This is a genomic window from Roseburia sp. AF42-8, assembly GCF_003435965.1.
GTDB classification, from domain to species: domain Bacteria; phylum Bacillota; class Clostridia; order Lachnospirales; family Lachnospiraceae; genus Roseburia_C; species Roseburia_C amylophila.
In genome coordinates, this window is record NZ_QTVB01000006.1 from 1 (window position 1) to 57,671 (window position 57,671).

Annotated in this window: 54 protein-coding genes, 1 tRNA gene, 1 other RNA gene and 6 pseudogenes (1 of these 62 running past the window's edge); 24 read left to right on the top strand and 38 right to left on the bottom strand. The window is 42.7% G+C overall.

Annotation, left to right across the window (positions count from 1 at the left end; genetic code table 11):
- Window positions 1-469 precede the first annotated feature (469 nt).
- From DW059_RS03875 to DW059_RS03930, 12 genes are all read right to left on the bottom strand, one after another.
- A complete protein-coding gene (locus DW059_RS03875) occupies window positions 470-1,186 on the bottom strand; it encodes a CvpA family protein (protein ID WP_117697850.1) in 717 nt (238 codons plus the stop codon).
- Entirely contained in the window at window positions 1,183-2,394 is a 1,212-nt protein-coding gene (locus DW059_RS03880) for a DUF5711 family protein (RefSeq protein ID WP_117697852.1), read from the bottom strand. Before DW059_RS03880 ends, DW059_RS03875 begins: the two co-directional genes overlap by 4 nt.
- A gap of 81 nt (window positions 2,395-2,475) precedes the next feature.
- Entirely contained in the window at window positions 2,476-3,816 is a 1,341-nt protein-coding gene (locus DW059_RS03885) for a LysM peptidoglycan-binding domain-containing protein (protein ID WP_117697854.1), read from the bottom strand.
- Between the two features lie 153 nt (window positions 3,817-3,969).
- Complete coding sequence (locus tag DW059_RS03890) at window positions 3,970-4,917, bottom strand: transketolase family protein (protein ID WP_117697856.1); 948 nt, start codon at window positions 4,915-4,917, stop codon at window positions 3,970-3,972.
- Window positions 4,905-5,741 (bottom strand): transketolase, encoded by an 837-nt coding sequence (locus tag DW059_RS03895; RefSeq protein ID WP_022244306.1) that lies wholly within the window; start codon window positions 5,739-5,741, stop codon window positions 4,905-4,907. The genes DW059_RS03890 and DW059_RS03895 overlap by 13 nt, the downstream gene beginning before the upstream one ends.
- Window positions 5,742-5,781: 40 nt before the next feature.
- Entirely contained in the window at window positions 5,782-6,378 is a 597-nt protein-coding gene (gene recR, locus DW059_RS03900; protein WP_022244307.1) for a recombination mediator RecR, read from the bottom strand.
- Between the two features lie 26 nt (window positions 6,379-6,404).
- Entirely contained in the window at window positions 6,405-6,761 is a 357-nt protein-coding gene (locus DW059_RS03905; protein ID WP_022244308.1) for a YbaB/EbfC family nucleoid-associated protein, read from the bottom strand.
- Between the two features lie 21 nt (window positions 6,762-6,782).
- Window positions 6,783-8,345, bottom strand: a complete 1,563-nt coding sequence (gene dnaX / locus DW059_RS03910) for a DNA polymerase III subunit gamma/tau (protein ID WP_117697858.1) — start codon at window positions 8,343-8,345, stop codon at window positions 6,783-6,785.
- Between the two features lie 20 nt (window positions 8,346-8,365).
- Window positions 8,366-9,439 (bottom strand): 6-phosphofructokinase, encoded by a 1,074-nt coding sequence (locus tag DW059_RS03915; RefSeq protein WP_117697946.1) that lies wholly within the window; start codon window positions 9,437-9,439, stop codon window positions 8,366-8,368.
- A gap of 108 nt (window positions 9,440-9,547) precedes the next feature.
- Window positions 9,548-10,990, bottom strand: coding sequence for an aminoacyl-histidine dipeptidase (locus tag DW059_RS03920; protein ID WP_117697860.1), 1,443 nt, complete (start codon window positions 10,988-10,990; stop codon window positions 9,548-9,550).
- Window positions 10,990-11,352 carry a PqqD family protein gene (locus DW059_RS03925; RefSeq protein ID WP_022244312.1) on the bottom strand — a complete coding sequence of 121 codons (363 nt, stop codon included), beginning with the start codon at window positions 11,350-11,352 and terminating at the stop codon, window positions 10,990-10,992. Before DW059_RS03925 ends, DW059_RS03920 begins: the two co-directional genes overlap by 1 nt.
- A gap of 87 nt (window positions 11,353-11,439) precedes the next feature.
- Window positions 11,440-13,353, bottom strand: coding sequence for an OPT family oligopeptide transporter (locus DW059_RS03930; RefSeq protein ID WP_117697862.1), 1,914 nt, complete (start codon window positions 13,351-13,353; stop codon window positions 11,440-11,442).
- 181 nt (window positions 13,354-13,534) lie between these two features.
- On the opposite strand from DW059_RS03930, the gene DW059_RS03935 reads away from it, so the two are divergent.
- Window positions 13,535-13,620 (top strand) — tRNA-Ser (locus DW059_RS03935).
- Window positions 13,621-13,694: 74 nt separating this feature from the next.
- Here the strand turns inward: DW059_RS03935 and DW059_RS03940 are convergent.
- The 3 genes and pseudogenes from DW059_RS03940 to DW059_RS03950 form a co-directional block, all read right to left on the bottom strand.
- Window positions 13,695-14,654, bottom strand: coding sequence for a cation diffusion facilitator family transporter (locus DW059_RS03940; RefSeq protein WP_158552013.1), 960 nt, complete (start codon window positions 14,652-14,654; stop codon window positions 13,695-13,697).
- A 51-nt stretch (window positions 14,655-14,705) separates the two neighbouring features.
- Window positions 14,706-15,848: a sensor histidine kinase gene (locus DW059_RS03945; protein ID WP_117697865.1), complete on the bottom strand. Its 1,143-nt coding sequence runs from the start codon at window positions 15,846-15,848 to the stop codon at window positions 14,706-14,708.
- Window positions 15,845-16,585 (bottom strand): annotated as a pseudogene (locus DW059_RS03950) (response regulator transcription factor). Before DW059_RS03950 ends, DW059_RS03945 begins: the two are co-directional and overlap by 4 nt.
- Window positions 16,586-16,625: 40 nt before the next feature.
- Between DW059_RS03950 and DW059_RS03955 the strand changes: the two are divergent.
- From DW059_RS03955 to DW059_RS03965, 3 genes and pseudogenes are all read left to right on the top strand, one after another.
- Window positions 16,626-16,766 carry a CD1871A family CXXC motif-containing protein gene (locus tag DW059_RS03955; protein ID WP_197420846.1) on the top strand — a complete coding sequence of 47 codons (141 nt, stop codon included), beginning with the start codon at window positions 16,626-16,628 and terminating at the stop codon, window positions 16,764-16,766.
- A pseudogene (locus DW059_RS17520) lies at window positions 16,759-17,672 on the top strand (4Fe-4S binding protein). The gene DW059_RS03955 and the pseudogene DW059_RS17520 overlap by 8 nt, the downstream one beginning before the upstream one ends.
- Window positions 17,673-17,706: 34 nt before the next feature.
- A complete protein-coding gene (locus DW059_RS03965; RefSeq protein WP_117697866.1) occupies window positions 17,707-18,615 on the top strand; it encodes a TlpA disulfide reductase family protein in 909 nt (302 codons plus the stop codon).
- 156 nt (window positions 18,616-18,771) lie between these two features.
- Here DW059_RS03965 and DW059_RS03970 read toward each other — a convergent pair whose 3' ends face one another.
- From DW059_RS03970 to DW059_RS03990, 5 genes are read right to left on the bottom strand one after another with little or no spacing between them, the layout of a single operon-like run.
- Window positions 18,772-19,635: a DUF4300 family protein gene (locus tag DW059_RS03970; RefSeq protein ID WP_242986096.1), complete on the bottom strand. Its 864-nt coding sequence runs from the start codon at window positions 19,633-19,635 to the stop codon at window positions 18,772-18,774.
- Window positions 19,619-19,966 (bottom strand): hypothetical protein, encoded by a 348-nt coding sequence (locus tag DW059_RS03975; RefSeq protein ID WP_242986097.1) that lies wholly within the window; start codon window positions 19,964-19,966, stop codon window positions 19,619-19,621. The genes DW059_RS03970 and DW059_RS03975 overlap by 17 nt, the downstream gene beginning before the upstream one ends.
- A 37-nt stretch (window positions 19,967-20,003) precedes the next feature.
- Window positions 20,004-21,767, bottom strand: coding sequence for a sensor domain-containing diguanylate cyclase (locus tag DW059_RS03980; protein ID WP_117697867.1), 1,764 nt, complete (start codon window positions 21,765-21,767; stop codon window positions 20,004-20,006).
- Window positions 21,743-22,177 (bottom strand): SdpI family protein, encoded by a 435-nt coding sequence (locus DW059_RS03985; protein ID WP_117697868.1) that lies wholly within the window; start codon window positions 22,175-22,177, stop codon window positions 21,743-21,745. Before DW059_RS03985 ends, DW059_RS03980 begins: the two co-directional genes overlap by 25 nt.
- Before the next feature lie 24 nt (window positions 22,178-22,201).
- Window positions 22,202-23,833 carry an N-acetylmuramoyl-L-alanine amidase gene (locus DW059_RS03990; protein ID WP_242986098.1) on the bottom strand — a complete coding sequence of 544 codons (1,632 nt, stop codon included), beginning with the start codon at window positions 23,831-23,833 and terminating at the stop codon, window positions 22,202-22,204.
- A gap of 358 nt (window positions 23,834-24,191) precedes the next feature.
- Here DW059_RS03990 and DW059_RS03995 point away from each other — a divergent pair.
- A pseudogene (locus DW059_RS03995) lies at window positions 24,192-24,314 on the top strand (glucosamine-6-phosphate deaminase); the annotation flags it as partial.
- 12 nt (window positions 24,315-24,326) lie between these two features.
- Window positions 24,327-25,190 (top strand): N-acetylglucosamine-6-phosphate deacetylase, encoded by an 864-nt coding sequence (gene nagA / locus DW059_RS04000; RefSeq protein ID WP_242986099.1) that lies wholly within the window; start codon window positions 24,327-24,329, stop codon window positions 25,188-25,190.
- Between the two features lie 250 nt (window positions 25,191-25,440).
- Here nagA and DW059_RS04005 read toward each other — a convergent pair whose 3' ends face one another.
- The 3 genes and pseudogenes from DW059_RS04005 to tadA form a co-directional block, all read right to left on the bottom strand.
- The gene (locus DW059_RS04005) at window positions 25,441-26,379 is read right to left on the bottom strand and encodes an ROK family glucokinase (protein ID WP_117697869.1); all 939 of its coding nucleotides are present in this window, start codon (window positions 26,377-26,379) and stop codon (window positions 25,441-25,443) included.
- A gap of 100 nt (window positions 26,380-26,479) precedes the next feature.
- An RNA gene (ffs, locus tag DW059_RS04010) (signal recognition particle sRNA large type) lies at window positions 26,480-26,741 on the bottom strand.
- 33 nt (window positions 26,742-26,774) lie between these two features.
- Window positions 26,775-27,259, bottom strand: a pseudogene (gene tadA, locus DW059_RS17525) (tRNA adenosine(34) deaminase TadA).
- Window positions 27,260-27,356: 97 nt separating this feature from the next.
- On the opposite strand from tadA, the gene DW059_RS04020 reads away from it, so the two are divergent.
- A complete protein-coding gene (locus DW059_RS04020; RefSeq protein WP_117697870.1) occupies window positions 27,357-27,980 on the top strand; it encodes a GNAT family N-acetyltransferase in 624 nt (207 codons plus the stop codon).
- Here DW059_RS04020 and DW059_RS04025 read toward each other — a convergent pair.
- Window positions 27,889-28,764 carry a DUF6128 domain-containing protein gene (locus DW059_RS04025; protein ID WP_117697871.1) on the bottom strand — a complete coding sequence of 292 codons (876 nt, stop codon included), beginning with the start codon at window positions 28,762-28,764 and terminating at the stop codon, window positions 27,889-27,891. The two genes, DW059_RS04020 and DW059_RS04025, sit on opposite strands and share 92 nt — an antisense overlap.
- Window positions 28,765-28,948: 184 nt before the next feature.
- Between DW059_RS04025 and DW059_RS04030 the strand changes: the two are divergent.
- Window positions 28,949-29,320 (top strand): annotated as a pseudogene (locus tag DW059_RS04030) (Fur family transcriptional regulator); the annotation flags it as partial.
- 191 nt (window positions 29,321-29,511) lie between these two features.
- A complete protein-coding gene (locus tag DW059_RS04035; RefSeq protein ID WP_022244330.1) occupies window positions 29,512-30,054 on the top strand; it encodes an NADH peroxidase in 543 nt (180 codons plus the stop codon).
- A 259-nt stretch (window positions 30,055-30,313) separates the two neighbouring features.
- Here the strand turns inward: DW059_RS04035 and DW059_RS04040 are convergent, their stop codons facing one another.
- On the bottom strand, window positions 30,314-30,802 hold the full coding sequence (locus DW059_RS04040; protein WP_117697873.1) for a prolyl-tRNA synthetase associated domain-containing protein: 489 nt from the start codon (window positions 30,800-30,802) through the stop codon (window positions 30,314-30,316).
- A 254-nt stretch (window positions 30,803-31,056) separates the two neighbouring features.
- Between DW059_RS04040 and DW059_RS04045 the strand changes: the two genes are divergently transcribed.
- Both DW059_RS04045 and DW059_RS04050 read left to right on the top strand, forming a co-directional pair.
- Entirely contained in the window at window positions 31,057-31,491 is a 435-nt protein-coding gene (locus tag DW059_RS04045; protein WP_117697874.1) for a MarR family winged helix-turn-helix transcriptional regulator, read from the top strand.
- Window position 31,492: 1 nt separating this feature from the next.
- Window positions 31,493-32,257, top strand: a complete 765-nt coding sequence (locus DW059_RS04050; protein WP_117697875.1) for a sulfite exporter TauE/SafE family protein — start codon at window positions 31,493-31,495, stop codon at window positions 32,255-32,257.
- Here DW059_RS04050 and DW059_RS04055 read toward each other — a convergent pair.
- The 3 genes from DW059_RS04055 to DW059_RS04065 all read right to left on the bottom strand — a co-directional run bounded on the left by DW059_RS04055 (window position 32,254) and on the right by DW059_RS04065 (window position 35,332).
- Window positions 32,254-33,378, bottom strand: a complete 1,125-nt coding sequence (locus tag DW059_RS04055) for a 5-methyltetrahydropteroyltriglutamate--homocysteine S-methyltransferase (protein ID WP_117697951.1) — start codon at window positions 33,376-33,378, stop codon at window positions 32,254-32,256. The genes DW059_RS04050 and DW059_RS04055 overlap by 4 nt on opposite strands.
- A gap of 144 nt (window positions 33,379-33,522) precedes the next feature.
- Window positions 33,523-34,437 carry a LysR family transcriptional regulator gene (locus DW059_RS04060; RefSeq protein WP_117697876.1) on the bottom strand — a complete coding sequence of 305 codons (915 nt, stop codon included), beginning with the start codon at window positions 34,435-34,437 and terminating at the stop codon, window positions 33,523-33,525.
- A gap of 4 nt (window positions 34,438-34,441) precedes the next feature.
- Window positions 34,442-35,332: a LysR family transcriptional regulator gene (locus tag DW059_RS04065; RefSeq protein ID WP_117697877.1), complete on the bottom strand. Its 891-nt coding sequence runs from the start codon at window positions 35,330-35,332 to the stop codon at window positions 34,442-34,444.
- A 193-nt stretch (window positions 35,333-35,525) separates the two neighbouring features.
- Here DW059_RS04065 and DW059_RS04070 point away from each other — a divergent pair, with 193 nt between their 5' ends.
- The 4 genes from DW059_RS04070 to pyrB are packed head-to-tail and all read left to right on the top strand — an operon-like array spanning window position 35,526 to window position 39,926.
- Complete coding sequence (locus tag DW059_RS04070; RefSeq protein ID WP_117697878.1) at window positions 35,526-36,278, top strand: DUF4866 domain-containing protein; 753 nt, start codon at window positions 35,526-35,528, stop codon at window positions 36,276-36,278.
- Complete coding sequence (locus DW059_RS04075; RefSeq protein ID WP_117697879.1) at window positions 36,271-37,626, top strand: threonine/serine ThrE exporter family protein; 1,356 nt, start codon at window positions 36,271-36,273, stop codon at window positions 37,624-37,626. Before DW059_RS04070 ends, DW059_RS04075 begins: the two co-directional genes overlap by 8 nt.
- Window positions 37,627-37,686: 60 nt before the next feature.
- Complete coding sequence (locus tag DW059_RS04080; protein WP_117697880.1) at window positions 37,687-38,988, top strand: adenylosuccinate synthase; 1,302 nt, start codon at window positions 37,687-37,689, stop codon at window positions 38,986-38,988.
- Complete coding sequence (pyrB, locus tag DW059_RS04085) at window positions 38,985-39,926, top strand: aspartate carbamoyltransferase (protein WP_330408263.1); 942 nt, start codon at window positions 38,985-38,987, stop codon at window positions 39,924-39,926. Before DW059_RS04080 ends, pyrB begins: the two co-directional genes overlap by 4 nt.
- Window positions 39,927-39,938: 12 nt before the next feature.
- On the opposite strand, the gene DW059_RS04090 is transcribed toward pyrB, so the two are convergent.
- The 3 genes and pseudogenes from DW059_RS04090 to DW059_RS04100 all read right to left on the bottom strand — a co-directional run bounded on the left by DW059_RS04090 (window position 39,939) and on the right by DW059_RS04100 (window position 42,079).
- Entirely contained in the window at window positions 39,939-40,577 is a 639-nt protein-coding gene (locus DW059_RS04090) for a methylated-DNA--[protein]-cysteine S-methyltransferase (RefSeq protein WP_117697952.1), read from the bottom strand.
- A gap of 8 nt (window positions 40,578-40,585) precedes the next feature.
- A pseudogene (locus DW059_RS04095) lies at window positions 40,586-41,607 on the bottom strand (alpha-hydroxy-acid oxidizing protein).
- Between the two features lie 55 nt (window positions 41,608-41,662).
- Window positions 41,663-42,079: an SseB family protein gene (locus DW059_RS04100; RefSeq protein WP_117697882.1), complete on the bottom strand. Its 417-nt coding sequence runs from the start codon at window positions 42,077-42,079 to the stop codon at window positions 41,663-41,665.
- 206 nt (window positions 42,080-42,285) lie between these two features.
- Between DW059_RS04100 and DW059_RS04105 the strand changes: the two genes are divergently transcribed.
- From DW059_RS04105 to DW059_RS04115, 3 genes are all read left to right on the top strand, one after another.
- Window positions 42,286-43,410, top strand: coding sequence for an acyltransferase family protein (locus tag DW059_RS04105; protein ID WP_158552016.1), 1,125 nt, complete (start codon window positions 42,286-42,288; stop codon window positions 43,408-43,410).
- 82 nt (window positions 43,411-43,492) lie between these two features.
- Window positions 43,493-44,434 carry a DUF6709 family protein gene (locus DW059_RS04110; protein WP_022242723.1) on the top strand — a complete coding sequence of 314 codons (942 nt, stop codon included), beginning with the start codon at window positions 43,493-43,495 and terminating at the stop codon, window positions 44,432-44,434.
- Entirely contained in the window at window positions 44,428-44,679 is a 252-nt protein-coding gene (locus DW059_RS04115; RefSeq protein ID WP_022242724.1) for a zinc-ribbon domain-containing protein, read from the top strand. The genes DW059_RS04110 and DW059_RS04115 overlap by 7 nt, the downstream gene beginning before the upstream one ends.
- Window positions 44,680-44,813: 134 nt before the next feature.
- On the opposite strand, the gene DW059_RS04120 is transcribed toward DW059_RS04115, so the two are convergent.
- From DW059_RS04120 to DW059_RS04135, 4 genes are all read right to left on the bottom strand, one after another.
- Window positions 44,814-45,146 (bottom strand): cupin domain-containing protein, encoded by a 333-nt coding sequence (locus DW059_RS04120; protein WP_117697884.1) that lies wholly within the window; start codon window positions 45,144-45,146, stop codon window positions 44,814-44,816.
- Between the two features lie 139 nt (window positions 45,147-45,285).
- The gene (locus DW059_RS04125) at window positions 45,286-46,917 is read right to left on the bottom strand and encodes a glycoside hydrolase family 13 protein (protein WP_117697885.1); all 1,632 of its coding nucleotides are present in this window, start codon (window positions 46,915-46,917) and stop codon (window positions 45,286-45,288) included.
- A 120-nt stretch (window positions 46,918-47,037) separates the two neighbouring features.
- A complete protein-coding gene (locus tag DW059_RS04130) occupies window positions 47,038-47,919 on the bottom strand; it encodes a hypothetical protein (protein WP_117697886.1) in 882 nt (293 codons plus the stop codon).
- Window positions 47,916-48,749, bottom strand: a complete 834-nt coding sequence (locus DW059_RS04135) for an HAD family hydrolase (RefSeq protein ID WP_117697887.1) — start codon at window positions 48,747-48,749, stop codon at window positions 47,916-47,918. The genes DW059_RS04130 and DW059_RS04135 overlap by 4 nt, the downstream gene beginning before the upstream one ends.
- 693 nt (window positions 48,750-49,442) lie before the next feature.
- On the opposite strand from DW059_RS04135, the gene DW059_RS04140 reads away from it, so the two are divergent.
- The 6 genes from DW059_RS04140 (at window position 49,443) to DW059_RS04165 (ending at window position 54,874) form a co-directional block, all read left to right on the top strand.
- The gene (locus DW059_RS04140; protein ID WP_117697888.1) at window positions 49,443-50,336 is read left to right on the top strand and encodes a hypothetical protein; all 894 of its coding nucleotides are present in this window, start codon (window positions 49,443-49,445) and stop codon (window positions 50,334-50,336) included.
- A 135-nt stretch (window positions 50,337-50,471) separates the two neighbouring features.
- A complete protein-coding gene (locus tag DW059_RS04145) occupies window positions 50,472-51,110 on the top strand; it encodes a hypothetical protein (RefSeq protein WP_117697889.1) in 639 nt (212 codons plus the stop codon).
- Between the two features lie 50 nt (window positions 51,111-51,160).
- Window positions 51,161-52,582, top strand: coding sequence for a hypothetical protein (locus DW059_RS04150; RefSeq protein WP_117697890.1), 1,422 nt, complete (start codon window positions 51,161-51,163; stop codon window positions 52,580-52,582).
- A 303-nt stretch (window positions 52,583-52,885) separates the two neighbouring features.
- On the top strand, window positions 52,886-53,896 hold the full coding sequence (locus DW059_RS04155) for a response regulator transcription factor (protein ID WP_117697891.1): 1,011 nt from the start codon (window positions 52,886-52,888) through the stop codon (window positions 53,894-53,896).
- Window positions 53,897-53,915: 19 nt separating this feature from the next.
- On the top strand, window positions 53,916-54,368 hold the full coding sequence (locus DW059_RS04160; protein ID WP_117697892.1) for a DUF3592 domain-containing protein: 453 nt from the start codon (window positions 53,916-53,918) through the stop codon (window positions 54,366-54,368).
- A gap of 5 nt (window positions 54,369-54,373) precedes the next feature.
- On the top strand, window positions 54,374-54,874 hold the full coding sequence (locus DW059_RS04165; protein WP_117697893.1) for a hypothetical protein: 501 nt from the start codon (window positions 54,374-54,376) through the stop codon (window positions 54,872-54,874).
- Window positions 54,875-54,915: 41 nt separating this feature from the next.
- Here DW059_RS04165 and DW059_RS04170 read toward each other — a convergent pair whose 3' ends face one another.
- The 3 genes from DW059_RS04170 to DW059_RS04180 form a co-directional block, all read right to left on the bottom strand.
- The gene (locus DW059_RS04170) at window positions 54,916-56,502 is read right to left on the bottom strand and encodes a DEAD/DEAH box helicase (RefSeq protein ID WP_117697894.1); all 1,587 of its coding nucleotides are present in this window, start codon (window positions 56,500-56,502) and stop codon (window positions 54,916-54,918) included.
- A gap of 113 nt (window positions 56,503-56,615) precedes the next feature.
- Window positions 56,616-56,885 (bottom strand): GIY-YIG nuclease family protein, encoded by a 270-nt coding sequence (locus tag DW059_RS04175; protein WP_117697895.1) that lies wholly within the window; start codon window positions 56,883-56,885, stop codon window positions 56,616-56,618.
- A gap of 165 nt (window positions 56,886-57,050) precedes the next feature.
- Window positions 57,051-57,671, bottom strand: partial view of a GGDEF domain-containing protein gene (locus DW059_RS04180; RefSeq protein ID WP_117697896.1) — the final stretch only. 981 nt of this gene lie beyond the right edge of the window; the window shows 621 of its 1,602 coding nt (coding positions 982-1,602); its start codon lies off the right edge, out of view; the stop codon is at window positions 57,051-57,053.

Below are 57,671 nucleotides of genomic sequence, written 5' to 3' on the forward strand. Positions count from 1 at the left end.
TGTTTGTCCTTTCAGAAATCTAGCTTGGCTAAATATCCTAAAGTTTACTGTTTTAGGTCGCATTCTTCTATTGAATAGAGATGCTGTCCTGAATGATTTTGTAATCTTTTGATTACGTTTTTCTCAAAATCTTTCAAGGTTATTTCACTGTTCAGTTATCAAGGTTCTTTGTGTTTTGTTGCTGACCTGCAACTTTTACAGAATATCATGTCTGTCAGCTTTTGTCAACAACTTTTTTCATTTTTTAAATTCTTATCTCCCGCCGCAACAGGTGTTTTCTGCGCGGTGGAGTTTTATAATAGCACGTCATTTTCGGGATGTCAACACCCTTTTTTCGGTTTTTTTACACACTTTTTTCAGGCGGTTTGTGGTTTCTAACAAAAAGCAATAGATATTGTGGATTCTGTTTTTTCATCCTACAATATCTATTTGCTGATATTTTTATGTCATTTTAAATTTTTTATACATTTTAGAAAATCCCGGCAAATATCTGTACCAGAAGATTATGCTGATAGAGGAATGCGAGGAACTCATTTTCTCCGATATATGTCACCAGCCGCGTGCCCCATTCTGTGGCTGCCATAATATGTATCAGATAAAATGCCACCCAGACTATAAGAAATCCTTTCACACCGCCTGCCAACATTCCCATGAACCGGTTGATTCCTTTCAGAACCGGAAGCTTCACCACCAGATCCAGCACATTCAAAATAATATGAAGAACCAGATATACCACCACATATGTCACTATGCAGGCAATCAGGCTGATGATAAAATGCGTGATTTTTTGTGCCATTGCCTGATAAACTCCGCTATCTGCCAGCGCCTGATGGACCGCATCACTTCCCGCTTCTGCCGCTTTGTCCATAAGGGCATCCAGTTCTCCGCCACTGATACCATTTTCTTCTAACTGCTGTCTGGTCTCTTCGGACTTCTCCTGTGCTTCCCGGTCCAGCCGGTCCTGCGCATTTTTTTCCACATGCTCTAAGCATTTCTCCGTGATTCTCTCATCCAGCTCTGTGTTTTCTTCTATATAGGTTGTAATCTTTGGAGCTGCAACCGACACCACTGCAAGGGTGATAATCATTGCAAGCAGGGAGAATACTATTTTTATAAATCCACGGAAGTATCCCTCCAGGGCACATACTACCAGGATTCCAATCACACATATCAATAACCAATTCACTTCAGTCTTACCTTCTCTGTTGTTCCTTCCATTATAAATATATAACCATTCTGGCTGCCGTCTGAAATCACATCATACAGCGGTGTATCAAATGTATAGGAAAATTTCTTTACACCATATGTATTGTAAATCTGACACTCTGTGGCGTTCCGGATACAGATTTCTCCATTTCCAAGGAAGTCCACATTTTCATAATCCATGGTAAAATCCTTGCTCAATACATGTTTGCCACCGGTATTATAAATTTCCATATGGCGGCTTTCTTCTGTGCTTTCGGTATCGAATTCTGCCTGCACATCATTATTGTAAATGATGCCAATATAATTTTCACTGGTAAATACACTCTTTATTTCCTGGTTCAGCGTAATTTCATCATCCGGCTCCGGTTTCTGGGTACCTCTGAACAAAATAATTTTGGAATCGCCAAATGCCACCAGACGGTTGTTATCGGTAAATTCTATCTGAGGTATTATCACATCCGGATAGTCGAAGCTTCCTACCATATAATCAATCTCATTTTGTCCTACTGAGCCAAAATTGTAGAATTTGATTGTGCTGCATACTTCTCCATTATTGACCGTGAGCATGGACACTGCTAATTTCTTTCCATCATTGCAAAGGGAAATATCCAGCGGATAACCGCTTTTTTCTGTATAGAATGCGCCGGACACCAGATTTTTGCCATTTTGGTCATACATACGGATGTAATTCTCTCCGTCACTCTCCATCCATACTGCCACAACGCCCTGGTTGGCTACGCTTATTCTGGAGATGTTCATCGGTGTCTCAATTTTGCCCTGCATTCCCGCCTGATTCATGATATAGATTTCAGTTCCGCCCCTATCTGCCAATGCCACATAATCCTCACAGACATCTGCCATTGGTTCTTTCATCTCATAGGTCTGGTTCCAGTACACTTCATCATTGGCGTCGGTATAAATTGCCCCATCGTTACTATATTTGATAAAACCATTTCCATATGCAAGAAACTGGCTTCCAGCAGTGTCCTGACGTTCCACGCTTTTTTCTACCGTGTAACTATTATATTTCCGCAATTTCTGAAAAAAGAAAATCCCCAATGCTGCAACAGCTGCCAGTGCCAGCAACAACAATATGATTTTTATTATTTTCAAACGATGTTTCCGTATTTTGGTATTCAGTTCTTCTTCGTCTGTTTCGATGGTACGAAACTGTGTTTTATCTGCCATTTCTGTTTCTTAACTCCTGCTGTTCTCTTCACTCTTCTATTGATTATAGCCTATATTCCATGTTTCGGCATTATTTTTTTCTTATGGAAGTATTAATTTTTCGCCAACCTTTATATTATCGACATTTTCAATCCCATTTGCCGCACACAAATCTGCCACATGGGAAGCATCCTGATATATCTTTTTACTGATGGAAATCATGCTGTCTCCCGGCTGCACGATATAATAGCCCTGCTGCAATATAATTTCCGCCTCGGACCGGGGCTGTGTACTTGCGGATGCTGCCTGGTCAGATGTATTATCCGGTGCTGCCGTGTTATCCTGTGTTGCAGTGTTATCCGGTGCTGCCGTGCTATCCTGTGCTGCCGTGCTGTCCGGTGCTGCCATGTTATCCGGTGCTGCCGTGTTGTCCGCAACCTGTAAGTTTTCTGCATTCTCTTTTTCCGTTGGTTCTACCTGTCCCGCAAGGTCCTCGATGACCAGCTTTGTCTGGGTTTCCGTATCCGGTGCAGGGTCTGTTCCTGATGAATCATTTTTCTGTTCCATGACACTGACCGCAGTTTCTAGTTTCTTCATTTTCTCATAATTATTAAACATGCTGATGCCGACGACTATAATTGCAATGACCACCAGAAGACCACTTCCATAAACCAGTGAATGAAATGCCGGCAGTTGAAAATTCTTCTTTGGTCTGTTTAAGACCAGCTCCCGGTAGTTTTTTAATGCCTCATCCCGGACCTCCTCCGGTTTCACTTCCTGCGGTGTGTCTTTCCGCGATACTATCATATACTCCTGCATCGCCTGGTTGCGTTCATAATAGATATAATAGCCTTCTTTTTTATGAACGGCTCCATCTTCATATATGTATAACGCTTCTTCTTTTTCCAGGGAATCCGACAGCAGCAGAAGCCTATTGTTTCCCCCAAAGAAATTTTTCAGTATCCGTTCCAGTTCCGGTGTCAGGCAGGGTGCTGTCCCCTTCTCATCATAAAACCAGCCCAGCAGGGTGCTTCCATCAAAATAGCGTTTAATTAAGGTGCATATTTCTGTCCGGATTTTCTCCTGAAAAACCGGAGCTGTCCCACAATATGCAATTTCCAGCAATTCAAATGCTCCATTTACATAGATATTCGTGTTTTTGCCATGGGTTTCGGTTCTGCCCACCAGAATGCATACCCTCCGTTCATTCATTCCGAGAAATGCCGGATGCAGATAGGTGTATACATAATCTTCTATGAAAATGTGTTTTTCACCCTCTGGCGTCCCAATCTGGCGGAAATTTCGTGGAAACGTTGCCGTATCCTCCGCCTTCTCGTTCGTTCTTCTATTTTCTGTCACTATATTTCCTGTTGCGGTATTTCCTGCCGGTGCATTTCCTGTTGCTGAATTTTCTATTTCCTTCCGTTGTATAATCTCTATCACTTCTGCCGCCCCTTTCCTCTTGTCCTGGGACAACCATAACACAGAGGCGGCGGATTTTTTGCCATATCATGGATGGCGAAAAATGAAGTTTCTGACAGATTTTTACGAAAAAAGCTGCCACTTTTTCAGTGACAGCTTTCCTTTTTGTCTTTTTTAGTTTTCTTTTACAAAGGCTTTTACCTTTTTGTAGATACTTTCTGCATCCAGTCCGTATTTTGCAATCAGTTCCGGTGCCGGGCCTGACTCGCCAAAGGTATCATTTACGCCAATGCGGAGCACTTTGGCCGGTGCTTTCTCGCAAAGGACTTCACATACAGCACTTCCAAGTCCACCGATGATGGAATGCTCTTCTACGGTTACGACTTTGCCTGTCTTTGTGGCTGATGCAGCAACTAATTCTGCATCGATTGGCTTAATGGTATGGATGTTGATAATCTCTGCATCAATGCCATCTGCTGCCAACATTTTCTCTGCTGCTAATGTCTCGCTTACTTCCAGTCCGGTTGCAAAGATGGTAACATCTTTTCCTTCTTTTAAGACGATTCCTTTTCCGATTTCGAATTTGTAATCTTCGTTATCGTTAAATACAGGAATTGCAAGTCTGCCAAATCGGAGGTAAACCGGTCCTACATGTTCATATGCCGCTTTTACTGCAGCTTTTGCTTCAATATCATCACTCGGATTAATCACTACCATTCCAGGAATTTCACGCATCAGTGCAAGGTCTTCTAAGCACTGGTGGGTTGCACCGTCTTCTCCTACAGAGATTCCTGCATGGGTTGCACCGATTTTTACATTCAGGTGTGGATATCCGATTGCGTTACGCACCTGCTCATAAGCACGTCCTGCTGCAAACATTGCAAAGGAGCTCATGAATGGAACTTTACCGCAGGTAGAAAGTCCTGCTGCGATTCCAGCCATATTTGCTTCTGCAATTCCACAGTCCAAGAAACGTTCCGGAAATGCTTTCTTGAAGATTTCCGTCTTGGTTGCACCTGCCAAATCGGCATCTAATACTACAAGGTCTGTGTGTTCCCTGCCCAGTTCTACTAAAGCATTACCGTAGCTTTCTCTTGTTGCAATCTTCTTTACTTCTGACATAATGCTTCACCTGCTTTCTTCAATTCTTCCATTGCCTGTTCGTACTGCTCGTCGTTTGGAGCTTTTCCATGCCAGCCCACCTGATTTTCCATAAAGGAAACTCCTTTTCCTTTGGTGGTCTTTGCGATGATTGCAACCGGCATGCCTTTTACTTTCTTTGCTTCTGCAAAGGCATTACGGATTTCTTCCATATCATTTCCATTGATATTGATTACATGGAAATTGAATGCTTCAAATTTCTTATCAATCGGATATGGAGAACATACTTCTTCTACCGTTCCATCTATCTGAAGGTTATTGTTATCTACGATTACAGTCAGGTTGTCTAAGTGATGTGCGCCTGCCCACATGGCAGCTTCCCAGATTTGTCCTTCCTGAATCTCACCATCACCACACATTGCATATACCTGATAATCCTTATCATCCATCTTACCAGCCTGTGCCATTCCTACTGCGCAGGACAATCCCTGTCCTAAGGAACCTGCAGACATATCAACACCCGGAATATGTTTCATATCCGGATGTCCCTGTAAATAAGAACCTGTATGACGCAGTGTCACAAGATCTTCTACCGGAAAATATCCTTTGTGTGCCAGTACAGAATATAATGCCGGAGCTACATGTCCTTTCGACAGCACAAATCTGTCGCGGTCTGCCATCTTCGGATTCTTCGGATCCACATTCATCTCTTCAAAATACAGATATGTCATAATATCTGCTGCGGAAAGTGATCCGCCTGGATGTCCGGATTTTGCACTGTGCAATGCCGTAACAATACTTTGTCTTACTTCATTTGCCTTTTTTTCCAACTCTGCATTCGTCATTTTACTTAACCTTTCTCATGAATAAGCTTGTTTGTATCCATTACAACTCCACACGTCCCTCTAACGCGCGAAGTAATGTTACCTCGTCAATGTATTCCAAATCCCCTCCCACAGGGACGCCGCTGGCAATTCTTGAGACCTTGATTCCAGTCGGTTTCACCAGCTTGCTGATATACATTGCTGTTGTCTCTCCCTCTAAGCTTGAATTGGTGGCGATGATGACTTCTCTTACATCACCCTCCAGCCGATGTATCAGCTCCTTGAGCTTAATGTCATTCGGTCCGATTCCAAGCATCGGAGATATTGCCCCATGAAGTACATGATATACTCCTTCATATTTTCCAGTTTTCTCATAAGCTGCCAGATCCCTGGTGTCCTCTACTACCATGATTACGCTGTGATCCCGCTGGGGATTTTTGCATATCGGGCAGAGTTCATCATCGGTCAGGGTCAGGCACTCTTTGCAGTAGTGTATATTCTGTCTTGCATCTAATATGGAACGACTTAATTTTTCCACATTTTCTTCCGGCATATTCAAAATATGAAATGCCAGTCTCTGCGCCGACTTTGGTCCAATTCCCGGCAAGCCGGAAAGTTGTTCTATCAGACGGCTTATCTGACTGCTGTAATAGTCCATTCTGCTTCCTCTTCTCCTTCAGCTGATTAGAATGGGAATCCGCCGCCAAGTCCACCCATGCCACCGGTAATCTTGGACATGGACTGCTGGGAATATTCTTCAATCTGGCGCAGTGCCTCATTGGTTGCTGCCATAATCATGTCTTCTAACATTTCTACATCATCCGGGTCAACTGCTTCCGGATCAATCTTTACTTTGGTTACTTCTTTCTTACCGGAGACTGTAACCTCAACTGCACCGCCACCTGCTGCGGCTGTTACTTCTTTCTCCTCTAACTCCTTGGATGCCTCTTCCATCTGGCGCTGCATCTTCTGTGCCTGTTTCATAAGGTTTCCCATATTTCCCGGCATTCCGCCCGGAAATCCTCCGCCTCTTTTTGCCATGTTTCCATTTCCTCCTGTATTTTATTCATCTTCAATGGTTATATCCATATTGATTATCTGTGACAAATCCACATAGGATTCTTCAAACGGACGATTCGACTGATTCTGCTGAATCTGAATCTCCACTTCTTTTTCTATATAATCAGAAATCACCTGTCGGATTTCATTTCTGTGGTCTTCCTCTTCCACGTAGCCTGCTGCAACCGGGTCATCCAATACAATCATCAGACGGTCATCTCCGCCAAGACTTAAATGTGCCGACTTAAGATAGGTGCGCACCACGCCGCTCATCTTCGGTAGAATGGAATTCCAGTTCTTTACAATCTGTTCCACATCTTCCGGGATTGCTTTTGGCATTGGCGGACGGCTGACCGGTGCTGCTGCCTCGGCCGGCTGTGTCGCGGTATTCACCGGTGCTGCCATGGGAATTCCCTGCTCCATCTTCTTTTCTAACTTTGCTAACCGGTCTGTAATGGAATCCATGTTGGTCTCCATTGCAGGTTTACATAATTTAATTATTGCGATTTCAATTAAGATTCGTTTCTGGGAAGAATATTTTACCTGATTGGACAGCTCGGAGAAAATCCGGATATACCGCATCAGTACATCTGCTTCTACCAACCGGGCTTCTTCTTTTAAAAGTGCCATGTTCTCAGAAGACATATCTAAGACTTCTTCCATATCGTCTGAGCCTTTTAACAAAAGCAGGTTTCTTAAATACCAGGTAAAGTCATTGACAAACTGTCCTAAATCTCTTCCCTCGATGACCAGCTCTTCTAACTGCGAAATGGCTCCTGCCACATCTTCTGCCAGCACTTTCCGCAGTAATTTAGAAAAGACTTCCGTATCTACTGCACCCAGCACCTCTAACACATGGTCATAGGTCAGCTTCTGTCCCAGATAAAAGGCGATGCACTGGTCTAAAAGGCTTAAGGCATCCCGCATGGATCCGTCTGCCGCTTTGGCAATATAGCGGATTGCCCGTTCTTCCACTTCCACATTTTCCTTTTCCATCAGTTCCATCAGGCGGTCTGATATGGTCTCAATGGAAATCCTCCGGAAATCATACCGCTGACATCTCGAAAGAATCGTAATCGGTATCTTATGGGCTTCCGTAGTTGCCAGTATAAAAATGACATAGGAAGGCGGCTCTTCCAGGGTCTTCAACAAAGCGTTAAAGGCTCCGATGGAGAGCATGTGCACCTCGTCTATGATATAAACTTTGTATTTTCCTTCTGTCGGGCGGTATGCTACCTCTTCCCGGATTTCACGGATATTATCTACACCGTTATTGGATGCCGCATCAATTTCGATAACATTCATGGAACTTCCTGCCGCAATTGCTTTACAGCTTGCACATTCTCCACAAGGGCTTCCATCTACGGGATGTTCGCAGTTGACTGCCTTGGCAAATATTTTTGCGATGGTTGTCTTACCGGTTCCTCTCGTTCCACAGAACAGATATGCATGGCCGATACGGTCTGCCTTTATCTGGTTCTTTAAGGTTGTTACTATATGCTCCTGTCCTTTGACATCCGCGAATTCCTGTGGGCGGAACTTACGGTAAAGTGCCATGTATGACATCTATTCCATCCTCGCTTCTCTTAATCTCCAAAGCTGATTCCAATGGTCTTTGCCTCTTTAATCATCTGGCAGCCCGGGTCAACCGTCTTTAACTTGCCAGCCACATCCTTCAGTGGAACACGCTTTGTCTTATCATTAATCATCGCAATCATATATCCGTAATCTTCATCAATGATTGCCTGGGCTGCTGCTGCACCAAGTCGTGTACAGAGTGCACGGTCATATGGGCATGGACTGCCACCGCGCTGGGTATGGCCCGGTACGGTTACACGTACTTCGGTGCCACTGCGTTTCTCAATCTGGTCTGCAATCTCATAGGATACAGACGGATATTTATAATTCTTTAACTTCTCTTTGTATTCTTTCTTAGAAAGTGCTGCATCTTCCTTGGAAATAGCACCCTCTGCTACTGCAAGAATGGTAAAGCCTTTTCCATCCCTGGTTCTCTTATCTATTGCTTCGATGACTTTATCAATATCATATGGGATTTCCGGCAGTAATATGATATCTGCTCCACTGGCAACACCTGCGTACAGGGTCAGCCAGCCCACTTTATGTCCCATGACTTCTACGATAAAGACACGATTATGGGATGCTGCTGTTGTGTGTATACAATCAATAGCTGCACATGCTACATTGATTGCACTATAGAAACCAAAGGTAATGTCTGTTCCATAGATATCATTGTCGATGGTCTTCGGCAGATGGATGACATTTAATCCTTCTTCCCGAAGGAGATTGGCAGTCTTCTGTGTTCCGTTTCCGCCAAGGATTACCAGACAATCCAGTTTCAGTTTATGATAGGTCTGCTTCATTGCTTCCACCTTATCCAGCCCGTTCTCATCCGGCACACGCATCAGTTTAAATGGCTGTCTGGAAGAACCCAAGATGGTTCCGCCCTTGGTAAGGATTCCCGAAAAATCCTTTGATGTAAGCAGGCGGTAATCGCCATAAATCAATCCCTTGTAACCATTATAAAAACCGTAGATTTCCAACTCATCCACATTATGACTTAATCCTTTTACCACGCTGCGCATTGCTGCATTTAATGCCTGACAGTCTCCGCCGCTGGTCAACATACCTATTCTTTTCATTTGCTGCATCCCTTTCTTTGCTTATTGTTGTGCATACGCCCACACATCCAGAATATATTATAATATATTTTTTTTTAGGGTACAAGCTATAATGCCCGCTTAAGCAATTTATTTACAGGCAATTACTTTCAGGATATAATCCCATACTCTCTTTGTGGAAGAAATGCTTAATTTCTCCTCTGTGGTATGAATGGCAATCATATCGGGTCCGATGGAGACAGCATCCAGTCCGTCAATCTTACCTGCTAAAATGCCACACTCAAGTCCGGCATGAATTGCTTCTACGGTCGGCTCTTTTCCATACATTTCCTTGAAAATGCGGACCATATCATCCCGGAGTACAGAATCCCTGCGGTATTCCCACGCAGGATAATTACCGGTATTGGTGACTCTTCCGCCAAACTCTTCCACCAGCGCAGCAATACGTTTCAAAAGATATTCTTTTGCGGTTCCCACTGCACTTCTTACGGCATACTGCAGAGTCAGCTTATCTTTTTCCAGAGTCAGAACGCCGAGGTTTAAAGAAGTCTCTACCAGTCCCTTGATGTCATCACTCATGCGAAGAATTCCATTTGGAAGCAGGTTGATTAAAAGCACTGTTTTTCTTGCTGCAGCTTCTGTTAATACTTCCTTCTCACAGTTTTCTTCTACTGCTACGGATATCTGGATATCCGGGTCACTGGTGGAAAATTCATGGGTGATTTTCTCTGCAATTTCTTCTATTTTATGGACAAGCTGTGTGGCATCTTCCTGTACCATAAGCTCTGCTGCACTTTCTCTTGGAATGGCATTCTGCTTATTTCCGCCGGATAATGCTGCTATCTGATAATGATATTCATCTTTTAATTCCAAAAGAATTCTTCCCAGCAAAATGTTGGAGTTGGCTCTTCCTTTGTCAATTTCCACGCCGGAATGTCCACCCTTTAATCCTGCCACATGAATAGAAACAAGATTTCCTGCGCTCTTTTCCCATTCCGCCGGAAGTTCACATACGGTGCTGCATCCACCGGCACAGCTTACCAGCATGATTCCTTCATTTTCGGAATCCAGGTTCAGAAGCTTTTTTGCTTTCAAGTGGGAAACATCCAGTGCTACAGCTCCTTCCATGCCAACCTCTTCGGACACGGTACAGATAAATTCGATACGTGGATGCGCAATGCTGTCAGAGTCTAAGATTGCCAGTGCGTATGCAACTGCAATTCCATCGTCGCCGCCAAGGGTTGTTCCCTTTGCACTGATATAATCTCCATTTACTTCCAGTGTCAGTCCGTCATTTTCAAAATCGATGGTGCTGCCCGGTTCTTTCTCGCACACCATATCCATATGTCCCTGAATCATCAGCGGTGCAACATCTTCATAGCCCGGTGCTGCCTCTTTGATGATAATGACATTTTTTACTTCATCCTGATAATATTCTAAGTTCCGTTCCTTTGCGAAGTTTACCAGATAATTGCTGATTTTCTCCTCTTTATAGGATGGACGGGGAATATTGCTGATTTCTTCAAAATAATGAAATACCTCTTTTGGTTCTAAGCCTGCTAATGCGCTCATTATGATTCCTTCTTTCTTAATTTATTCTCATATACGATAAAATGGTTGTTATGCAGAATCTTGATATACTGGGACAGTCTCTCATAAAGAGGTTCTGCCTTGTCACCGAATCTTTCTTTTACCAGTGTACCAATCTCATAGATGGTTTTCTTTCCATCCATCTGTTCCCACACGAAGCTGCCGAATTCATCCAGCTCGATATAGCTGTATTTCGGTTTCTTAAATAACACCTGTGCGATTTTGTTAAACACACCTTTGTTATGCATTTTTATTTCTATTTTGCCATCTTTGTTCTTATTACATTCAAATAATGTATTCGGACGTGGGATATAATCTAAATAATTGTCTTTTTTCTTTGCCATATTGCCTCCTGTTATCTTCGCTAGCAGTATAAAACATCTGCCGCCTTTTCGCAAGACGGCAGATGTAAGAACTACTTGATTCTGTTTTTAATTTTCTTTTTTCTTCTTTCCACGGATGAAAAGGATTAAAGTTACGGCAAGTAATGCAAAGAATACCAGTCCGCCAATGTTTCCTAAACTGAAGCCGAATATTGCAGATAAGTTAAATGCATCTGCAAAGGTCTCTCCCTTGAATGGAATGACTGCGCAGACTGCAAGGAGTATTCCTACCAGACCCTCTCCGGCAATCAGGCCGGATGAGTAAAGCACTCCGTTTTCCACTTTGTGTTTCTTCTCTTCTTCAGATTCACCCTTCTTCTTATCGAAGTATAAGCGGATTAATCCACCAACAATCATTGGTGTGCTTAAGTAAATCGGAAGGTAAAGACCTACTGCAAATGGCAATACCGGAATTCCAAGGATTTCTACTACTACTGCAATACCAACGCCTGCAAATACCAGTACCCAAGGAAGGTTTCCGCCCATAACTCCTTCTACTACCATCTTCATCAAGGTTGCCTGCGGTGCAGGGATTGCTGAGGAACCATAGCTCCATGCTGCATTTAACAGATATAATACTCCACCGATTGCAATAGCGGACGCTGCCACACCGATGATTTCACCAACCTGCTGTTTCCAAGGTGTTGCTCCTACCAGATAACCGGTCTTTAAATCCTGTGATGTATCTCCGGCGATTGCTGCGATGATACAGATGACAGAACCGATTGCAATAGAAGCTACCATTCCAGGCATTCCGATGGTTCCGGTTGCTTTTAAAATCATAGTTGTGATAAGCAGTGTTGCAATTGCCATTCCGGATACCGGGTTATTAGAACTTCCTACGATACCAACCATTCTGGATGATACGGTTGCAAAGAAGAATCCGAAGATTACAATAATAATTGCTCCAAGAAGGCTTACCGGAACTGCCGGAACCAGCCACATGATAATAGCCATGATTCCAATCGTAAGAATTACGATATTTATTGGAATATCTTTATTGAGACGGCTGTTGTCGCCATTTCCTTTGCTTCCGTAGCTCTTTAATGCCTGACGGAAGGTCTTTGCGATAAGTGGCAGATTCTTTACCAGACTGATGATTCCGCCTGCAGCAACTGCTCCTGCCCCAATGTAACGGATATAGTTTGACCAGATTCCTGCTGCGCCAAGTTCAGATACCGGAACACTTGCCGGGAAAATGGTAAGGTCTGCGCCAAAGAGTGCGATTAACGGCATCAGTACGAACCAGCCGATTACTCCACCTGCAAAAATGTAGGAAGATACTCTGGCTCCACAGATATAACCAACTCCAAGAAGTGCCGGAAGTACATCCATTCCGATTCCGGAACCCTTGTAAGATTTGATTTCATAAGTCACTTCACTCGGGAATACTTTCAAACCATCTGTGATGAATTTGTATGCTGCTGCAATTCCCAGACCAGCAAATACGGTACTTGCTTTTGCTCCGCCTTCTTCTCCGGCTACCAGCACTTCTGCACATGCTTTTCCTTCCGGATAAGGAAGCTTTCCATGCTCCTGTACGATTAACGCACTACGAAGTGGAATCATAAACATAACTCCGATAACACCACCGATTAATGCAATCAATGCGATTTCCACTAAAGATGGCATGCTTGTGCCACCTTCCTCTGCCCACATGAACAGAGCCGGAAGTGTAAAGATTGCTCCTGCTGCAAGAGACTCTCCGGCAGAACCGATGGTCTGTACCATGTTATTCTCCAGAATGGAGTCCCTTCTTAAAATTACGCGGATAATTCCCATGGAAATTACCGCTGCCGGTATGGATGCCGACACTGTCATTCCTACTCTAAGTCCTAAGTATGCATTTGCTCCACCGAAAACTACGGCCAGCAGGATACCCAGAATAATAGAGATTGGCGTAAGCTCCGGCAAAACTTTGTCTGCCGGAATATACGGCTTGAACTCTTTTTCATTATTCATTTGTCTAATCCTCCTACTTATGGTCACTATAACCAATATAAATAATATTATACGGGCATTTGCCGGGTCTGTCAATGAAATCTGCTTGCATCCGGCAGGAAAATATTGTATGATATATATGTTGTTGTGCAAAACACTTTACCACACGAATCCAACAAAGTGTATGCACTCTTTTTTATCTGGAGATGTATCGAAGTGGTCATAACGGGGCGCACTCGAAATGCGTTAGCCCTCCGGGGCACGCGGGTTCGAATCCCGCCATCTCCGTTTCATAAAAAGTGCCGGTGGAATATTCCATCGGCACTTTTTATACACTCCGGCACCTGTGTCCGGTATTATTTTTATTCCGGCAAATCCGGTATCAGTTCCACATAAATCTGATCAAAGTATTTCTTTAATTCTTCCCGGATTCCATTTCTGATTCTGGTGAGGGACTGCATTGTAATAATATCATTGGGACTGTCTATGTATATTTCCACCCAGGTTTTTCGTCCGGTCTGGATGACATCTAAGAATTCTATCGTATAGGAACAGGTCTGCATATATTGTTCTGCTATGGAACGTATCTGGTCCATAACTTCCTGCTCCGGTGCAAAGAGCACCAGCTCCCTGAGTCCATGCAATATCATTTTCACCGGTTCTACAATTAAGATTAATGCCATCACAATTGCCACTACCGGGTCTATGTACGGTGTCAGCCATTCGTACGGTGTCTTCTGCAGCAGGAACTGTCCGAAGAATGCGGCGGATACGCCAAAACTGCTGACTACATCCAGTTTCCAGTTATACATTTCCGCTTTTACCACTACGGATGCATACCGTTTACTGAAATAATGAAGCAGGAAATAAATGACAAGGCAGCCGGCAAATACACCAAACTCAAAGCCTGCAAGCTGGCTGGCATTTACCATATGTCCGCCATGCAGGATGCTTTGAACACTGTCAATTAAAAGCTGGATGGTAACTACTAAAAGCACACTGTACTTGATTACCAGAAATAAAGATTCCACCTGGGAAAACCCATATGGTCTGCGTTCCGTTACCGGCCGGTATAACAGTGGCACCAGCACCAGAAACGGTCCTATCATTATTAAATCTGTCACATCAAATACGCAGTCCATCAATATTGCATGGGAATGACTGATATATGCCATAACTCCTTCTGCTACTACAAAGAGTACGCTTCCAATAAAGGACAGGTTTATCATTCTTTTTTCCAGTTTCATTTTACTGGCTGCATTCATTTCCTTAATTACCGGTAAATCTTCATTGGCTGTACGGACTATTTTTCGTTCCAGCATTTTCTTTCCTCCCATTTCTGGCTGTTCAAAAGCACATCAGATATATTCTCTTTAAAAAATCACATCAAAAATCGTCCCTCCAGACGGACTGGCCTTAACTGTTATACTGCCATCATGCACTCTCACAATTTCATGAACCAAAGCAAGTCCCAGACCTACGCCCCCCAGTTCCCTGCTTCTGGATTTATCCACACGGAAGAATGGTTCAAACACGCGCTCCCGTAGTTCCTCCGGGATTCCGCTTCCTGTATCCTCTACTGACAGATAAACATGCTTTTCCTTCTGATACGCAGTAACTGTAACCTGTCCACCTGAATGATTATATTTTATTGCATTTTCAACAAGATTATATACCAGCCTGTAAATAAGAATATCACTTCCGACCATTGTTGTGTTCTTGCATTTTCCAGCAAGCTTTATATTTTTTTCCTGTGCAAGAGGTTCCAAATCTGCCAGCACTTCATCAATGAGAGCGTCAACTGCAATTTTCTCATCTCTTCCCACCGTCTGAAGTTCGCTCATGTCAAGAAGTGTCTTTACCATCCTGCTGAGCCTGTCATTCTGTTCCGTAACCATCTTTATCGTCTGTAAAGTATCCGTATCATTGCCCGGATGTCCGGTGGAATTATATAAATCAAGCTGTACCTGCATTAAAGACAGTGGGGTTCGAAGCTCATGTGCTGCATTTGCGGTAAATTGTCTTTGTATCTCAAAGGCATCCGAAAGGCGTTCCAGCATTTTGTTATATGAAGCACTAAGCTGGTTCAGTTCTTTCACCTGATTCTCTTCTATCCGTGAATCTGCCAGATTCTGTGCCTGTACTTCTTCGATTTTATCCGAAAACTCTCTAATCGGTCTGAGGGCACGCCCACTTATAAAATATGTAGCCACTCCACCAAGAAGTGCCAATAAAGCTGAAATTATCAGGCTGCTTTTTTTGTAATCCGTCTTATTGTTGTATACCTGGACCGAAAAATCATTTGCAAATTCGTCCCACTTGTCTTCCGGAATACTGATATATATTTCGTCTGATTCATTTCCATTCCCATCTCCCTGTGCATCAACAGTCTCCTGCAGGGATTCCATATAATACACACCGTTTTTATAGACCAGCATAGTCAGGCATCCACATATAACCGCAATATATAATGTAATGATACAGGTAAGCCTCCACTGCAACGACATTCTTCTCATTTATCGGACTCCTCTCGTATTTTATACCCCTCTCCCACCTTGTTCAAAACCGGATCATATCCAAGCACGGACTTCAGTTTTCTTCTGAGCGAAGACATATGCACTCTGATGGAGCCGCTAAAGCTATCCACGGATGCATCCCAGACATGTTCTATCAGTTCCTCCTGGCTGACCGGTCTGCAAGATTAAGAAGAAGGTATTCCAGAATACCATTTTCTTTTCTTGTCAGGGGAACCATTTTCCCTTTTGCATATGCCTCGCGTCTTATCGTATTGAACTTAATTTCACCACTTTCCAGGCATATATCCTTCTGCACAAATTTTCTTCTTGTCAGGCTTCTGATACGTGCCTCAAGTTCCTGCAAATGAAACGGTTTTTCCATATAATCGTTTGCACCTGCATCCAGTCCCTCAACCTTATCGGCAATCTGTCCTCTTGCAGATAATATCAGGACCTTCGTCTCCTCATTTTTCTGTCTAAGTTCCCTTAAAATGTCCATTCCATCCATACCCGGCAGATTCAGATCCAGAACAATCAAATCATAATCCTCCGCCAGAATGCATTCCAGTGCCTCTTCCCCGTCATAGCAGGTATCCACCTCGTAACCGGCATCATACAGACTTTTTGCAATTGTGTCGCATATTTGTTTCTCATCTTCAACTATTAATAATCTCAAAAGCTTTCACCTGTTTCTTAACAAAAATTTTACAACTGCTATTGTATAATACCCAGGTCAGCAGGTCAATAAATTCAATAAATGAAAGGAGCAACAATATCTTGAAGTGTCAAAAAATATCTCAAATTGCCTTGCTTATCACCGGTATCACTATGGTCAGCTATGGTGCAATCAGAGGTGAAGCAGCTGCCGTACTTGGCAAAGCAATAAAATTATGTCTGGAGTGTGTCGGAATTGGATAAGAATAAAAAAATAATATCAAAAAGAGCTGCCGGAATACGTGGATGGATACAGGCAGCTGCCACGCTGCTTACTAATATTCATATTCCCAATTTATTCAAGGGTAAAATATATCAGGGCAGTGCTAAAACGGTATGTGTACCCGGATTAAACTGTTATTCCTGTCCCGCTGCATCCGGAGCCTGTCCTATCGGAGCTTTTCAGGCAGTTGTCGGTTCATCGCGATTTAAATTTTCATACTACATAACAGGATTTTTTATTTTACTGGGTGTGACACTTGGGCGATTTATATGTGGTTTTTTGTGTCCGTTTGGATGGTTTCAGGATTTAATCCATAAAATTCCCGGGAAAAATTTTCTACAGCCCGGCTGAAACCACTAAGATACCTGAAATATCTTATCCTTATTGTTTTCGTTATACTTCTGCCAATGTTTGTAACGAACTCCATTGGGATGGGGGATCCGTTCTTCTGCAAATACATTTGTCCTCAAGGCGTTCTGGAAGGGGCTATACCTCTTTCACTGGGAAATGTTGCCATACGATCTGCACTGGGAAAGCTATTTTCTTTTAAATGCCTTATTTTAATTACAGTTGTTGTGTTAAGTATTTTGTTTTACAGACCCTTCTGCAAATGGATTTGTCCTCTCGGGGCAATCTACTCACTGTTTAACAAGGTCAGCTTTCTTAAAATTAAGGTTGAAAACAGTAAATGTGTCGGATGCGGTCAATGTTCCAATGCCTGTAAAATGGATGTTGATGTGCTTAAGACCCCGGATCATCCGGAATGCATACGATGCGGAGCATGTATAAAAGCCTGCCCTAAAGATGCCATCCACTATCAGTTTATGGGCATGCCATGCGAAAAAAGAGCATCCGTAGACAACAATATTCCAAAAAGTAACCATTAATTTTATTATCAATTATTCAAAGGAGAAATTATTCATGAAAACAAAAAGAACCGTTATTTCTATTTTTACCCTCTGTACAGCATTATTGTTTACAGCTTGTAGCGGAAAAGGAACTTCAAACACAGAAGCTTCCCGCGATACCCAGACCGAAGCCGGCACTGAAGTTTCCGGCAGTTCCAACACTACGCTGGATGATTTATATCAGCAGGAGAATCAGCTCTTTGCTGATCATGAAGATGCATGGAACAAAGTATTTGGCATGATGAATAAAAGTACTGCTGATCCAAGCGGAAATTACGCCGACTATCTGGCTGCCGCCGTCGAATCAAATAAAGACTCATTTACAGAAGATGAATTAAAAACTCTTACAGATGATATTGAAACGATTCGAAAAATCGAGGAACAGATAGCAGCAATCGAAAAGGACAATACAGCATCCGACAATGCCTCCCAGAAGGATAATTCTGACGATACCTCTCCTTTCAGGAATTTCTCCGGTCAGGATTATGATGGTAATTCTGTTGACGAAAGCCTGTTTTCCGGAAATGCAGTAACTGTCGTTAATTTCTGGTTTACCGGCTGTAAGCCTTGTGTTGCCGAGCTGTCAAAACTTAATGAATTAAATAATACAATCAAATCCATGGGAGGAGAGGTAATTGGAATCAATACAGAAACCTTTGATGGAAACGAGGATGCCATCAAAGAAGCTGCAGCTGTTCTGGAAAGCCAGGGGGCAGCATACCGCAATCTTTCCATTGACTCTGCTTCAGATGCAGGTAAATATGCTTCTGATATTATGGCATTCCCTACCACAATTTTAGTCGATAGAAATGGTAATATTGTGGGCGATCCGATGCTCGGTGGAATTGATAATCAGGACAACTACGATACCCTGATGAAACAGATTCAATCTGTAATTGATGCTGACGGTGCCAATAAATAAAACGCCCCTGTGGCTGCAGTTCCATTGCAGTCATTCTGGTTATATGATATCCGCCGCCCATCGTTCTTTCCCGAACGATGAGGCGGCGGTTTTTTGCCAATTACATCTATCTGATTTTTACTCCAGTTCAACATAAGTTGTAAAATATTTACTTTTTTAAATATTTTTCTTTAATGTTCCGAGATATTCTCCATTACAATAAACAAAGGGACCTGCTTCACCCTCTTCTCCAAAATACTCCGGTCTTAGCGACATAATATCGAGCAATTCATCCATATTATGCACCTTTGTTGCCTGATACGGCTGTTCAAAAGCAATCTTTTCTATAAACAAATAATAGTCACTGTACTTTATCAGAACACCGGTATGCCCCACAAAAACAACATCCGAGTATGGGTCATATATTACTATGCTAAGAAGAGAGAGCCTGTCACTATCCACTTGAAATCCATAATGTTTCCAGCTATCGGAAAATGTATTTTCCGGACGGCTGCCATCTGTTACATTTTTTTCTCCATAGAGCGTGGTGAACATATTTTTATTTTCTTTTATACTTTCATACCTGTCCACATTATCTATTGCTTCTGTATCAAACATTAAGTAGGTACCCTCATAGCTGCCTTCTGTCGATTCTGCGCGGAGCACACCATCCAGCAGAAGAAACGCTGTCATTCTGCAATCAGCATCCGAATAATCATGGTTCTGTTCCCAGCCATCCATACATTTTCCAATATCTGCTTTCATTTTTTCAGGATCTGACCAGCCATCCTCCAGTCCGGCATTTTTTCCGGCAGTATCCGCGAAATCAGTCGTCCATTCCCGAAATGTATCTACATGGGAAGCTCCTGCTGATTCCAGTTCTTCACAAATTCCGGCAATGGTGTCTTTTCCTCCCATATATGTTGCAGCCGGCATCTCCTGATTCCGTGATGCTTCTGTACAGGCACACAGCAGCATGGACAGGAATACCATAGCTGCTGACAATCTCATTGCTATTTTGATTTTATTTTGCCTTTTCAACAGATAATACCTCTCCCTCAAACGGATCTACCTCAGAAATTGTTCCTGTATATTTTACTGTTACAGTATCTCCATTGCTGACATTTTCCAATCCCTCCGGTTTTTCTTCAAAAGTAAAACTATACGGAGTATCATTCCCATCTGTCACAACAAACATAAAATCCTTTATCTCATCAATGGTTCCTGTTAATTCCTTTTCTTCTGCTGTTTCTTCTTCGCTGTTATTTGTGATTGCATTATCCTGCTTCACCTCTGTCTGTCCACATCCTCCAAATAATCCAGCCCAAAATACCATTCCCATTACAATTGCGATTAATTTTTTCTTCATCATCCTATACCTCTTTCTTTTTTATCATGTTTTACAGTCTCTAAAATGCATCTCTGTAATGCCGCTTTGTAGAATTCCAGTCCACCATCAGTACATAGAACACTCTGCCGTATCGTCCATTTTCCACAATTCTGCCATGGTCAAGCACCCTCATTGAGGTTCCATCTGCTTTTTTCAGATGGAAGTGTACATAATCATTGGAATGTCCTTCTCCTATCTGCTGCCAGATACTTTCTTCAACCTGCTCCCTTTCTTCTTCTTCAATCAGGTTACGGAAGCTTCCTTTTGTATACTCCTGCAGTTCTGCCATGTTCCTGCATCCGGTGAGACGGATCATCTCATGGTTCGCAAAAAGAATTTCATCATTTTCTTTATCTGCTTTATAAATAATAAATGCTCCCGGAAGATTTTCCGAAACATCCTTCAATGCAAATCCAAGCTGCTTTCTGATTTCAAGTCCAATTCCTTCCCGGTACTGAATACAGCCATTTTTCCCGTCAAGCTTTACTTCATAAAGTGCTGCATCTGCACAGCGCATCAACCGTGAATAGTTTTTTCCCTGTAACGGATACTCTGCATATCCCAGGGAAATAGTATATGTCACTTTTTCACCTTCATACCAGAAAGAACGCTTCTTTTTTGTAAACTGTTCCAGTTTCTCCCTTACTTCTTCACCGGTGCAATTATCTAAGAAAATGCAGAATTCATCCCCTCCTTTCCGTCCAAGCACTGCATGTTCCGGGAACGATTTCCGCATGCTTTCTGCTAATATCTGTAATGCCCTGTCTCCGGATTCATGTCCATACATGTCATTAATGAACTTGAAATCATCAATGTCAAACTGTGCTGCCACGCAGGAAGCTTCCGGATACTTTTTCAAATACTGTCTTACCTGCTCCTCAAATCCATGCCTGTTATTGATTCTGGTCAATACATCAGTTACAGCCAGCTTTTTAAATCTATTTTTATGCTCATCCAAAGCCAGAATCATAGAGACAAGTCCCGTCAGCAGCAGAACAATCAATAGTCCGCCAGCCAGCATTCCATAAAGGTGCTCATGATTCGACCAGCCTGTCTTCGGCATGATTTCCAGTTTCCACCGGTTTCCAGCTGCTTCAAATTCATAAGCAACCGGATTCGTCAGAATTGCTCCTGAGCTATATACTTCTTCATATGTTGTATCCCATGGAGAAACGGTCTTTGATAACGTATAATCATAGTCAAAATCCGAAAGTGCTTTTAATGAATCTGAAAAAATAGCCGGTACACGGATAATTACAATGGCAAATCCCCAGAATTCTTCTTCTCCGTTTTCATTTTTCAGGTATACCGGATTTCGTACTGCCATTCCGTATCCACCCTGCTCTAACTGAAACGGTCCCTGCATAATCTCAATATGGTTATCTCTGGCATAACGGGAAATTTCTCCCCTGTCCGCATCATTGAGCAAGTCGATTTTTCCGGCTTCATTGCCATCTTCCGGATATATCTCTGTTACTACACCATCCGGTGCAAGCTGGATACTCTGGATGGAATCCGTCATCATATCCTCTGCCACCTCTGAAAATTTATTAATCCTGCCATTTTCACTGACCAGAAGCTGCTTTAAAGCATTTGTAGCTCCAACTTCCTGCATAATATCAGACTTTATCCGCTCAGAATATATCATTGCATTCAGGTTCGCCATTTTTCTGCTATGGTTCCTCTGTATATTTCCTACTCCATATAATACAGCTCCCAAAGCAGTCATCCCAAGCAGTAATACCATGACTGGCAATATTATTTTTCTCTTTTGTATCCGCATTTTCTGTCCTCACAATTACCCGAAAATCTTATTTCTCTTTTCATTCTGCCTCCTGTTATCAGGTATGCACTGAGTATAAACCCAAAACTCGGAACGCACAATATCAAAACAGCCGGAAGTGTTGCATCTTCGCTATGCCAGAAAGCTTCCACGAACCAATAAAAACACCTGGTCAGCGGATATGCCAGCAGAAGGTCGATACTTCCTGACACCAAAAGACATTTTCCATATAGTTTCTGTGCCCTGTACCAGTGCTCCTCTGATTGCTCTGCTTTCTTTCCCCGGTAGGTAGAATATCTTTCTCTCTGCCGTTCCTCCCACCTCAAGGGCATATAAAATGCAATACTTCCAGCTACTAGTATAATGATGCTTAATGTAATTGGTAAGATTAATATTGCATATTTTTCCACCGGACTTCTCCTTGTATCTGCGTCTTACTGAAATGCCACCACTTCGTAGCCTGCTGCCTGCGCCGCATCAATAAATCTTCCAAGAATGGCTGTATTGGTGGTAGACTCCGCATGTAAAAGATAAATTGCTCCCGGATGCATCCGGTCTTTTAATTTCTGTAACGCTTCTGACTCGCCTGGCTGGTTATTGACATCATAGTCCTTGTATGCAAAGCTCCAGAACACGCTCTTGTAGTTGCAGTTATTGACCACTGCTAAGGACTGGTCACTGAATTTACCCGCCGGGAACCGGAACAGGTGCATATCATAGCCAAAATTATCCTTAATATACTGGTGGTTCTCCATGACTTCATTTTTCTGCTGCTCCAAACTCTGGGATGGAAGGCCCTCGGACGGATGGGTCACGCTGTGATTACCAATCTCATGTCCCTCGTCAATCATCCGCTGTACCAGCTCTGGCTGTGCCTTGGCATATGGCTCTGTCACAAAAAAGGTTGCCTTTACGCCCTTTTCCTTTAAAGTATCTAAGATTTGCGGTGTACAGCCATATTCGTAGCCTTCATCAAAGGTCAGATAAATCTTCTTTTCATCTGCTCCGATAAAATTCGCCTGATAGTCTCCGTATTTTTCCTGATAAGAAACAGCTCCAATCGGCCGGTTCTCTTCATCAAAATTCACGCCCTGCCCCCAGTTCTGACAGGTTCTATCCAAAGCTTCCACATTGGCAATCTGCTGGTTGGTAATAACTTCTCCTACGTTTTTCGTATCTTCTGTGGCGGTACTGTCTTCTGTGCTGCCGGAGGTTCCATCTGTGTCTGTATCACCTGTTGTAGTATCTCCGATGGACGTATCTGCTTCTGTATTTCCACCTGTTCCGTCACCATGGTAAGTCTTATAAGTAGCAATAATGGCATCTCCAATAGCCGCCGCATATGCTTCCTTATTATCATCAAAAAGCTGATTGTCTTTGGCATTATTCATAAATCCCATTTCAACGATACAGGACGGCATATGGGAATGGCTGTTTACATAATAGTCCTTTGAACTGCTCTTCTGGGTTCCCTTTTTCACATCACGGTCGCGTTGTACACCAACTCCGGCTAATCCCTGCTGGATATTTCCGGCAAGTCCCATGGTCTCTTCGTTGGCTCCACTGTATACCCATGTCTCTACTCCATATCCTTCTCCGGTATTCCGGTGCAGGGATACATAATAATCTGCTTCCGCTTCATTTGCTATATCACATCTCTCTGACAGTTTTAAGAAGGTATCATCACTTCGCGTCATGATGACATTCACATCTTTTTCCTGCAAATAACTCTGTACTGCAAGTGCCAGGGCAAGAGTATCATCTTTCTCATAGCGGTTCTTATAGTCAGAACCATTGTCCTTTCCGCCGTGTCCCGCATCAATGCACACTGTCAGCCCCTTCTTATCCGGTTCCTTTTCCTCTTTATCTCCGGACAGCTTTTCCAGTATACTGATGGTATAGTCTCCATTCCCATCTATTATAGGAAGATGTTTTTCCAAAATACCGGTCAGAAGGTTTACGATTCCCAGCACTAACAGCAATACCAGTACACAAAAAGCTGCTGAAATTGCATTTCTTATTCTCCTTAATTTCTTTCTTCGTTCTCTTTCTCTTCTTGTAGACAATGTTTTTCTCCGTTGTTTCTTATGTTTTCCGTAATTGCTTACAATCTATTTTCATTGTAAAGCAGCCCCCACAGCGGGTCAATTTAAGATTTCTTAAATTTTTTCATAAACTGGTTTAATCCTGTTTTAATCTGTGTTAAATTATGATTTAATCATATTTGATATGGTAATGTGTTAGCTTGTTATGATTTCTATTTAAGATATATTTGCCACTGCATATTTCTATTGAGCGGCTATTTTGTCTATTTTATAGCATTTTCATTTTTCCGATTATATAATCAGACTAAACAATATAGAAATTGCCTTTTAAGGAGGGATACCATGCGTATTTATAAAGCAAAGGATTATAATGAAGTATCAGGCCCTGTTTGGCCCAATCACTCCGACTGCTCCTGCTTCTATCCTGCAGTTACATAACAACGTATCCATTGTTGCTGATGAAGCAGCTCTTTCACTGATTATTAAAAATAAACTGATTTAAGGGGGTATTCGAATGATTATCCGAAACGGTCTTGTATGGGGTGATGACTTCGCTTTCCACGAAAAAGACTTATATATCGATGATGTTACACATACAATCGTAGACAAACCGGTTTCCGAACATGAGGAAATTCTGGATGCAAAAGGCAATTATGTGATTCCGGGACTGGTTGATGTGCATATCCATGGTGCAAAGGGTCATGATTTCTGTGACGCAAATACAGACGGACTTTCCGATATTGCAGCTTACCTGCATTCCTGCGGCGTTACATCCTTCTGTGCAACATCCATGACTTTACCGGAAAACCAGCTTATGGAAATCTTCGAAACTGTTTCCGGTGTACCGGATGACAGAAACCATTCCTATGTAGCCGGTATTCATATGGAAGGTCCTTTCCTTTCCCCGGCAAAGAAGGGTGCCCAGAAAGAAAGTTACCTCTGTAGCCCTAATATAGACGTATTTTGCCGCTTATTAGAATCTTACAGTGGCAAAATAAAGTTAATTACCATCGCTCCAGAACTTCCGGGAGCAGACAAATTTATCGAAAAATTCCATGATGAAGTTACTATTTCTCTTGGACACTCTACTGCTTCTTATGAAATTGCCTCAAAGGCCTTCGCAGCAGGTGCCATCCATGCAACTCATCTGTTCAACGCCATGCCGGCATTCCACCACCGTGACCCGGGTATTGTGGGTACCGCTGCTGATGCCCCACATGCAATGGTGGAAATTATCTGTGATGGCATCCACATCCATCCAGCCGTTATCCGCAGCGTTTTCCGCATATTTGGAGATGACCGCGTCATCTTAATCAGCGATGCCATGCGTGCAACCCTGCCAAGAGCATTGGAATGGAGAAAACCATCTGCAGTCTGACCCCGGGTGCAAGGGCTGATGTACTTCTGTTGAATAAGAAATACGAATTAGAACGCATATTATGATTATTTAATCATCTTTTAATTATTTAGTCTCCCTTTCTTTTTACTGGACTTTGTGCCTTTTTCAAGGTCCAAGAGAGTCCTTTGGTTCTCGCAATAAATCAAGAAAAGCCTCCGTCCCAGGACGGAGGCTTTTCACTTACTTACGAAAGAATCTGGCAAAGCATGTTTCTCGATTCATCTGATTCTTAGTCTAATATCATCTGCACGCAGCCGTACATTCCGGCATCATTTCCAAGGGATGCCAATGCAAACTTGGTGTCCTTGCAGGATGCAAATGCATGCTCTTTGAAATGTTTTGCTACCGTATCAATTAAGATATCTCCGGCTCTGGATACGCCACCACCGATTACGAATACCTGTGGGTTAACGACACAGGCAATATTAGATAACGCCATACCAAGTGTCTCGCCTAAGATTTCTACCGCCTCTAATGCCAGAGCATCTCCTTTTTTTGCCTCATCAAAGATATCCTTTGCTGTCAGCGGTTCAAATCCGCGTAAGGAAGACTCATCATCTTTCTCAGCCAGAAGTTTCTTCGCCATGCGGACGATTCCGGTAGCTGATGCGTACTGCTCTAAGCAGCCATGTCTGCCACATCCGCAGGTATCTTTTTCCTCTGTATTGACGGTAATATGTCCAATTTCGCCGCCTGCTCCGTTTGCGCCCGGAATAATTTTACCATTGTGAATAATTCCGCCGCCAACACCGGTTCCAAGCGTAACCATAACGACTCCGGTGTAGCCTTTTCCACCGCCCTGCCACATCTCGCCAAGGGCTGCTACATTCGCATCATTTCCTACTTTAACCGGAAGACCTGTCTTACTGCTTAATTCATCGGCAACCTGAACCTGTCCCCATCCGAGGTTTACACATACGGAAACAGAGCCATCTTCTAATACAGGACCAGGAACACCTACGCCGATTCCTTCCACATCTTCTTTTGCAATGGATGCTGATTTCATTTTCTCGTCAATGGATGCTGCCACATCATCTAAAATATGTCCGCCATTATCTGCCTTGTTGGTTGGGATTTCCCACTTATCCAGCATTTTCCCGCTGGTCTCAAATAATCCGATCTTACAGGTGGTTCCACCAATATCTACGCCAAAACCGTACTTCTTCATCTTTATCTCCTTTATTATATTAAATTTTCTTCTCTCCAGCTTTCTTATGAAGAACCCTTATCTTTATTATATTATAATTTCTAATTTTTTGCATTAAAAACCGAGCATCCTGTTTTGAATTCTCGTTGCAAACGTTACCTGAACAGCCAACTCAGTCCAGGCGACCTTACGGCACACAGGAGCTTCCGCTTAGGGCTGCTTCATTCCTGACCTGACCCGGTTCACAGATTCCTGTTGCGTAAGACCCAGACATCAACGCCACTTATTCAGGGCTGCTTTACAATTTCAAACCCGAGACAGGATATCACCCCAGCTATAGCGGATTGCTGGTACAGGGCACCGCTGCCACCCCGGCTGCTCGGAATCTAAATTATAGCCTATTTTATGCCGGATTGTCAAGGTTTTGCCTTCATTTTCTGCTGTTTCTTCTTCTCACGCAACCGTCTGAAAAATTCCGACAGCATGTCTGAACATTCTTCCTCCAATACGCCCCGCTCTATCTCTACCTGATGATTAAATGCTGCCACCTGCAAAAGATTCATCACTGAACCGGCGCATCCAGCCTTGGGATTCATAGTTCCGATTACCACCTTTTTCATACGGGACTGCACAATGGCTCCCGCACACATCTGGCATGGTTCTAAGGTCACATACATCACGCAGTCCTCAAGCCTCCAGTCCCCGGTCTTCTTTGATGCCTTTTAATGGCAGTCAGTTCCGCATGGGAAAGTGTATTTTTATCGGTATTGCGCCGGTTATAGCCCCGGGCAATAATTTTATCATTCTGCACAATCACGCAGCCAATAGGAACTTCCTCTAATTTTTCTGCTTTCCTTGCCTCCCGCAGGGCTGCTTTCATATATTTTATCTCCGGTTCCATGTTTACTCCTGACTTTTACTCTTTTCTCTGTTATAATAATAGCATATTTTGAGCGTAACAAAAAGGTATTCTTATACCAGCTGCAGGAGTTAATAACATGAAATTTATCTATGAAACAGACCGCTTAATCCTGAAATTGTTAGGGGAAGATGATGCCCCTGCAGTTCTTCAGTTTTATAAGCAGAACCGGAATGTCTTTGAGCCATATGAAACCATCCACCCTGAGCAGTTCTATACGGTGGCCTACCAGCGGACCCTGATGAACTGTGAGCTGAGTCTCACCTTAAAGCACAGCCTCATCCGCTTCTATATATTCCGCAGGGAAAATCCCGACGAAATCATAGGCACCATCTGCTTCCGCAATATCAACCGTTCTACTTACTATTCCTGTGAGACCGGCTATCGCTTTTCCCCCGCATACTGGCACAGAGGATACGCCCGCGAAGCCCTTGCTTTTGGTATTCAGCTTATGTTTGAAGAACTTCATCTGCACCGGATAGAAGCTGCCGTCATGCCGGAAAATACCGCTTCCATCCGTCTGCTAGAATCCCTTGATTTCCAACAGGAGGGTGTCGCCAGGGAATATGCCCTGATACAGGGAAAATGGGAAGACCATATCCGGTTCGCCCTTATTCGTCCATCCGGCGATACCAGTAGCCAAAACTCCCCTCTAACTGCCGGCACGGCTTTTCCGTCCGGAACTGTGGAAAACCAAAAATAGCAGCCATTACTTTTTCCGGCTTCTGATAAACCCCCGGCACTGCTAAGAACAGCTCCCGTCCTTCCGGCGTCACCTGTTCTCCGAAAAAAAGATACCGGTAATTAAAGAAACCATGCAGAAGAAAGCTGTTATTCCCAAGATACCAGTATTTCTGTGGCAGTTCCCGTAGATCCTGCAGTTCCATATGAACGCAGGTTATATTCTCTCCTTCAAAAGGATGCAGAATCGTCATTTTCTGCTTCAGATTCTCCCAGTGTTCCCAGATGGAGGTCTCTTTTTCCCCAGTGCCTTTTTCCTGCGTGCTTCTTTCCTGGATTCCTTCTTCCATGCTTATCTGTTCCGGGAAAATATGGTGCATCGGCACTTCCTCAGTCTGAAGAGACGGCTCTTCTGCAGCTTGCATTTCTATTTCTTCCTTATGTATCTCCCCATTGTCCCACTGGCTGCCATAAAAATTACCATCTGCCGGCTGAATCAGTATTCCACATACATCCTGTATATGACAGGTTTCATCGCCCAGCTCACCATCAGAAATCCTTCCACTATAATCTGAGCTTTGGGACATCAGCCGCATATTACCCACCGGAAAAGCCAGAATTTTTCCTTCCCTACGGATAAAAAGGCTTACCTTTCCTTCCTGCCCCGCATATTCTGTTCCTTTTAAATGTATTTCTAATCTGCAGATGTCTCCGCGCATTTCTACCCTGGCAAATCCGGCAAGATATTCCTTTGTATCATTTTCATAATAATAAAGATATGCAACGAACCGTTTAAACTGCGGCATAACCTTTCCTTCCTATATCTTTTTGTTCCTTATATCATATTCCATCTTCTAAGATTCCATGCAGATTTTTAGCCTATACTTCCCATACATGCAGATTTTTACTTTACACTTCTCCTTGACAAAGTTCCTTTTAAGAATTATATTAAAATCAATAACGATTATTATTATTTGTTGAGGAGAATATATGATTAAATTTAGCCGACAACGGGAAAGTATTAAGAATAACCTGATGGGACGTACCGACCATCCGACTGCCGAAACAGTTTATTCCGATATCCGGCAGGAATATCCCAACATCAGTCTGGGAACGGTATACCGCAATCTCTCTCTTCTGGCAGATTTAGGCGAGATTCAAAAGATTTCAACGGAAAATGGGCCGGACCGCTTTGATGGTAATCCGAAACCTCATTACCACTTCTTCTGTACAAACTGTAATTCCGTTCTCGATTTAAAAATGAAAAACATTGATCTGATTAATGTTATTGCTGCAGAAGAATTTTCTGGTTTCATTGAGGGACATATTACCAGATTCTACGGACTTTGTCCGGAATGTAAAAAGTTATTGGATAAATCCGGTTCCCTGCCGGATAAATCAACCAATTTTGCAGAAAATAAGAAAGAAAAACAAAATCAGAAAATCTCAAAAAAGTAGTTGACATTTAAAAATAATTATGCTAATTTAATATCAGTAACAATTACTATTATTGATATATAAATACAATTATAAAAAGAAAAGGAGATCTTAAAATGAAAAAATTTGTTTGTACAGTATGTGGTTATGTTTATGAAGGTGAAAGTGCTCCGGAATTCTGCCCGGTATGTAAGGCTCCGGCTGAGAAATTCAAAGAACAGACAGGTGATAAGACATGGGCTGCTGAGCATGTAGTTGGTGTAGCACAGGGTGCTCCAGAAGATATCATTGCTGATTTAAGAGCAAACTTCGAAGGAGAATGTTCTGAGGTTGGAATGTACCTTGCAATGGCAAGAGTTGCACATAGAGAAGGATATCCGGAAATTGGACTTTACTGGGAGAAGGCAGCTTTTGAAGAGGCTGAACATGCAGCAAAATTTGCAGAACTGCTTGGTGAAGTTGTAACCGACAGTACAAAGAAGAACCTTGAAATGCGTGTAGATGCAGAAAACGGTGCTACTGCTGGTAAATTTGACCTTGCAAAACGTGCTAAAGCTGCTAACCTCGACGCAATCCATGATACAGTTCATGAGATGGCTAGAGACGAGGCTCGTCATGGCAAAGCTTTTGAGGGTCTGTTAAAGAGATACTTTGGTTAATCTTAAAACCGTATAGAATAAGCATTTTAAGGATAGATGGTTCATGAACTGTCTATCCTTTTTGTATTCCATAACATGCGAATAAAAATACGAATATAAAAAATATAAAGTGATTGCATAATTGCATGATTGTTGTATAACACTTGGCTTGCAAACGCCGGAATCAGATTATAATGTATTGTTCAAAAGCCCTATTTTACTACATTTCAGCCATTTTATCATAGACTGTCATGCCATTAGCTTCTCCGGATAATTTTCTCTACATCGACACACAATGGACTTCATTTCCGTGTGCCCGGATGATACGGAGCAAATCCTCTGTCTTCATCCATATAGTAGCGGTATTCTCGTTGGGATGTACTCCAATCAATGCATCATTTTCCAGAAAATAAGCATCCACAAATACCTTCACGCTGCATGTTTCATCGTTGAGTACTCCAAGCGGCGTTACCGAACCCGCCTGCAGTCCCATTTTCTCAGTTAAATCTTCTTCCGAGGCAAAACTTAACGGACGCGTTCCATTTGCCTTTCGAAATGCCTTTAAATCTAGCCTCTGGTTCCCTCGCACTGTAATCAGATAATAATTCTGCTTCTTATTATCACGTACAAAAAGATTCTTGGCATCTGCCTGTGGATAGGGAATTTCCACATCTGATAAATCTTCCATATTGTAAACAGCTTTATGCTCTGTCACTTCGTACCAGATATGCTGTTGACTCAGGTATTCATAAATTTCCTGCTTATTCATTGTATTTCCTCGCATTCTTCCCGCTTGCGTTCATTATATCATGTGCAAAACCAGCCCATGATCAATATTCGCCGTTCGCCAAAAGTGAGCAGGCTCCCTATGGCTCGCTTGCGCTCACTATATCATAAACTTTTTATAAAATTATTTCCAGTTCACTTTACATTTTTTCCTTCCGGTGCTAGTATACCATCAAAATAAATATTTCAATTTTGAACTATTCTATTTTGAAGCATTTTCATCAGGAGGACTCTTACATGAATACAGGTATTGCATTTGCAAGAAAAATGTCTGCTGCCTACACTGCGGTATGTAAGCCTTTGTGCCAGTCACTGCATCTGCCGCAGACTGCTTTTGATATTTTGATGTTTTTAGGAAATAATCCGGAATATTCAACTGCCAGAGATATTGTTGAAGTGCGCCAGATTAAGGCAAATCTGGTCTCCGTCAATGTAGACCGGCTGGTGAAAGACGGTTATCTCAGCCGCAAAGAGGTTGCCGGCGACCGCCGGAAGACACAGCTTCTATGTACAAAAAAAGCTGCCCCTGTTATAAAAAAGGGACAGGCTCTGCAGCAGGATTTTGCCGACCGGCTGATTGCCGATCTGGATGATGCCACGAAAGATGCCTTTTTTAAAGGAATGGCACAGATGGAGACAACGCTGGATATGATTTTAGAGGAGGTATCCTAAAATGGATTTATTAACTACGATTTTTGTTACATTTTTTGCGGGCATGGGTGCCGGACTTGGAACCGGTTTTGCCGGCATGAGTGCCGCTGCTGTCATCAGTCCGCTGCTTATTCATTTTCTAGGCATTGACCCATATATGGCAGTCGGCATTGCGCTTTCTTCCGATGTTTTGGCAAGTGCCATTTCTGCCTATACATATGGAAAGCATAAGAACCTCGATATTAAAAACGGTCTGATTATGATGGTCAGCGTATTGCTTTTCACCGTAGTAGGAAGCTATGTTTCAAGCCTTGTTCCTTCTGCCACCATGGGAAATTTCTCCGTTTTCATGACCTTTCTGTTAGGAATCAAATTTATCGTAAAACCGGTTATGACCACGAAAGAATCCATGTCTGCCGTTTCTGCAAAGAAACGTGCCATCCAGTCCATAATCTGTGGTGTGCTGATTGGCTTTATCTGCGGCTTTGTTGGTGCCGGAGGCGGCATGATGATGCTTTTAATCCTGACCTCTGTACTTGGATATGAACTGAAAACTGCTGTTGGAACCAGTGTATTTATTATGGCCTTTACCGCACTTACCGGTGCCTTTTCCCATTTTGCCATCGGCGGACTGCCGGATGTCACCGTCTGGGTTCTGTGCATTGTATTTACCTTAATCTGGGCAAGAATTGCCGCTGTCTTTGCCAATAAAGCCACCCCAAAGACACTGAACCGGGTTACCGGTGTCATCCTGGTAATTCTTGGAATTGTGGTAATGATTTTTTAAGCTTCCCAGACCTCTTCTGCGATTTCCTTGACAAGCTTCAGTTTCGCCCACTGTTCTTCTTCCGTAAGCTTGTTACCGATTTCGCAGGAGGCAAATCCACACTGTGGACTTAAATAGAGATTTTCCAACGGAACATATTTGGACGCTTCTTTTATTCTTGCAATGACTGACTGCTTGTCTTCAAGCTTCGGTATCTTGGTGGTAACAAGTCCTAATACCACCTTCTTATTGCCGGTTATTTTTGCCAGCGGTGCGAAACCACCGGAACGCTCATCATCATATTCCAGATAATAAGCATTGACATTCTCCTCTCCGAATAACAACTCTGCTACTCCGTCATATGCGCCGGAGCTGAAGAAAGTAGAATGATAATTTCCACGGCATACATGGGTGTTGATGGTCAGATCAGCCGGTGCCTCTTCTACTACCTTATTATTTAGTGCAAGGATAACCTTCTTATATTCTTCCAATGCTTCGCCTCTTCTTCCGGTCAGTGCAACGGCAAGCTTCGGATTTACCAGTCCACCCCATACACAGTCATCGAACTGAAGATTTCTGCAGCCTGCTGCATAGATTTCCTCGATAAATTCTCCATATGCCCTGATGACATCCTCTGCAAAAGCTTCTTCTGTTCCATAAATTTCAAGAGTTGTATCCAAAAGCTCTGCGCCGGTGAAATAAGCATAGAACTGGGCTGGAGATGGAACGGTCTGCTTTGCTATGGTATTCTCATCTTCCAGTGCTTTTACAAATTTGAAATGCTCAACGAATGGATGATTCTTTATGGAAATCTTTCCCACCATGAAAGTGTCATCTATCATTGCTGCTTCGCCGTCAAAGGTTGTATTTCCATCTACAGTCTTCTTATGCTCGATTCCATCGAATCCCCACATAAAGTCCAGATGCCAGGTGGCTCTGCGGAACTCCCCATCGGTAATCACATGGTATCCAAGCTCCTTTATCTTTGCGACCAGTTCTAAAATACAGGCATCCTCTACCTCTTTTAACTGCTCTCTGGTAATTTTCCCTGCTTCAAAGTCAGCACGGGCTTTCTTTAATTTTTCCGGACGTAAAAAACTTCCTACATAATCGTATCGGAACGGTGTTGTTAAATTCTTCATTCTGATTTTCTCCATTTCCTGTGAATTGATTTCCCTCATTATAATTGGAGTTCCTCATTCTGAAAAATACATAAAAATAAATGTTGTCCATAGTTTTAACCTATGACCAGTCCATTTTTTGATTGGAAAATTACTTTCTTTGGCTCATATTCTTTGTTCTCCTGTAATATATTTCTTTAATGCCTCAAGGTAGGTTTCCCCTAACCGGCTTATCATTCCCTTCCGGTGGGTCACATATCCGATTCTCATATCACCTTCATCTGCCAGCGGCACTGCGATAATATCTTCGCCATTTAATTTCTGGTCAATGATTCCACTGCACACCGTATAACCATTTAAACCAATCAGAAGATTAAATAAGGTTGCCCGGTCACTGACGCGGATATTTTTCTTCCGCTCAAAAGAGGAGAAAATTTCTTCCGAGAAATAAAAGGAATTGTGTTCCCCCTGCTCATAGGAAAGATACGGATACTCTGCCAGTTCTTCATTGGTTATGATTTTCTTCTTTGCCAGCGGATGATGCCTGCTGATGAAAACATGGGGTTCTGCCACAAATAACAGATGAAATTCCAAATCGGAGGATTTCAATATTTTCATAATCACTTTTTCATTGAAATCATTTAAGAAAAGGATTCCGATTTCACTTCTCATTTGCGCTACATCTTCGATTAACTTATAGGTCTGGGTCTCCCGCAGGCTGAAATCATATTCCTCCTGCCCGTATTTTTTTACCAGCTCCACAAAGGCATTTACCGCAAAAGAGTAATGCTGGGTTGATACGCAAAACTGCTTTTTTCCGCCACCGTTTTTCTTATATTTATCCTCTAAGATGGTGGTCTGCTCCAATACCTGCCTTGCATATCCTAAGAATTCTTCCCCTTCCCTGGAAATAAAGATTCCCTTATTCGTCCGATTAAAAATGGTAATGCCCATCTCCTTTTCCAGCTCATGGATGGCGTTGGTAAGGCTGGGCTGGGAAATGTATAATTTCTTCGCCGCCTCCGTGATGGTTCCGGTATCTGCCACGGTTGTAATATAGCGTAACTGCTGAAGTGTCATATGCTCACCTGCTTTCTAAAATGACTTTTCTTAACTGACGCGCCGCCTCATTTAAAGGATGCTGACTGTCGTATACCATACAGATATTTCTTTTTGGAATCGTCTCCGAAAGAGAAATCTGTACGATTTCATGTTTTTCGATGGCCTCTCTTGCCATCGGTTCCGGGATGAAAGCCAGACCAAGCTCACTCTTTACCAGTGGCAGTATCTGATCTGTGGTTGCTGTCTCTGTATCCGGCTCCAGTGCCAGCCCATAAGACAAAAACAGCTTATTATAAAACTGAAATGTCATGGTTTCTTTTCCCAGACAGATTAACGGATAATCCTTTAAATCCTTTAGGGAAAGCTCCTGACTGCCCAGTGCGGTAAATGTTGTTCCACCCACCAGTACCTCCCGGAATGTCCGCAGATTAACTTTTTTTAGTGGCTGCTCTACTTCTGCCGGTGCAGACACTACTGCAAAATCTATCTGTCCGCTCTTTACTGCCTCAATTGCCTGAGGTGTTGAATGATTATAAATTTTCAACCGGATTCCCGGATATTTCATATGGAAATCTTTCAGCTTATCCAAAAGAAATATGTTAAGGGCAGTCTCGCTGGCTCCAATAGAAATGCTTCCATGGGCAAGTCCACTGCTGTCTGCCAGTTCCTCTTCTGCCGCCCAGAGATGCGACATGGCTGCCGACACATGGGTATACAGCTTCTCCCCTTCCGGTGTCAGCTGTACCCCACGGTTCGTCCTGACAAAAAGCGTACAGTGAAGCTGCTGCTCCAGTCCGTTCATTGCCCTTGTGATATTAGGCTGACTGTTGCCAAGGGCATTGGCAGCCCTGGTAAAATTACTGTATTTTGCCACATAATAAAAAATCTTATAATATTCAAAATTTATATCCATACATTTTCACCATATCAATTTATTATTTCTGCTATATCAATTATAGCTTTTACTTATTCCCAATGCAATAGTATAATCAAGCCGAAATTAAGGGAAACAACCCCTTTACATTTCTCCACCCAAACCCTACAAGGAGCTGCCACCGGCAGCTCTTTACGAATGCTATAAAGCAGAAAGGAAGCGCATATTTTCTATGAAAAATTCAACATTTTTCCCTCGTGAAGAAAGAGCAGACGTTTTATTTGAAAAGATTTTGCATGACCCATGGGCCTGTGAAAGACTTCAGGAAACTTTTTGCAATTATTTATTCTGTAATGATGAATTTGATTCTTCTCTTTCTTCACAGGATTTTTCAGAAGCTCTTTTTGATGCTTATCAAAATAAAGATTTATCGGCATTTCTTATGGCTATCTGCCAGAATACCCTATTCGATTTACTGAGGAATTCCTATCTGATTCCCTACCGTTTCAACGCAGATGGAAAAGAAAATCCGATAATTATGACCGATGATACCGGCAGACTTCTGCCAAAGTATTGTGGCGATATTCACAATAAGGATTATCAGCATTTTCTTGAGAGCTACCGCGATTTAGGGGAACCAAAGAATATGTATTTTTCCCAGGCATACCGGTACAGCCACGCTTATACCGGTGAAGATACCATTGGACAGCTTGTCTTAGAACGCAGCCATGGGGTGCTTCTCATCCGGGAGCTTCCGGATACCATAAAACAGAAGGAGACCGAAGCGGAAGCCTACTCTGCAATCTTCGACCTTGTACTGAAATTAGAGAAAGAGCTTCCAATGGCATTTGTCTTCTACGGACAGGATTCTCTTGTGGAACATGATGAAAAATATGATGAAATCGGCATTTTCCTTCCAAATTCCATCTTCTTAAAGAATCTGGAACGGCATATTGCCAAAGCTGAGGCGATTATTTATGAATAAGAGTGCATCTTCCCCTACTTCATATATTGATATTATGGAAAAAAATCATATGGAAATACCCTGGCATGATTATGCCAGTGATGACAGCAACGTACTGATTGCCCAGGCGGGACTGATTGAAAAAGCCTCGGTCATCGGACGTGTGGGATTAATCATGTTATCCTGTGGAACCGGAGCCTGGCGTGTCCGTACTTCCATGAATAAGCTGTCAAAGGAACTGGGAGTTACCTGTACGGTAGATGTAGGTCTTATGTCCATCGAATTTAACTGCTTTGATGGAAAGGACTGTGTCTCCCAGTCCTTAAGCATCGCCAATACCGGCGTCAACACCTCCAAACTTTACCGCATGGAACAATTCGTAGAAAGCTTTCCAAAGGAAGAAGCCCATTTAACCGGCGAGGAAATCCATAAGCGGCTGGATAAAATCGAAAAAATCCACGCCCTTTATTCTCCCGCCAAACTGGGACTTGCGGCAGCCTTAGCCTGCTGCGCATTTACTTTTCTTCTGGGCGGAGGCCCTGTGGAAATGATTCTGGCATTTATTGCAGCCGGTATCGGAAATGTCATCCGAACCAAATTAATCAAACATCATTTTACGCTGTTTTTAAATATTGCGGTCTCTATTTCCGCCGCCTGCCTTATGTATGCCATCTGCTTAAAGGCTGCCGAAATTTTTTTCCATGTTCCGGCAGTCCATGAAGCCGGATACATCTGCTCCATGTTGTTTATTATCCCGGGCTTTCCATTTATCACAAGCGGCATTGACCTTGCGAAACTGGATCTTCGTTCCGGACTGGAGCGGCTGACCTATTCCATCATCATTGTTCTTGTGGCTACCATGTTTGCCTGGATTATGGCAATGCTGCTTAGACTTCAGCCTCAGGACTTTACCTCTGTAAATCTCAGTGATGTTTCACGGCTGGTTCTGCGGTTAATTGCAAGCTTCTGCGGCGTATTTGGATTCTCTATTATGTTTAACAGTTCCATTCCCATGGCAGCTACTGCTGCACTGATTGGCTCCGTTGCCAATACCTTACGTCTGGAACTGGTTGACTTTACCGGAATTCCAGCCGCTGCTGCTGCCTTTATCGGTGCACTGACCGCCGGTCTGCTGGCATCCTTTATTAAGAAAAACAATGGATATCCGCGAATCTCTTTAACCGTACCTTCCATTGTAATTATGGTTCCGGGACTATATCTTTACCGCGCCTTCTATAACTTTGGCATTATGTCCTTAACGGAAGCGGTTTCCTGGTTCTCCATTGCCATAATGATTATTATCGCCCTGCCGCTGGGACTTATTTTTGCAAGAATACTTACCGACCGGACTTTCCGGTACTGCACCTGATAAATTTTATACGCTTAAAATTATTTATTTTATACATGATTACAGAAAGGAAGAATCGATATGCTTACAGCCGTAACAGGAATTAACTGGGGAGACGAAGGAAAAGGACGTGTCATTGATCTGCTTGCAGAACATGCAGATGTCGTTGTCCGTTATCAGGGTGGCAACAATGCCGGTCATACCGTTGTAACCAAACAGGAAAAATTTGTCTTAAATCTTCTGCCGTCCGGCATTCTGCATCCCAATGTGGTATGCGTACTGGGGGATGGAATGGTCATTGATTTAGAGCACCTCACCCATGAAATTGAAGATATCGAAAGCCGCGGTATTTCTATTACTCCGGAACATTTAAAACTTTCCAAACGTGCCACCATCTCCATGCCATGGCACAGGATTCAGGATGAACTGGAAGAAACACGTCTTGAGAAATCCGGTGCTGCCTTCGGCTCCACCCGCCGCGGCATTGCTTACGCATACAGCGATAAATACCGGAAGAAAACACTGCGTCTTGGTGATTTGCTTCATTTAAAAGAAGAAAATGTCCAGGTTCGGATAAAAACCATGTTGGAATCCAAAAATCTGGAACTGGCAGGCAGTTATCATCAGGAGCCGATGTCTTATCCGGCATTGCTGTCCTGGTGTGAAAAACAGGCTTCCCTTTTTTCACCTTATATCTGCGATACCGGAAGCTTCTTGGAAAATGCTCTTGCCAGCCATAAAAAGGTGGTTTTGGAAGCCCAGCTTGGAGCCATGCGTGATATCGATTATGGTATTTTCCCTTACACTTCAAGTTCCTCCACCATTTCCGCCTATGGTCCGATTGGAGCCGGTATCCCGGGTGAATCCCTAGACCATGTTGTGGGTGTCCTAAAAGCATATTCCACCTGTGTGGGAGCCGGACCTTTCGTAGCAGAAAGAGCCATGTCCGAAGACTGGTGCAACATCCTTCGTAAATTTGGAAATGAATACGGTGCTGCCACCGGCCGTCCACGTAGAGTCGGACCTTTTGATGCCGTTGCCAGCCGTTATGGATTGAAATGCCAGCATGCAGATAAAATTGCCTTAACGAAGCTTGATGTTTTAAGCTCCCTGACAGAAATCCCTGTCATTACTGCTTATGAAAGAAATCATAAGACCACAACCGTCTTCGACCCTACCGAAAATATCGATAGCTTCTCTCCGGTTGTAACAATGCTTCCGGGCTGGAAACAGGATATTTCTGCCTGCCGCAAATATGAAGATTTACCGGAAAATGCCAGATTATACATCGAAACATTAGAACGCCTTTTAGACTGCGATATCCAGTTTATTTCCACTGGTGCAGAACGAAATGAATACATGATAAAGGGGGAATGGCTTTGAGACACCTAATCAGTCCACTGGACCTTACGGAAGAAGAAACAACCCGTATTCTGGATCTTGCAGACCGGATTGGTACCCACAAAGAGGCTTATGCCCACCTTGCAGAAGGGAAACAGCTTGCTACACTCTTTTATGAGCCAAGCACCAGAACCCGACTGTCCTTTGAATCCGCCATGTTAAGTCTTGGTGGTCAGACACTGGGATTTGCCGGTGCGGAACAGTCCAGTGCTACCAAAGGAGAAACCGTTGCCGATACCGTCCGGGTAGTAAGCTGCTACGCAGATATTATTGCCATGCGTCATCCAAAAGAAGGAGCACCGCTCTGCGCCTCTATGTATGCAACCATTCCGGTCATTAATGCCGGTGACGGCGGACACTATCACCCAACCCAGACCCTGATTGACTTATTAACCATACGCCAGCGCAAGGGACGGCTTGACCACCTGACGGTGGGCTTCTGTGGTGATTTAAAATTCGGAAGAACCGTTCATTCCCTGGTAAACAGTCTGGTACGCTATCCGGGTAACGAATTCTATTTCATTTCTCCGGAAGAACTCCGCATTCCGGACTATATGATTGAAAGAACCTTAAAGCCTTCCCACAGCACCTATCGGGAAGTCTCTGACTTAGAGGAAACACTTCCAAAGCTGGATGTTCTCTATATGACCCGTGTCCAAAAAGAGCGTTTCTTCAACGAGGAAGACTATATCCGGTTAAAAGATACCTACATTTTAAATAAAGAAAAATTAGAACTGGCTCCTTCCGATATGCCGGTTTTACATCCGCTTCCACGAGTCGATGAAATCTCTGTTGATGTGGATTCCGACCCGCGCGCCGCTTATTTCCAACAGGTACAGAACGGAAAATATGTCCGTATGGCACTGATTTTAGCCCTGTTAGAAATCACGGACCCGCTAACCGGAGAAAAGGTTCTCTAATGTTCCAGTAACTTAATCCGTTTTCTCTATTTTCATTCCGAAACATTTTAAATCTACTTTTCCGTCCACTACTTCTATACCGTCTGCCATCAGGCGGCGTGCCTGTTCATTCTCGCCGCCAAAGGCAAAGGATCCGGAAAGCTCTCCTTTTGCATTTACCACCCGGTAACAGGGTATGTTTTCCGGGTCTTTATTCTTATGCAGGGCATTTCCCACAGCTCTTGACATCCGCTTGTTTCCGGCAAGCTCCGCCACCTGTCCATAGGTTGCCACCTGTCCTCTCGGAATTTTCTTTACTGCTTCATAAATCCGTCTGGTAGGGCTGTCCGTTACTAAATCATAGCTTTCTGCTATCATGCGGCAGATATCTTTATCCGGGATTGTGCCATCCACGATTATGGTATTCCAGTGTTCCTTATTCTGATGATACCCCGGAATGACCGCAGGATAGGCACTCCGCCAGAAATCTCTCCACTGAGGGTCTGCTTTTACGTTCAGATTGAGAAATCCATCCCGCATATAAGTCCAGAGAAATACCTTTTTGCTTTCCCTTACGCGCACCAGCTGCCAGTTCCGGTCATGAAATGGTGCCTCCTGATAGGTGTCCGGGAAAGACAGTCCGTATGCTAATATTTCTTCTCTTGTTTTCATGCTCCACTCTATGCTTTTGTCCATATGCAATCCTTTGTAATCTCTGCCAGACTGTGTACGCCACACATTTTCATGGTATCTTCTAATTCGGTTCCTATCCTGGCAACATAAGACGCTACGCCTTCCCTGCCGCCGCCGTAAACCGCTGTCACAAACGGTCTTGCGATAATTACCGCATCTGCACCTAAGGCAATTGCCTTAAATACATCCGTTCCACAGCGGATTCCACCGTCTACAAGAATTTTCATGGAGCCTTTCACTGCATCCGCAATCCCGCCTAAGACTTCTGCTGTTGCCGGGCACTGGTCTAATACCCTGCCACCGTGGTTCGATACCACGATTCCGGCAGCCCGGCTTCTTTTGCCTTTAAAGCTCCTTTTACCGTCATAATTCCTTTTACAATAAACGGAACTCCGGCAAACTCTGCCACTTCCCGCAGTTCTTCCACGGTCTTGCTGCCTGCCGGCGGCTCCAAATTCTTAAGAAACGGCAAGCCTGCTGCATCTACATCCATGGCTACCGCAAAGGCTTTCGCTTCGTGCACCAGTGCCATTTTTTCTTTGATGATTTCAAGATTCCATGGCTTTACCGTCGGAATTCCAAGTCCCTGTTCTTTGGCAATTGCCTTTGTAGCTGCCACCATGACATTACTGTCTGTACCATCCCCGGTAAAGGCTGCAATTCCGCATTCCGCACAGGACGATACCAGAATATCATTATAGGAAATGTCATTGAGACAGTCTCCGTAATGCAGATTCACCGCTCCTACCGGGCCTGCAAAGAACGGATATTTAAACTCTTTTCCAAATAATTTCAGCGAAGTATCCACCTGAGCATTTTCTGCAATAGTGTCCATCTGCACACGAATCTCTTTCCATTTATCATAATTACGCATGGCAGTATCGCCGATTCCCTTTGCACCGGGTCCCGGCATCTGATTCCGGCAGGCGCGTCCATTGCATTCTACACACGCCTTGCAATAATTTCCAATTCTTCCTCTTGCCTGTTCGATACATTCTGCATAATTCAATCTTCTTTCCTTCTTTCCACTCTTTTTCTTCTCTGACGTTTACTTATCCACATATCTATCTGCCGCCAAGCACAATCTGTATCAGATTCTTATCCAGCATTATGGTACGGTTCCACGGATTTAAAATGACTCCTTCGATTCCCTCTGCCTGCAATGCTCCTTGAAAAAGCTTTTCTATATCAGCTAAGAATGTGGATTTCACACTTCCGCCGCCTTTTAATTCTTCTTCAAAGCTGCTGAAGGCTGCCCACCAGGTCTTACCATCTGTCTCAATCGCCTGTAGCAGCATCTGGCTTCCACCCTTCGGTGGTTCCACTGCCACAATCACCTGACCGCCTTCCTGCATCCGCCGGCGGATTACCGTCAGTGTATGGGCTAACTGCTCCGGTGTTGCCTCCTGCTGCAAGCCGGCAATTGCCTGTTCGATTTTTTCATTTCCTATCAGTCCCTCATCTATCTTTTCCTTTGCCATATGTGGATTCCTTTCTGTGGGGGGTATTTTTTTATCTCATTTTTTACTGCTTAGCACATTTCCAGCAGTGCCATCTCGAAAATCAAAGATTTTCCCTGACTGGCACTGCTCATTATAACACACTTTTGCTGGAAATAGTGGCATCTTAAAGCTATCTGTATTATAATAGCATGGTATTTCATTTTAGGATTAGGAGATTAGACAACATGACACCAGCTAAAACCAGAAGTTCCAACATTGAATTATTGCGTATTCTGGCTATGTTTATGATTATTATTTTTCATATTTCTGACCACTGCGTGAAGGTACAGTTAACAGACACTGCTTCCATGCTGCGTATGAATAACGGACTGTTCTGTGAACCTGTTTTTTATAAGAAGCTCCTGCTTCTTTCCACCTTTGCTCCAATGGGAAAAATCGGAAATGTTATTTTCATTACGATTTCCGGATACTTTATGGTTTCAAAGGGAAATGGAATTAATCTTGCCAAAATTTCCAAGAAATTGCTGTTACAGCTTGGTTTTGCCGCAGTTTCCCTGACACTGGTATCTTCCTTCTGGTACCGTATGACTGACGGTGTCTTTTTAAAACTGGTCAACATCAATAAATTTAACAGTATGTCCTGGTTTGTGGGCTACTATTTCTTCATTATAGTAATCGCTTACCTCTTTTTAAACAAGTTTCTGGCAAAACTGGACAAGCAGAAATATTTTACCTTTCTGATTGTCTTATTTGCATTTATCCAGTTCCGCTGGACCGGAAGTATGGCAAATTCCCTGGCTAACGGACTCCGGACACTGCTGACCGGTATTTTCTTATATGCCTTGGGCGGTTTTATCCACCTTTACAATCCATTTGGGAAAATCAGAACTTATTGCCTCTATCTGATTATTGCAGTTTCCTTCCTGTTTATTTACATTTCTGCTTATAATGTAACACAGACCAATATTCAGACTTACTTTTTAAATGAAAGCAAAGACATTTTTATCCAGAAGATTCCTTCCTTTTCAGACTATAGCATTATTCCGATTCTTGTGGGACTTTCTCTGTTTGAAATCTTCCGGCGCATCCATATTCCATGCAGCCGCATGATTAATTTTGTGGGAGCTTCCACTTTTATGGTTTATCTTTTACATGATAATGCTTTCGCTTACAGTCTCTGGAATACACAGGACTGGATTACCCTGCTCTATGAGCATCCATATATTTACCTGTTTAAGCATCTGCGCTGGGCAGCTGCCACTTTCCTCATCGGCATCCTTTTCTATATTATTTACCTGTGTCTCGGAAAAGCCCTCAGTAAATGCAGATGGCTGGTGATGAAAGAATAATCTTCCTTATATCTGTTGCATAATTCTTCCTCTTATGCCATGATAGAATTGGTTTAAAAAAATACACGGGAGAAAAAAGAAAATGGAAGAATTTAAAAAGGATTTATTGAAAGTCTGTGGGAAAAACACCGCTGCACTGATTATTTTCTTTGTATTAGGTGGCGTTTTCCTTGCCTTCGGTCTTCTGATGTGGATTACTGCTTATGATCCGTTTGACGCACAGACCGATGGTTACGCAACAATGGAAGTTACTTATGTAATGGGGCCATTTGCGGAGCTTACTTCTGATGGAAAAGATCACACAGAATTCTATATTGCAGAGGATTCTGAAGGTTACTGGAGTATCATTGCTACCAAGGGAGAAACTTCCCTTCCGGTCTATGGTGTAGACGTAGATGACACTGTTCTCGACAGCTTACCTGCTCACACGATCCGGGGAAAAAGCACCAGCATGCCTCCTCAGGCAGCTCATTATCTGGTGGATTATCTTTCTGATACCGGACTGGACATTACTACTTACAACTATGACGAGTACTTTGGTGACCATTATCTGGATACCACACACACAGCCGTTGAAAACAGCATTGTACTCTATGTGATTGCTGCCGTATTTACAGTTCTTGGTATTATTATTTTTTCAGCAGGCGGCAACAAGAAAAAGGCCGTTAAGAAAAAGATTGCTCTCTTAGAACAGAATGGCGGTCTGCAGCGGATTTACTCTGATTTTGCCAACAGCCCACGCATTTTTTCACCAAAGCTTGGCGTTGCTGTTTCCAATCATTTCATATTGGATTACAACAATACAAAGGAAGGCTTCTATGTCACTCCTTTAGACGATATTACGAACGTTTTCAAATGTAACATGTTAAATGGTGACCCGACAACAACCAGCTATATTGCACTGGAAACTGCAGATGGTAAACGTACTCTGGTTGCCGCTCACAGTGGAAAAAGCAAAGATTTTGATCAGGTTCTTAATCAGTTAAAAGCAAATATTCATCAGGGAGGTGTTATGACATGGTAATTATCTACGGTACAAGAACAGTTTTTAAACGGGAAGGCCCGGTTGGCACTTCTGTCTGCCCAAACTGCCGGCATAATGTCATGCATACCCTTTGCAGACAGTTAAATCAGGCAACCCTTTTCTATATTCCGATTTTCAGCCACCAGAAACAGCGTGGCATTATGTGCGAAAGCTGCGGTATGATTACACCGGTCAGTGCACAGGAATACCGGGAACGGAAACAGGCTGCAAAGATGTATTATTAAACAATGTCTTATCGATATAACGTCAGCTCTTGCGGACATCTGGCAACACAAAACCGCCACATACACAGGCAATACGCACATCTGATGATGGCTTTGTCTTATGTATGTGGCGGTATTTTAATACTTACTTCTTCTTAGAATACTACGACTAAAAGCATTTTAAACTGCTCTTTTCCATATACGGCATGTGGATGTCCTGCCGGCATTACAATGGACTGTCCTTCCGTCAGTTGGAATTTCTCACCATCAATGGTTACTTCTCCAACTCCATCCAGACAGGTTACAAAGGCATCTCCGCCGGAAGCGTGTGTGCTGATTTCCTCGCCCTTTGCAAAAGAAAATAAGGTTACGCTTACTGCATCATTCTGTGCCAGTGTCTTACTTACAATCTGTCCATCCTGATATGCTACTTCTTCTTTTAAATTTAAAACTTCTTTCTTGGAAATATTTTTTAATAAATCTGCCATTTTTGTGTTCCTTATCTTTTCTTTATCTGATTTGTATAAACCTTTTCGGTGGGTTTATCCATATTATAGCAGATAACGGAGTGCCTGACTGTTGGATTTCCAACATTTATGCAAAGAATTTATTTCAATAGGAAATCTCTTATTTTTTATAGTACATTCTTGCTTCATACGGACGAAGCACGGAAGAATCCTCTGTCTCTTTATAGTTGGAAATGAGAAGCTCCATATCCTCTGTCTCTTCCATCAAAGGCATTTTCACAGTATTGCCGTAGAAATTGCAGACAACAAGCAGTGTCTCATCCGCATTTTTACGCTCATATGCGAAAATATTTTCATCCTCGGCTAACAGTAATTTGAAGCTGCCGTCCACCAAAACAGGATACTCTTTTCTAAAGCTTACCAACTTCCGGTAGCAGTTGAAAATGGAATCCGGGTCATCTACCTGGCTCTTGGCATTGATGGTTTTATAGTTGTCATTTACTTTTATCCAAGGTGTGCCTGTTGTAAATCCGGCATTTTCCGTATCATCCCACTGCATTGGTGTTCTGGCATTATCGCGTCCCTTGGCATAAATGGAATTCATAACATCTTCCTTATCATAGCCTGCTGCGATACGCTCCTTGTATACATTCTGGATTTCAACATCCCGGTAATCTTCAATATTGTAGTGGACGTTTGTCATACCCAGCTCTTCGCCCTCGAAAATGTACGGAGTTCCCTGCATTCCATGTAATAAAATTGCAAGCATTTTTGCAGATTCTACCCGGTACTCCTTATCATTCCCCCAGCGGGAAACGATACGCGGCAAATCGTGATTATCCCAGAAAAGGCTGTTCCAGCCGCAGTTATAAAGCTCTGTCTGCCAGCGGTTCATAATCTGTTTCAACTTTAAGAATGGCAACGGTGCCAGATCCCATTTATCCTTGCCTTCCTGCTGATCCAGCCCGATATGTTCAAACTGGAATACCATGGAAAATTCACTTCCATCCGGATTGCTGTAAAGCTTTGCCCGCTCCGGGTCTGCGCCCCAGGCTTCTCCTACAGTAATCAAATCTCCCTTCTGGAAAGTTTCTTTGCTCATTTCACGGAAATATTCATGAAGTCTTGGGCCGTTGATAGTAATTTTCTTATCCGGCTCTTTTGCAATCTGGTCGATTACATCCAGACGGAAGCCACCAACACCTTCTTCCATCCACCATAAAATCATGTCATATATTTCTTTTCGCACCTGCGGATTTTCCCAGTTCAAATCCGGCTGTTCCGGCAAAAACTGATGGAAATAATACTGCTTTATTTCCGGTACCCATTCCCATGCACTTCCACCAAAAACGGCTTTCATATCGTTTGGCTCTACGCCTTCTTCCCCATCTCTCCACACATAGTAATCATGATATGGGTTGTCCTTGCTCTTCTTTGCCTCCTCAAACCATCTGTGTTTATTGGAGGTATGATTTAAAACCAGATCCATAATGATGCGGATGTTGTATTTCTTTGCTTCTTTAATTAAAGCCTCCATATCTTCCACACTGCCGAACATCGGGTCAATATCCTGATAATCAGAAATGTCATAGCCATTGTCCGCCTGCGGGGATTTGCAGACCGGTGATAACCAGATTGCATCAATACCAAGCTTTCCAAGGTACTCCAGCCGCTCCATAATTCCTCTTAAATCACCGACTCCATCTCCATTACTGTCCTGAAAACTTTTTGGGTAAATCTGATATACTACTGCACTTTGCCACCATTTCTTTTCTGTTACGTTATTACTCATTTTGTCCTCCTAAACTTTCTTTACTTATTTTATCTGCTTGCTGCTTCCCTAATGCAGGCAATTAAAAACACCAAGGAGAAAACAACCCTGTGCGATTGCATTTCAGCCATTGTTTATGCATTATAAATACTCTTCTAAAATTTCCGTATTCATTACTTCAAATTTATTTTCTTTCCATTGCATTTTTATCTTAACTGCTGCAGTCTGTCTGTCTAAAAACGCTTCATATAAAAATATATCATCTCCATCCACTGCTATTTTCCATGCTTTTGAAGAACTCAATATCCTTTCTCCAACTTTTAAGTCTTTATAACAACTATCAAATTCTTCTCTTTGATTTTCAGGTAGAACATATTCCTCTTCCAAGCCCAATTCAGGACAGGTAACTAAAATTATATCTTCCTGTTCTGTCTTTTCAATATAAATATCATATCCTGCAGAATATTGTATTCCGGTTTGTTTTCCCGGCAGATTCATTCTTGTGTACTCACTGCCATCTTTTCTCCAGATTGCAATTTCACTTCCACTCTGTATCCATGTATTTCCTGTATGCTCTCCACAAAAGACAATCTCATTTTTCCCGTCTCCGGTAATATCCGCTCCCCATACTTCAAGACCGAGAAATGTATCATCAAATGCTCCCAGTTCAAGGTGGTCACCATTTCCAAAGCAAATCGTATATACTTTCTTATTATCATTTCTGAAATACTGGAAAATACGATCTGTTTTTCCATCTCCATCGTAATCCTGATTTTTATAGTCTTCCTCAAATAATTTTACATTATCAAGATACCCTTCATACTCAGAAAGTGCTTCATCATAGCCGATATTTATTTTTTCATCTTTTGTATTGGCAATTTTTCTGTCAATTAACGAGTCATACTCTGTACTTATTTCATTCTTTTCCGAATCATCCAGTTCATCATCATAAGGAAACTTATCATTTTTACACGCAGTCAACATGATACACATCACTAAAAATATACCAATATTTTTCTTCATAGCAGCCCCAATTTTTCAAATGCATCATACAATCCATTCTGATCCACATCCCCGGTGACATAATCTGCCATAGCCTTTATCTCGTCTCCGCCGCTTCCCATGGCAACACCATAGCCACAGTATTCTAACATAGGAATATCCACTTTGGCATCCCCAAAAGCTATGGTATCTGCCACATCTGCATGAAGATATTCTAACAGATGCGCAATGGCATTGCCCTTGGTGATATTTTTTACACCCAAATCTCCAAATAATGCAATTTCGCCGGCTCCGCCCCAGGTTCCAGCCTGCAAATCCGAAAATTCGGTCACGGCATCTTTATAATCCTGATACTGATTTAAGATAAAGCTTACTTTATTTACATCATCCCGGTACAGCTCTCCATCAAAAATCATTTCCGGAAATGCATCCCGTACCTTTATTTTATCTGCGCCCTCTTTGCCTTTCCGCCTGGAATATTCCTGAATCACAGGTTCTCCAGCCTCTTCAAATCCGGCACTTGCAAACAGTCCTGCATTACTTTCCAGATAAAATTCCAGTCCGCGCTCCTTTAACCAGTCCACAATATGGCGGCACTGCTCCGGCGTAATCATCTGGTGCATAACCACATGTCCATGATCTTCCACATAACTTCCGTTTCCGCCTATCATTCCATCCAGTCCGATTTTCCAGATATTCTCATAGACTTCTGCTTTACTTCTTCCTGTGCAGATATACACTCTGTGTCCGTTTTCTCTTGCCTTCCGCACCGCAAGAACTGCTGATTCCGGCAAATGATTTTCATAATCCACTAAGGTTCCGTCAACATCCAGAAAAATGATTTTTCCCATACTGCCCGTCCTCCTACTCCTTTTCTTCTATCCTACCTGTATTTTTTGAAGAAATCAACATTTTCTTCTAATGTATTTAAATCGATTGGTCGATAAAGTTATTACATGGATGGCATTTTATTTCAAGGGATTGATTGAGATAAAGTGTCTTTATTTTTTTCTGATGATTGCAAAAATGTATGGATTGTAAATTTATCAGGATATTCAAAGTGTATCTGGGTTTTGACATAAAATACCGCAGCTCTAAGATACATGTTTTTCTTTTGTTTATTAAGCCGGTCTTTCCAATGTTTGACAAATCACAGGACTGTTCGTCGAAGTGCGGATGCATCTTAAAGGCTGTTAGGGGCACTTGGAATTTCGTCTGGCAACAGGCAACGCCGGCACAGGGAAGTGCCGGCGAGGCGCATATGAACACGGATGTGAATTTGCGCCGATTGCCAGACAAAAGATTATCCTGCCGAAATTCTTAGTGCCCCTTGCAGGCTTTATCCGCATCCGTACCCGACGGACAGTACTGCGATTGTGTCAAAGCAACGGAAAGACAGCCTGACAGCAAGAAAAACATGTACCTAAGAACTGCTGGCATTTTACGCCAGATAAACCCAGAATGCACTTTGAATCCCTGAAATCTTTACAAGTTACAAATATTCTTTTGCAATCACCAGACAACAACTTCTGAAAGGAGCTCTTATGGCAATTAACTCAATATGGAACAACAACTCCCCAATGGACTACCTCGGTTTTCTGTCCACTGACCCGGATAACAATACTGAGGATAACGAATGGCTGACTCATTTTCAACAGCTTGTGCAGGAAAAGCTTTCTGAAATGAATGAGGATGAGGATTCTGCAGCTACGGTAAATCCGGCTGAAGAAATTGCAAAATGGAAAGAAAATATTTATAACAAAATGAAAAATGGTGAAACCGAAGAGAGCTTTCAAATCGGTGGTCAGTCTTTCAGCATGAAGGAATGGGACAAGCTGTTAGACTCCTTTGATAAAGCGGAAGAAGCTTTACAGGAAGCTATTGAAGAGGAAGAAGAAGTTAAGGATAAGGAAATGGCAGAGACAGCAAAGAAAAGCATTGTAAATGATACACCAGCCCAGCCTCTTATCGATATGCTTTTATCCGATACCCTTAAGGTTACGTTTCCGACAGATGCCACAAATGAATCTGATGAAGATGCGGAAGATGTATTTTATATGGTTGCCATGGATGAAAAAGGTATCCGCTGCATCAAAAATGGGTCTGATACTTACGAATGGAAAATTGAATTTGAAGATGATTCCCAGTATGAGGCTGCCTGTGATTTCTTAGGCTGGGCTTCTCCACGAATGGACAAGCTTTTATTTGCAGCCCATGACAATTTCTGGATGGATTATCTGAACGGTGATCTTGATGTAGATGCTTTTAAAGACTTCTTAGAGGGCACTAATAACGGCATTCCAAACTATGGCATTGGTGATGAGGAAAATATGTACATTGACGAGACGAAACTTCAGTGGACAAAATATATGAACCCTCTGGGTGCCCACTTTGGTACCCCGGAAGAATTATTTCCGATTTCCGGAATTATAGATTAAATACAATAAAACAGGCACTTTTTTCTGTCAAAACGGGCATGTCCAAAGAAAAATGAAATTGGTAAAATAAAATCGTAAACCTTGATTTTGTCGGTTTGAATCTTACTAAAAATCATTAAAAGGAAAGGACGAATTATGGGAAAAAGAAAAAAGTTACTAGGTTTGGTTTTGGTAGTCTGTATGTTGTTTACACTGACACCGATAACTTCCCGGGCAGATGTTACAACAGAAAAATGGACAGATTTTACAGCATCTGACTTTGCTGGCGGCAGCGGTACAAAGGATGATCCATATCAGATTGCTACGGCAGGACAGCTTGCAAAGCTGGCATCAGAAGTAAATTCTGGAGTACCTGAGCAAACACATTCGGGGGAATATTTTAAGTTGACCGCTCCAATTGATTTGAGCGGAAAGAGATGGATTCCTATCGGTTATGGAAATGCAAGTTCCAAAGCTTTTTCAGGATATTTCGATGGAAATAATCAGGTCATTACAGGCTTATATGTGGATGAACGGGGAAATAACGTCTGTGCCGGCTTGTTTGGTGTCGTAGTAGCTGTATCTGATGAAACAGTACTGAAAAATTTCTGTATTGAAAATGCTACCATCTATGCCGGAAATTCCACGGATGCAAGTGCCAGTCCGGATATTTACGGTGCCGGAGTGCTGGTAGGTTCGCTTACAACGATGGGTGGTTCCAGAGCTACCTTTGTTGGAGTAGAAAACTGTCAGGGAACCGGACAGGTAGACTCCAAGATGTATGCCGGAGGCTGATTGGTGATGCAAGCCGTGCCCATGTTTCGGATTGTTCCGCGGATGTTACTGTGACAGGAAGGTGTATCAGTGGTGGATTCATCGGAAATGTTTTCCAGGGCTCCTACAAAAACTGTACCGCCAAAGGCAGCGTATCCGGAGGATGGTCAACCGGCAGGTTTGCCGGATGTGTATTTGAGTCCGACGCCAGTGTGGAAATAGAGCATTGTGCATCTTATGGCAATGTTGAGGCAAATAACTGGAATACCGGTGGTTTTGTCGGATATCTGGAAAAAGGAAAGATTCGTAACAGTGTTTCCTATGGTAATGTAAAGAGTACGGTGGCAGGCTGGGAGCCGAAAACCGGTGGCTTTTCCGGTACAAATACCGAAGGAAATATTCAGAACTGTAATGCTGCAGGTACTGTAACAGGTTCTCATCCAACAATTGCACCGGGTGGATTCATTGGATATGATAATAATGGCACCACTGCTGGCTGCGCTTTTGATAAAAAGAAGAACCCTTCACTCAATGCTGTAGGTGCGGATAGTGGAACACCTGGTTCCAATCAGATTAAGGCAGCAGACACAACCTCCCTGCTCTCAAATATCTGCGGCAGTTATCTTGGCGGACATACACTGTCTAAGGTTGACAGAAAAGAAGCAACTCATCTGACAGAGGGAAATATACAATATTGGGTCTGTGCAAATTGCGGTGGTTATTTCAGTGATGCAAGTGGAGCAAATATGATTACTTCTTTGGATGTTGTAATCGCAAAATCAGCAGAGCATACAGCAGACCGTACCGGATGGCATTCCGATGCGGATAATCATTGGAATACCTGTGAATGTGGTGAAAAAATAAATCAATCCGGACATAGCTTTACCTGGGTAATCGACAAGGAAGCTACGTCTACGGAAAAAGGTTCTAAGCATGAGCAGTGTACAGTTTGTAATTATGCTAAAACTGCAGTCGAAATCCCGCCGGTAAAAACCGGAACTGAAGAAACCAAAACTTCTTATAAAATTATAGAAGGAACTGAAAGCAGCTATGTCCTGCAGAGTGGCAACAGCCTTACCATCCGGGTGGATGCAGAGTTCTCTAAATTTGCCGGAATCAAAGTAGATGGTGTTCAGATTGGAAAAGATAATTATGATGTGAAGTCCGGTTCAACCATTGTTACTTTGAAGTCCTCTTACCTGAATACACTGACTGCCGGAACACATAACCTGGAAATGTTGTGGACAGATGGTTCTGCAAGTACTACGTTTACCATCCAGGCAAGCGTAAACCAGAATCCAGACAATAAAAATCAGGAAACGGCTACAGCCTCAAATACCCAGCCTGCAACTCAAACTAATACAAAGCAGACTACGGATAAGTCTCCGAAAACAGGGGATTATAATAATCCTTTGGTATGGGCGGCATGGCTGATTGTTTCAGAAATTATTATTGCTGGTACCGTTTATTATCGTAAAAAGAAACATTTGTAAATAAATATTACCCCATAAAAATGCTCTCTATGTAACAAACTGTATCATTTTACAGGAAACGTTATATAGAGAGCATCTTTCATTCCGTCAAAAATGCTCCAATATAGAACCATTGTATTACCAGAAAATGATGGTCATGTTATCAAAAAAGGAGTACCGGGATTGTAGTGTTCATGATTGCGGTGTCAGGAAGAAAAGATGTGCTATATGCCCCACTTGTGATATACTTAAATATATCTGGAATCATTAAAGCAATCAAAAATTGGGATAGGAAAATTTTTCATTGAAAGGAACGGGGATACGATGATATTATCGGACAGAGCCGTACTTCCTTTAACCGGAAGCACATTTGAGCCAGGAAACGCTGAAAAAGTAATTAAAGAAATGGAAGATAAAGAATCAGCACAGATTGCATTAGCAGAATATTATTACTTTTCTGCCAATGCAGAACTGTGTGCAGAGACTGTGAAACCATATTTGTCACAAGAAGATATCATGCTTCGTTTATCTGCAGATATGCTCTATACCTTTGCCAATCTGACAATTGGAGATTCCAAAGCGGCACAACAGGCCAGAGAGAATATACAGCGATGCATGGTTCAGGTGGTACAGGAAAATGCAACGATGGAGCAAAAGGCGTCCTGTCTGTTTGCCTATTATGTAACTAATATTTTTCTTCATATTACGCCAGAAAAAAAGGTACCGCCGTTTCTGCAGTATATCCCATATCTTCCGACCGGACAGAGATTGTTTGCAATCAGCCTTCTGGCACATGAAACTTATTTAAGGCAGGAATATGCCCGGGCAAAGGGCCTTGTCCAGGGAGCTTTTTTGATGGCAGATACGACATATCCCATACCCATAATATATCTGAACTGTGTGCAGGCAATGTGTCAGATTAATCTGAAAGAACAAAAAGAAGCCATACACTCAGTAAATTCTGCATGGGAAATGGCCAGACCGGATAGATTTTGGGAGACATTTATTGAGTATCATGGGCTGTTACAGGGATTATTGGAGGTCTGTGTCCGAAAAAAAGAACCAGAGATTTATAAGCAGTTGGCAGGCAGGATAATCTCATTTCATCGTGGCTGGATGAAAATCCACAATCCTAAGATGCAAAAAACAGTGACGGATCTCCTGTCTCCATTGGAGTTTTCCATTGCAATGCTGGCATGCCGGAACTGGACCAATCAGGAAATTGCAGAATATTTAGGATTTTCAATAAACACAGTTAAGCATTATGTATCAGGAATTCTGGAAAAGTTAGGTATCGATAAACGGGATAAAATTAAAAATTTTGTAAATCAATAATATACGAAGGAGAAGGTTTATGATTGTAAAAAGATATGTGAAAAAAAGTACCATCTACATTATTGCTGCCGTTATGGCGGTCTTAACTGCAGGAGCCCTGTATCTTGGAGTGGTTCATCGTTTTACTTATGGGGCAAAGTATAAGAACTACACCACCTGGTCTGCACAGGTTCTCTCTCTGAAGGAATACAAACATGAGGACAGCAATGATAATGTTTATTACCACTACTCGGCTTTTTTAACCTATAACGTGAACGGAACGGTTTATACTCCGGTTACCGATGAGGTCTTTACGGAAGAGGATGTTCCGATGGAAGGCGAAAAGATTCCGATTTTCTACAATAACAGTGACCCTGATAATTATGTGCTTGTCAAATATGACTGGTTGACGAAGTCTATATTCCTCTCAGTGACAAAGGCGATGTCTGGCTTTTTACAGCATTTCTTCTGCTGGGATTTGTTCTGCTTCTGATTCCGATGAATCTGGAAAATGACCAGGTGCAGGGCGTCATGATTGGAAGCGGACTTCTGCTCTTTGGTCTTGATGGTATCGTAATGGGTACTATTATGCATAAATTTCAAATGTTCTTCCTGGCTATCTTTGGTATCTTCGGCGGCATTATCCTGTTCCGCTACCTCTTTATTCCAAAGGAGAAACGCCAGAAAGCCGATGCGGTATCTGCATCCCTGCGGCTGTTCAAGGTTGTTGATATTTATGTAAATCCACAGACCGGTGTGAAAACTGTGGTATTTTCCATGCCGGAAAATAACGGTGCGACCTATGAACTGTTTTCCCTTGACGATATTTATAATCAGTATAACTACGGGGATATGTATCAGATTGACAAGACGGTTCTCTTAGGATTTGGTCTGGGACGACAGATTAACGGCTCTTATACCATTGACATCAACGGTCTGAACCCTTCCCATATACAGCCTTTGAACCCCCTTCTTAAGAAAATGTTTTCACGAGTATAAAAACTGCGAGGGACACGTAAATCGTGTCCCTCTTTTTTTGTTTATTTCTGGTTTGCCGGTTCCATATTGACGGCTTTCCCCTTTATCTTCGCATGCTTCATGGCATTTAAGACTTCTTTTCCATATTCTCTTGGCACTTCCACAAAGGTATATTTATCAAACATATCAATGGCTCCCACCAGTCTGCCCGGCATACCGGACTCTCCGGCGATGGCGCCAAGAATATCTCCCGGCTTAATCTTATCTTTCTTTCCAATGTTGATAAACAGTCTTACCATTCCCTCTTCTGCACCGGTATTGGCAAAGTCGTATTCTTCTTTTTCAGAAGAACTCTCCCCTGCACCCATTGCCTGATAGAGGAAAGCTGCTGCAATATCCATGGCAGTATAATCAGCTTCATTTACCTGCTTCTCAATCAGCTCTATCATATCAGAAAGATTCTCTTCCTCAATGATAGTTCCAATCTGTTCCATGATATTTTCAGCCTTTATCTGTGCCACATCATCAGTGGATGGAATCGGCTGTGCTAAAATCTTTGTCTTGCAGTAACGCTGGATATCTTTTAATTTATAGACTTCCTTGCCTTTTACAAAAGAAAATGCCTTACCACAACGGCCTGCACGTCCGGTTCTTCCGATTCGATGTACATAATATTCATCATCCTGCGGCAGGTCATAATTAAATACCGCTTCTACATCATCTACGTCAATTCCTCTTGCTGCCACATCCGTTGCAATAAGAATATCCGTCTTTCCTTTCCGGAAATTATTCATGACCCGGTCTCTCTGGGACTGCTTCATATCTCCATGAAGTCCCTCTGCACTATAGCCTCTGCCGGATAATTCCGTTGCCAGCTCATCGACCATTTTCTTGGTATTACAGAATACCAATGAAAGCTTCGGATTATAATAATCCAAAAGTCTCGTAAGGACATCCACTTTATCCTTGCGCTTTACATCATAGTAGTACTGGTCAATGTTGGCCACGGTGAGTTCCTTTTTTACAACCTTGATATTGACTGCATCATGCTGGTATTTTCTCGTAATGTCAAGAATCGGCTTTGGCATGGTTGCAGAAAACAGTACGGTCTGATGCTCTCCCGGAATATATTCTAATACAGTTTCTATGTCCTCACGGAATCCCATATTTAACATTTCATCCGCTTCATCTAAGACGATGGTATGGACAAAATCCGGGCGGATGGTTTTTCTGCGAAGATGGTCCAGCAATCGTCCCGGTGTTCCGATAATAATCTGTACGCCACCCTTTAGGGCTTTAATCTGGCGGGAAATGTCCTGTCCACCATACACTGGCAGCACTTTTACACCGTGCATATATTTTGCCAGCTTACGGATTTCGTCTGCCACCTGAATGGCAAGCTCTCTGGTGGGAGATAAAATCAAAACCTGGGTTTTCCGTAAAGACGGGTCTACTTTCTGTAAAATCGGAATTCCAAAAGCTGCTGTCTTGCCGGTTCCGGTCTGAGCCTGTCCGATAACGTCCACACCTGATAAAACCACCGGGATTGCCTGACTCTGAATCGGTGTTGCCTCTTCAAATCCCATATCCGCAATTCCTCTTAAAATCTGCGGATTTAAATCTAATTCATCAAATCTGATTGTATTCATTCTTTTCCTTCCTGTTGCGGGAACTTTTTCCCATCTGTCAGTAACCTGTTCTCCAGTAACTTTATAAAAAGCCACCGCGGCTAATCATAACAGACTGTTTTTTGCTTGTCAATTTACTGCAACAGATTTTTCTTCGACAAAATCAGCGCATCCTTCTGCTTTCTGGTCAGCTTTTTATAGGCTGCTTCCTTCTGCATGGCCTCCTCCTTCGTCCCGGATTCCTCTAAATACCGCAGCTCCACCGGTCCCCGGTTTCTGGTATACTTTGCTCCTTTTCCACTGTTATGTGCTTCAATCCGCTTGTCGATATCAGTCGTCCAGCCGGTATAGAGGCTCCCATCCCGGCAGAGCACCATATAAGTGTAATTATGTTTCTCTTTCATGTAATCCTTCCTATGTAGACCGGGCACCGCCCAGTCTTATCTCTATATAAAGCAATCGACCAAAAAAGTATCTTACTCATATTCCATAAACTGGTAAAAAAGTATCGATTGCGGATTTTTGGCCGTTACATTTTATCTTATGCAGTTTTCTTATGTATGTTCCACTTACCGGCAGCTTCCAATACAGATTCCTCCCCGGTTTTCTTCTTTTACCTGATAGAGTAAATCATCGGCTTTCTGTAAAAAGTTCTTCATCGTTCTGTCCTCATCCGGTATATCATAACAGATTCCCTGGGAAATGGATACATAGTGCTGTGCCGCTGAAAAAGCATGCTCCATATCTAGGTCACGGATGCTGCGCTTTAATTTTTCTGTAAGAATGACTACAGCTTCCCTTGGATATCCCTCATAAATTAAAATGAATTCATCCCCGCCATACCGTGCACAGAAAATATCATCCTTTTCCGCTAACTTCTGAATTTCCTTTGCTACACGGCAGATACATAAATCACCCTTCTGATGTCCATAGTTATCATTATATTGTTTAAAATAATCGATATCCAGTATTTCCACTGCCACTGGAATTTTCTCTGCTATGGCATGTTCGAATACCTTCTGCGCATGCTGTTCTAACCGATAGCGGTTCGGGATTCCGGTCAGTGCATCGGTCTGGGACTGCTCTAAGAGAATCCTGTTTTCTTTTTCCATCTTCTTTCTGCTGTGGTTCGTCTCTTCCAATGTATAACGCATATCTAAGATGCAGGTCATGATATATTTATTTTCTTT

Coding starts and splice junctions, on each gene's coding strand:
- DW059_RS03880 (WP_117697852.1), bottom strand. CDS start 2,394: ATGGCAGATAAAACACAGTTTCGTACCATCGAAACAGACGAAGAAGAA.
- DW059_RS03890 (WP_117697856.1), bottom strand. CDS start 4,917: ATGTCAGAAGTAAAGAAGATTGCAACAAGAGAAAGCTACGGTAATGCT.
- DW059_RS03895 (WP_022244306.1), bottom strand. CDS start 5,741: ATGACGAATGCAGAGTTGGAAAAAAAGGCAAATGAAGTAAGACAAAGT.
- recR (WP_022244307.1), bottom strand. CDS start 6,378: ATGGACTATTACAGCAGTCAGATAAGCCGTCTGATAGAACAACTTTCC.
- DW059_RS03905 (WP_022244308.1), bottom strand. CDS start 6,761: ATGGCAAAAAGAGGCGGAGGATTTCCGGGCGGAATGCCGGGAAATATG.
- dnaX (WP_117697858.1), bottom strand. CDS start 8,345: ATGTCATACATGGCACTTTACCGTAAGTTCCGCCCACAGGAATTCGCG.
- DW059_RS03915 (WP_117697946.1), bottom strand. CDS start 9,439: ATGAAAAGAATAGGTATGTTGACCAGCGGCGGAGACTGTCAGGCATTA.
- DW059_RS03920 (WP_117697860.1), bottom strand. CDS start 10,990: ATGAGCGCATTAGCAGGCTTAGAACCAAAAGAGGTATTTCATTATTTT.
- DW059_RS03925 (WP_022244312.1), bottom strand. CDS start 11,352: ATGGCAAAGAAAAAAGACAATTATTTAGATTATATCCCACGTCCGAAT.
- DW059_RS03930 (WP_117697862.1), bottom strand. CDS start 13,353: ATGAATAATGAAAAAGAGTTCAAGCCGTATATTCCGGCAGACAAAGTT.
- DW059_RS03940 (WP_158552013.1), bottom strand. CDS start 14,654: ATGCTGGAACGAAAAATAGTCCGTACAGCCAATGAAGATTTACCGGTA.
- DW059_RS03945 (WP_117697865.1), bottom strand. CDS start 15,848: ATGAGAAGAATGTCGTTGCAGTGGAGGCTTACCTGTATCATTACATTA.
- DW059_RS03965 (WP_117697866.1), top strand. CDS start 17,707: ATGAAAACAAAAAGAACCGTTATTTCTATTTTTACCCTCTGTACAGCA.
- DW059_RS03975 (WP_242986097.1), bottom strand. CDS start 19,966: ATGATGAAGAAAAAATTAATCGCAATTGTAATGGGAATGGTATTTTGG.
- DW059_RS03980 (WP_117697867.1), bottom strand. CDS start 21,767: ATGCGGATACAAAAGAGAAAAATAATATTGCCAGTCATGGTATTACTG.
- nagA (WP_242986099.1), top strand. CDS start 24,327: ATGATTATCCGAAACGGTCTTGTATGGGGTGATGACTTCGCTTTCCAC.
- DW059_RS04005 (WP_117697869.1), bottom strand. CDS start 26,379: ATGAAGAAGTACGGTTTTGGCGTAGATATTGGTGGAACCACCTGTAAG.
- DW059_RS04020 (WP_117697870.1), top strand. CDS start 27,357: ATGAAATTTATCTATGAAACAGACCGCTTAATCCTGAAATTGTTAGGG.
- DW059_RS04025 (WP_117697871.1), bottom strand. CDS start 28,764: ATGCCGCAGTTTAAACGGTTCGTTGCATATCTTTATTATTATGAAAAT.
- DW059_RS04035 (WP_022244330.1), top strand. CDS start 29,512: ATGAAAAAATTTGTTTGTACAGTATGTGGTTATGTTTATGAAGGTGAA.
- DW059_RS04040 (WP_117697873.1), bottom strand. CDS start 30,802: ATGAATAAGCAGGAAATTTATGAATACCTGAGTCAACAGCATATCTGG.
- DW059_RS04045 (WP_117697874.1), top strand. CDS start 31,057: ATGAATACAGGTATTGCATTTGCAAGAAAAATGTCTGCTGCCTACACT.
- DW059_RS04050 (WP_117697875.1), top strand. CDS start 31,493: ATGGATTTATTAACTACGATTTTTGTTACATTTTTTGCGGGCATGGGT.
- DW059_RS04055 (WP_117697951.1), bottom strand. CDS start 33,378: ATGAAGAATTTAACAACACCGTTCCGATACGATTATGTAGGAAGTTTT.
- DW059_RS04060 (WP_117697876.1), bottom strand. CDS start 34,437: ATGACACTTCAGCAGTTACGCTATATTACAACCGTGGCAGATACCGGA.
- DW059_RS04065 (WP_117697877.1), bottom strand. CDS start 35,332: ATGGATATAAATTTTGAATATTATAAGATTTTTTATTATGTGGCAAAA.
- DW059_RS04070 (WP_117697878.1), top strand. CDS start 35,526: ATGAAAAATTCAACATTTTTCCCTCGTGAAGAAAGAGCAGACGTTTTA.
- DW059_RS04075 (WP_117697879.1), top strand. CDS start 36,271: ATGAATAAGAGTGCATCTTCCCCTACTTCATATATTGATATTATGGAA.
- DW059_RS04080 (WP_117697880.1), top strand. CDS start 37,687: ATGCTTACAGCCGTAACAGGAATTAACTGGGGAGACGAAGGAAAAGGA.
- DW059_RS04090 (WP_117697952.1), bottom strand. CDS start 40,577: ATGAAAACAAGAGAAGAAATATTAGCATACGGACTGTCTTTCCCGGAC.
- DW059_RS04100 (WP_117697882.1), bottom strand. CDS start 42,079: ATGGCAAAGGAAAAGATAGATGAGGGACTGATAGGAAATGAAAAAATC.
- DW059_RS04105 (WP_158552016.1), top strand. CDS start 42,286: ATGACACCAGCTAAAACCAGAAGTTCCAACATTGAATTATTGCGTATT.
- DW059_RS04110 (WP_022242723.1), top strand. CDS start 43,493: ATGGAAGAATTTAAAAAGGATTTATTGAAAGTCTGTGGGAAAAACACC.
- DW059_RS04115 (WP_022242724.1), top strand. CDS start 44,428: ATGGTAATTATCTACGGTACAAGAACAGTTTTTAAACGGGAAGGCCCG.
- DW059_RS04120 (WP_117697884.1), bottom strand. CDS start 45,146: ATGGCAGATTTATTAAAAAATATTTCCAAGAAAGAAGTTTTAAATTTA.
- DW059_RS04125 (WP_117697885.1), bottom strand. CDS start 46,917: ATGAGTAATAACGTAACAGAAAAGAAATGGTGGCAAAGTGCAGTAGTA.
- DW059_RS04130 (WP_117697886.1), bottom strand. CDS start 47,919: ATGAAGAAAAATATTGGTATATTTTTAGTGATGTGTATCATGTTGACT.
- DW059_RS04135 (WP_117697887.1), bottom strand. CDS start 48,749: ATGGGAAAAATCATTTTTCTGGATGTTGACGGAACCTTAGTGGATTAT.
- DW059_RS04140 (WP_117697888.1), top strand. CDS start 49,443: ATGGCAATTAACTCAATATGGAACAACAACTCCCCAATGGACTACCTC.
- DW059_RS04145 (WP_117697889.1), top strand. CDS start 50,472: ATGGGAAAAAGAAAAAAGTTACTAGGTTTGGTTTTGGTAGTCTGTATG.
- DW059_RS04155 (WP_117697891.1), top strand. CDS start 52,886: ATGATATTATCGGACAGAGCCGTACTTCCTTTAACCGGAAGCACATTT.
- DW059_RS04160 (WP_117697892.1), top strand. CDS start 53,916: ATGATTGTAAAAAGATATGTGAAAAAAAGTACCATCTACATTATTGCT.
- DW059_RS04165 (WP_117697893.1), top strand. CDS start 54,374: ATGAATCTGGAAAATGACCAGGTGCAGGGCGTCATGATTGGAAGCGGA.
- DW059_RS04170 (WP_117697894.1), bottom strand. CDS start 56,502: ATGAATACAATCAGATTTGATGAATTAGATTTAAATCCGCAGATTTTA.
- DW059_RS04175 (WP_117697895.1), bottom strand. CDS start 56,885: ATGAAAGAGAAACATAATTACACTTATATGGTGCTCTGCCGGGATGGG.